The 57,671-nt window shown below is 42.5% G+C and carries 54 protein-coding genes and 2 pseudogenes (1 of these 56 running past the window's edge); 15 read left to right on the forward strand and 41 right to left on the reverse strand.

What is annotated here, in order from left to right; translation table 11 throughout:
* Both FFL34_RS04530 and FFL34_RS18155 read left to right on the forward strand, forming a co-directional pair.
* Positions 1-1,130: the 3' portion of a thioredoxin domain-containing protein gene (locus tag FFL34_RS04530; protein ID WP_138601876.1), read on the forward strand. The gene continues 913 nt to the left of window position 1, outside the view; only the last 1,130 of its 2,043 coding nucleotides appear in the window; the start codon falls outside the window, past its left edge; it ends in the stop codon at positions 1,128-1,130.
* 217 nt (positions 1,131-1,347) lie between these two features.
* Positions 1,348-1,485: a hypothetical protein gene (locus FFL34_RS18155; protein WP_171046271.1), complete on the forward strand. Its 138-nt coding sequence runs from the start codon at positions 1,348-1,350 to the stop codon at positions 1,483-1,485.
* 85 nt (positions 1,486-1,570) lie between these two features.
* On the opposite strand, the gene FFL34_RS04535 is transcribed toward FFL34_RS18155, so the two are convergent.
* The 5 genes from FFL34_RS04535 to FFL34_RS04555 form a co-directional block, all read right to left on the reverse strand.
* Positions 1,571-1,810, reverse strand: a complete 240-nt coding sequence (locus tag FFL34_RS04535) for a DUF362 domain-containing protein (RefSeq protein ID WP_138601878.1) — start codon at positions 1,808-1,810, stop codon at positions 1,571-1,573.
* A 71-nt stretch (positions 1,811-1,881) separates the two neighbouring features.
* The gene (locus tag FFL34_RS04540; protein WP_138601880.1) at positions 1,882-2,193 is read right to left on the reverse strand and encodes a CHY zinc finger protein; all 312 of its coding nucleotides are present in this window, start codon (positions 2,191-2,193) and stop codon (positions 1,882-1,884) included.
* A 93-nt stretch (positions 2,194-2,286) separates the two neighbouring features.
* On the reverse strand, positions 2,287-3,759 hold the full coding sequence (locus tag FFL34_RS04545) for a Na+/H+ antiporter NhaC family protein (RefSeq protein ID WP_138601882.1): 1,473 nt from the start codon (positions 3,757-3,759) through the stop codon (positions 2,287-2,289).
* Between the two features lie 266 nt (positions 3,760-4,025).
* The gene (locus tag FFL34_RS04550) at positions 4,026-5,549 is read right to left on the reverse strand and encodes an AbgT family transporter (RefSeq protein ID WP_138601884.1); all 1,524 of its coding nucleotides are present in this window, start codon (positions 5,547-5,549) and stop codon (positions 4,026-4,028) included.
* Positions 5,550-5,742: 193 nt separating this feature from the next.
* Entirely contained in the window at positions 5,743-7,899 is a 2,157-nt protein-coding gene (locus FFL34_RS04555) for a DNA topoisomerase III (protein WP_138601886.1), read from the reverse strand.
* Positions 7,900-8,021: 122 nt separating this feature from the next.
* Here FFL34_RS04555 and ytaF point away from each other — a divergent pair, with 122 nt between their 5' ends.
* Complete coding sequence (gene ytaF / locus FFL34_RS04560) at positions 8,022-8,648, forward strand: sporulation membrane protein YtaF (protein ID WP_234031421.1); 627 nt, start codon at positions 8,022-8,024, stop codon at positions 8,646-8,648.
* 319 nt (positions 8,649-8,967) lie between these two features.
* Positions 8,968-9,822: a CvfB family protein gene (locus tag FFL34_RS04565; RefSeq protein WP_138601888.1), complete on the forward strand. Its 855-nt coding sequence runs from the start codon at positions 8,968-8,970 to the stop codon at positions 9,820-9,822.
* A gap of 115 nt (positions 9,823-9,937) precedes the next feature.
* Here the strand turns inward: FFL34_RS04565 and FFL34_RS04570 are convergent, their stop codons facing one another.
* The 4 genes from FFL34_RS04570 to FFL34_RS04585 all read right to left on the reverse strand — a co-directional run bounded on the left by FFL34_RS04570 (position 9,938) and on the right by FFL34_RS04585 (position 13,535).
* Positions 9,938-10,219: a hypothetical protein gene (locus tag FFL34_RS04570; RefSeq protein ID WP_138601890.1), complete on the reverse strand. Its 282-nt coding sequence runs from the start codon at positions 10,217-10,219 to the stop codon at positions 9,938-9,940.
* A gap of 130 nt (positions 10,220-10,349) precedes the next feature.
* A complete protein-coding gene (locus FFL34_RS04575) occupies positions 10,350-11,294 on the reverse strand; it encodes a glycine betaine ABC transporter substrate-binding protein (RefSeq protein WP_138601892.1) in 945 nt (314 codons plus the stop codon).
* Between the two features lie 238 nt (positions 11,295-11,532).
* On the reverse strand, positions 11,533-13,086 hold the full coding sequence (locus tag FFL34_RS04580) for a Na+/H+ antiporter NhaC family protein (protein ID WP_234031422.1): 1,554 nt from the start codon (positions 13,084-13,086) through the stop codon (positions 11,533-11,535).
* A gap of 254 nt (positions 13,087-13,340) precedes the next feature.
* Complete coding sequence (locus tag FFL34_RS04585) at positions 13,341-13,535, reverse strand: alpha/beta-type small acid-soluble spore protein (RefSeq protein WP_138601896.1); 195 nt, start codon at positions 13,533-13,535, stop codon at positions 13,341-13,343.
* A 174-nt stretch (positions 13,536-13,709) separates the two neighbouring features.
* Between FFL34_RS04585 and FFL34_RS04590 the strand changes: the two genes are divergently transcribed.
* Entirely contained in the window at positions 13,710-14,492 is a 783-nt protein-coding gene (locus tag FFL34_RS04590; RefSeq protein WP_138601898.1) for an HAD family hydrolase, read from the forward strand.
* A 45-nt stretch (positions 14,493-14,537) separates the two neighbouring features.
* On the opposite strand, the gene FFL34_RS04595 is transcribed toward FFL34_RS04590, so the two are convergent.
* From FFL34_RS04595 to FFL34_RS04605, 3 genes are all read right to left on the reverse strand, one after another.
* The gene (locus FFL34_RS04595; protein WP_138601900.1) at positions 14,538-15,665 is read right to left on the reverse strand and encodes a glycerate kinase; all 1,128 of its coding nucleotides are present in this window, start codon (positions 15,663-15,665) and stop codon (positions 14,538-14,540) included.
* Between the two features lie 92 nt (positions 15,666-15,757).
* Entirely contained in the window at positions 15,758-16,741 is a 984-nt protein-coding gene (locus tag FFL34_RS04600) for a Gfo/Idh/MocA family protein (RefSeq protein ID WP_138601902.1), read from the reverse strand.
* A 272-nt stretch (positions 16,742-17,013) separates the two neighbouring features.
* The gene (locus tag FFL34_RS04605) at positions 17,014-17,454 is read right to left on the reverse strand and encodes a hypothetical protein (protein WP_138601904.1); all 441 of its coding nucleotides are present in this window, start codon (positions 17,452-17,454) and stop codon (positions 17,014-17,016) included.
* A gap of 303 nt (positions 17,455-17,757) precedes the next feature.
* On the opposite strand from FFL34_RS04605, the gene FFL34_RS04610 reads away from it, so the two are divergent.
* On the forward strand, positions 17,758-18,591 hold the full coding sequence (locus tag FFL34_RS04610; RefSeq protein ID WP_138601906.1) for a YitT family protein: 834 nt from the start codon (positions 17,758-17,760) through the stop codon (positions 18,589-18,591).
* A 50-nt stretch (positions 18,592-18,641) separates the two neighbouring features.
* Here the strand turns inward: FFL34_RS04610 and FFL34_RS04615 are convergent, their stop codons facing one another.
* Together FFL34_RS04615 and FFL34_RS04620 are read right to left on the reverse strand one after the other, a co-directional pair.
* Positions 18,642-20,198, reverse strand: coding sequence for an AbgT family transporter (locus tag FFL34_RS04615; protein WP_138601908.1), 1,557 nt, complete (start codon positions 20,196-20,198; stop codon positions 18,642-18,644).
* A gap of 265 nt (positions 20,199-20,463) precedes the next feature.
* Entirely contained in the window at positions 20,464-21,294 is an 831-nt protein-coding gene (locus tag FFL34_RS04620; RefSeq protein WP_138601910.1) for an aldo/keto reductase, read from the reverse strand.
* Positions 21,295-21,751: 457 nt separating this feature from the next.
* Here FFL34_RS04620 and FFL34_RS04625 point away from each other — a divergent pair, with 457 nt between their 5' ends.
* Together FFL34_RS04625 and FFL34_RS04630 are read left to right on the forward strand one after the other, a co-directional pair.
* On the forward strand, positions 21,752-23,101 hold the full coding sequence (locus FFL34_RS04625) for an ISLre2 family transposase (RefSeq protein ID WP_234031423.1): 1,350 nt from the start codon (positions 21,752-21,754) through the stop codon (positions 23,099-23,101).
* Positions 23,102-23,306: 205 nt separating this feature from the next.
* Positions 23,307-23,897, forward strand: coding sequence for a hypothetical protein (locus FFL34_RS04630; RefSeq protein ID WP_138601914.1), 591 nt, complete (start codon positions 23,307-23,309; stop codon positions 23,895-23,897).
* Between the two features lie 174 nt (positions 23,898-24,071).
* Here FFL34_RS04630 and FFL34_RS04635 read toward each other — a convergent pair whose 3' ends face one another.
* The 8 genes and pseudogenes from FFL34_RS04635 to FFL34_RS04670 all read right to left on the reverse strand — a co-directional run bounded on the left by FFL34_RS04635 (position 24,072) and on the right by FFL34_RS04670 (position 32,832).
* Positions 24,072-25,154, reverse strand: coding sequence for a tartrate dehydrogenase (locus FFL34_RS04635; RefSeq protein ID WP_138601916.1), 1,083 nt, complete (start codon positions 25,152-25,154; stop codon positions 24,072-24,074).
* 162 nt (positions 25,155-25,316) lie between these two features.
* Positions 25,317-26,456 (reverse strand): alanine racemase, encoded by a 1,140-nt coding sequence (gene alr / locus FFL34_RS04640; protein WP_138601918.1) that lies wholly within the window; start codon positions 26,454-26,456, stop codon positions 25,317-25,319.
* An 84-nt stretch (positions 26,457-26,540) separates the two neighbouring features.
* Positions 26,541-27,385: pseudogene (gene dat, locus FFL34_RS04645) on the reverse strand (D-amino-acid transaminase).
* Positions 27,386-27,805: 420 nt separating this feature from the next.
* Positions 27,806-28,780 carry a pyridoxal-phosphate dependent enzyme gene (locus FFL34_RS04650; protein ID WP_138601920.1) on the reverse strand — a complete coding sequence of 325 codons (975 nt, stop codon included), beginning with the start codon at positions 28,778-28,780 and terminating at the stop codon, positions 27,806-27,808.
* A gap of 44 nt (positions 28,781-28,824) precedes the next feature.
* A complete protein-coding gene (locus FFL34_RS18440; RefSeq protein ID WP_185959590.1) occupies positions 28,825-29,007 on the reverse strand; it encodes a hypothetical protein in 183 nt (60 codons plus the stop codon).
* A gap of 233 nt (positions 29,008-29,240) precedes the next feature.
* Complete coding sequence (locus tag FFL34_RS04660; RefSeq protein ID WP_171046272.1) at positions 29,241-30,683, reverse strand: NAD-dependent succinate-semialdehyde dehydrogenase; 1,443 nt, start codon at positions 30,681-30,683, stop codon at positions 29,241-29,243.
* Between the two features lie 109 nt (positions 30,684-30,792).
* Positions 30,793-32,145, reverse strand: a complete 1,353-nt coding sequence (gabT, locus tag FFL34_RS04665) for a 4-aminobutyrate--2-oxoglutarate transaminase (RefSeq protein WP_138601922.1) — start codon at positions 32,143-32,145, stop codon at positions 30,793-30,795.
* Between the two features lie 3 nt (positions 32,146-32,148).
* On the reverse strand, positions 32,149-32,832 hold the full coding sequence (locus FFL34_RS04670) for a GntR family transcriptional regulator (protein ID WP_234031424.1): 684 nt from the start codon (positions 32,830-32,832) through the stop codon (positions 32,149-32,151).
* Positions 32,833-33,019: 187 nt separating this feature from the next.
* Here FFL34_RS04670 and FFL34_RS04675 point away from each other — a divergent pair, with 187 nt between their 5' ends.
* Complete coding sequence (locus tag FFL34_RS04675; protein ID WP_138601924.1) at positions 33,020-34,006, forward strand: 2-hydroxyacid dehydrogenase; 987 nt, start codon at positions 33,020-33,022, stop codon at positions 34,004-34,006.
* A 144-nt stretch (positions 34,007-34,150) separates the two neighbouring features.
* Here FFL34_RS04675 and FFL34_RS04680 read toward each other — a convergent pair whose 3' ends face one another.
* Positions 34,151-35,335, reverse strand: coding sequence for a M24 family metallopeptidase (locus FFL34_RS04680; RefSeq protein ID WP_138604671.1), 1,185 nt, complete (start codon positions 35,333-35,335; stop codon positions 34,151-34,153).
* Positions 35,336-36,238: 903 nt separating this feature from the next.
* On the opposite strand from FFL34_RS04680, the gene FFL34_RS04685 reads away from it, so the two are divergent.
* Together FFL34_RS04685 and FFL34_RS04690 are read left to right on the forward strand one after the other, a co-directional pair.
* A complete protein-coding gene (locus FFL34_RS04685) occupies positions 36,239-36,649 on the forward strand; it encodes a hypothetical protein (protein ID WP_138601927.1) in 411 nt (136 codons plus the stop codon).
* A gap of 135 nt (positions 36,650-36,784) precedes the next feature.
* Entirely contained in the window at positions 36,785-37,234 is a 450-nt protein-coding gene (locus FFL34_RS04690; protein ID WP_138601929.1) for a flavodoxin domain-containing protein, read from the forward strand.
* Between the two features lie 235 nt (positions 37,235-37,469).
* On the opposite strand, the gene FFL34_RS04695 is transcribed toward FFL34_RS04690, so the two are convergent.
* The 15 genes from FFL34_RS04695 to FFL34_RS04765 form a co-directional block, all read right to left on the reverse strand.
* Positions 37,470-38,189 (reverse strand): FAD-dependent oxidoreductase, encoded by a 720-nt coding sequence (locus FFL34_RS04695; protein ID WP_138601931.1) that lies wholly within the window; start codon positions 38,187-38,189, stop codon positions 37,470-37,472.
* 152 nt (positions 38,190-38,341) lie between these two features.
* Positions 38,342-39,334: a tagatose 1,6-diphosphate aldolase gene (locus FFL34_RS04700; RefSeq protein ID WP_181954954.1), complete on the reverse strand. Its 993-nt coding sequence runs from the start codon at positions 39,332-39,334 to the stop codon at positions 38,342-38,344.
* 18 nt (positions 39,335-39,352) lie between these two features.
* Positions 39,353-40,291, reverse strand: coding sequence for a hexose kinase (locus FFL34_RS04705; protein ID WP_138601935.1), 939 nt, complete (start codon positions 40,289-40,291; stop codon positions 39,353-39,355).
* A gap of 98 nt (positions 40,292-40,389) precedes the next feature.
* Positions 40,390-41,814: a PTS transporter subunit IIC gene (locus tag FFL34_RS04710; RefSeq protein WP_138601937.1), complete on the reverse strand. Its 1,425-nt coding sequence runs from the start codon at positions 41,812-41,814 to the stop codon at positions 40,390-40,392.
* Positions 41,815-41,842: 28 nt separating this feature from the next.
* Complete coding sequence (locus FFL34_RS04715) at positions 41,843-42,145, reverse strand: PTS sugar transporter subunit IIB (RefSeq protein WP_138601939.1); 303 nt, start codon at positions 42,143-42,145, stop codon at positions 41,843-41,845.
* A gap of 14 nt (positions 42,146-42,159) precedes the next feature.
* A complete protein-coding gene (locus FFL34_RS04720) occupies positions 42,160-42,651 on the reverse strand; it encodes a PTS sugar transporter subunit IIA (protein ID WP_138601941.1) in 492 nt (163 codons plus the stop codon).
* A gap of 33 nt (positions 42,652-42,684) precedes the next feature.
* Positions 42,685-43,203, reverse strand: a complete 519-nt coding sequence (lacB, locus tag FFL34_RS04725; protein WP_138601943.1) for a galactose-6-phosphate isomerase subunit LacB — start codon at positions 43,201-43,203, stop codon at positions 42,685-42,687.
* Between the two features lie 12 nt (positions 43,204-43,215).
* Positions 43,216-43,644 (reverse strand): galactose-6-phosphate isomerase subunit LacA, encoded by a 429-nt coding sequence (lacA, locus tag FFL34_RS04730; RefSeq protein ID WP_138601945.1) that lies wholly within the window; start codon positions 43,642-43,644, stop codon positions 43,216-43,218.
* A gap of 20 nt (positions 43,645-43,664) precedes the next feature.
* Positions 43,665-44,492 carry a DeoR/GlpR family DNA-binding transcription regulator gene (locus FFL34_RS04735; protein WP_234031425.1) on the reverse strand — a complete coding sequence of 276 codons (828 nt, stop codon included), beginning with the start codon at positions 44,490-44,492 and terminating at the stop codon, positions 43,665-43,667.
* A gap of 120 nt (positions 44,493-44,612) precedes the next feature.
* Entirely contained in the window at positions 44,613-45,788 is a 1,176-nt protein-coding gene (locus FFL34_RS04740) for an SIS domain-containing protein (protein ID WP_138601947.1), read from the reverse strand.
* A 291-nt stretch (positions 45,789-46,079) separates the two neighbouring features.
* Positions 46,080-46,499: a PTS sugar transporter subunit IIA gene (locus FFL34_RS04745; RefSeq protein WP_171046274.1), complete on the reverse strand. Its 420-nt coding sequence runs from the start codon at positions 46,497-46,499 to the stop codon at positions 46,080-46,082.
* A 77-nt stretch (positions 46,500-46,576) separates the two neighbouring features.
* Positions 46,577-47,392: a PTS system mannose/fructose/sorbose family transporter subunit IID gene (locus tag FFL34_RS04750; RefSeq protein ID WP_138601951.1), complete on the reverse strand. Its 816-nt coding sequence runs from the start codon at positions 47,390-47,392 to the stop codon at positions 46,577-46,579.
* Entirely contained in the window at positions 47,382-48,158 is a 777-nt protein-coding gene (gene agaW, locus FFL34_RS04755; RefSeq protein ID WP_138601953.1) for a PTS N-acetylgalactosamine transporter subunit IIC, read from the reverse strand. Before agaW ends, FFL34_RS04750 begins: the two co-directional genes overlap by 11 nt.
* A 25-nt stretch (positions 48,159-48,183) precedes the next feature.
* Positions 48,184-48,663 carry a PTS N-acetylgalactosamine transporter subunit IIB gene (gene agaV, locus FFL34_RS04760; protein ID WP_138601955.1) on the reverse strand — a complete coding sequence of 160 codons (480 nt, stop codon included), beginning with the start codon at positions 48,661-48,663 and terminating at the stop codon, positions 48,184-48,186.
* Positions 48,664-49,294: 631 nt separating this feature from the next.
* Positions 49,295-50,011: a GntR family transcriptional regulator gene (locus FFL34_RS04765; protein ID WP_234031426.1), complete on the reverse strand. Its 717-nt coding sequence runs from the start codon at positions 50,009-50,011 to the stop codon at positions 49,295-49,297.
* Positions 50,012-50,254: 243 nt separating this feature from the next.
* On the opposite strand from FFL34_RS04765, the gene FFL34_RS04770 reads away from it, so the two are divergent.
* Positions 50,255-51,304 (forward strand): dipeptidase, encoded by a 1,050-nt coding sequence (locus FFL34_RS04770; RefSeq protein WP_138601959.1) that lies wholly within the window; start codon positions 50,255-50,257, stop codon positions 51,302-51,304.
* A gap of 62 nt (positions 51,305-51,366) precedes the next feature.
* On the opposite strand, the pseudogene FFL34_RS04775 reads toward FFL34_RS04770, so the two are convergent.
* Positions 51,367-51,573, reverse strand: a pseudogene (locus tag FFL34_RS04775) (bifunctional hydroxymethylpyrimidine kinase/phosphomethylpyrimidine kinase); the annotation flags it as partial.
* Positions 51,574-51,811: 238 nt separating this feature from the next.
* Between FFL34_RS04775 and FFL34_RS04780 the strand changes: the two are divergent.
* The 3 genes from FFL34_RS04780 to FFL34_RS04790 all read left to right on the forward strand — a co-directional run bounded on the left by FFL34_RS04780 (position 51,812) and on the right by FFL34_RS04790 (position 54,395).
* Positions 51,812-52,594, forward strand: a complete 783-nt coding sequence (locus FFL34_RS04780) for an ABC transporter ATP-binding protein (protein WP_138601963.1) — start codon at positions 51,812-51,814, stop codon at positions 52,592-52,594.
* The gene (locus FFL34_RS04785) at positions 52,578-53,339 is read left to right on the forward strand and encodes an ABC transporter permease (RefSeq protein ID WP_138601965.1); all 762 of its coding nucleotides are present in this window, start codon (positions 52,578-52,580) and stop codon (positions 53,337-53,339) included. The genes FFL34_RS04780 and FFL34_RS04785 overlap by 17 nt, the downstream gene beginning before the upstream one ends.
* Positions 53,340-53,405: 66 nt before the next feature.
* Complete coding sequence (locus FFL34_RS04790; RefSeq protein ID WP_138601967.1) at positions 53,406-54,395, forward strand: ABC transporter substrate-binding protein; 990 nt, start codon at positions 53,406-53,408, stop codon at positions 54,393-54,395.
* Between the two features lie 111 nt (positions 54,396-54,506).
* On the opposite strand, the gene trpB is transcribed toward FFL34_RS04790, so the two are convergent.
* Together trpB and pruA are read right to left on the reverse strand one after the other, a co-directional pair.
* Complete coding sequence (gene trpB, locus FFL34_RS04795; protein WP_138601969.1) at positions 54,507-55,679, reverse strand: tryptophan synthase subunit beta; 1,173 nt, start codon at positions 55,677-55,679, stop codon at positions 54,507-54,509.
* 274 nt (positions 55,680-55,953) lie between these two features.
* The gene (gene pruA, locus FFL34_RS04800; RefSeq protein WP_138601971.1) at positions 55,954-57,501 is read right to left on the reverse strand and encodes an L-glutamate gamma-semialdehyde dehydrogenase; all 1,548 of its coding nucleotides are present in this window, start codon (positions 57,499-57,501) and stop codon (positions 55,954-55,956) included.
* Positions 57,502-57,671: the final 170 nt, after the last annotated feature.

Raw genomic sequence — 57,671 nt, forward strand, 5'->3', positions numbered from 1 at the left:
GTAGCCCAGGAGGCGGGTTTTACTCAGCCATCGACGCGGATTCAGAAGGAGTGGAAGGTAAGTATTACGTTTGGGATTACGATGAAGTGATGCAGATTCTCGGTGAACAGCGCGGCAACCTATATACAACCGTTTACGGCATCACCCCTAGAGGCAATTTTGAAGGAAAAAATATCCCAAATCTACTGCAGACGGATTTTCAGGCGGTGGCGTCGGACAATGACCTTACCACGACGGAGCTGCTTGAAGAATTGGAAAAAGCGCGGAAACAACTGCTGGACGCCCGGGAAAAAAGAGTCTATCCGCACGTCGATGATAAAGTCCTCACATCATGGAACGCGATGATGATCGCCGCACTCGCAAAAGCCGGGAGCGCCTTTAACGAACCGGCCTATACTGACACCGCCAAAGAAACAATGGCTTTTGTGGAAAGAAATCTTATTCAGGATGACCGGTTAATGGCGCGCTACCGGGATGGTGACGTCCGATTCAACGGCTACCTGGACGACTATGCCTTTTTGATCTGGTCGTATATAGAACTATACGAAGCTACTTTTTCTGTTTCATATCTGGAAAAAGCACGCAGTATGGCTAGTCGGATGATTGACCTGTTTTGGGATGATGAAGAAGGTGGTTTTTTCTTCAGTGGGCAAGATAGTGAACAGCTGCTTACTAGGGAGAAGGAAGTGTATGATGGTGCCCTTCCATCCGGTAACAGTGTTGCAGCGGCCGTGCTGACTAAACTCGGGCATTTAACTGGGGAGACTGACTATCTTGATAAGCTGGATGAAATGTATTATGCGTTTTATGATGATGTCCGGCAGGCAACGGCAGCAAGCACCCATTTTATACAAAGTCTGTTGCTATCGGAAAATCCAGCGAAAGAAGTCGTCGTCATTGGTGGACCGGATCCATTTACAGCCGAGTTACAACAAACTTTTCTGCCTGATGTAGCACTTCTGGCCGGTGACGACACGGAAAAACTAGCTGCCGCCGCACCATTTACGTCCAGTTACCGTAAACTCGATGGTCAGACAACCGTATACGTTTGTGAAAACTTTACCTGCCACCAGCCAACGACCGACATGGAAACGGCCAAGGTGCTCATTTGGAACGACCAATCGGAGTGATTGCTGATCGATTTGCAGGTGAGGGAACATCCACATATCATTGTGGGGTATCAACGCTTTAGTGTGGATTGTCAACGCTTCGGCTGCAAACATCAACGCTTTAGCACGGATTATCAACACATTGCGTCTGATATACAAGAGTCGAGTGCCCGTTCGGTGACCACTGGCTGAAACGTGTGATATACTTGGATTAGTATCAAAAAAGGAGTGTCCATCCATGCTTAAAGTTAAAATGAACGTGCAGACGGCTTATCATGGTAACTTGCTTCGTGCAGGCAAGGTCTATGAAGTGGACGAGTCAACCGCAGAACGTTGGATTGCCGGAAAAATTGCTGAAAAGGCAGAAGAAGAATAAATGTTTATAATTGTTTTATATAAAAACCCTCGTACCATGTCTCCCCCGAACGAGCATGTACAAGGGTTTTTTCTTCTATTTATTGTTAGCTGCTGCCGAAAAATGCTTCAGCTTCTTCCAGATATTTTTCCTGTTCAGGAGTCATGTCGAACTCCTCTACAATGGCGTCAACAGGGCATACGGCCTTGCATGCACCACAATCAATGCAGACATCAGGATCTATATAAAATTGCTCCGGTCCTTCCTCAATACAGTCAACAGGGCAGACCGTCACACACTCACCAGACTTTTCACCACGACAAGGATCCAATATTACAAATGCCATTGTTCAACCTCCTTCCACAACTGTTATGATACATGAAACCACCTTGAAAAGTAAATAGAAAGAAACGTTCATCACACTTCAAAATAGAGATGGTGATGCAGCGAACACCCTGAATTAAACGCCTTATTGCAGGATGGACACTTGTTGCCACCCGTTACATAGTCTAGTATCGTCATTTCCATCCGGCAATTTCCACACAGGATAGCTTTTTCGGCAAATGCCTCCCGTGGCCAAATTTTTCTTGCGCCACATCCATATTCCTCATGACATTGAAAACAAGAAAAGTATTCCCCACAGCAATAGAATTTAATGGCAATTCTGTCTCGTGGTCCATGATAATGCCGGCACCGAGTTTCATCATCAACCGCGCCTATTACTTTCATTATCCTGCTCCTTTCAGATACGCGTTTATAACATAAATCTGCAATGCACGAAAAATAGAGCCTTCCTACCTAGGAAGACTCCTACTTTTGTCCTTAATCTTTTGGCCTTTCTTTCAATTCTTCACCATTTTTGCCTTCATAGCGTATTCCCAATCCGGTAAGTGCTGCAATCAGCATTATAATGACAAGGAACCAGCCTTGAAAAACGAACGGGAACACCGCATTCGGATCAACAATCGGCAACCATGGATACTCTCCCTGTACCGTCTTCATCGTTGAGAATCCTAGTAATACCGGCGCACCCCAAGGGAAAATATAGCCCAATGCTGAAGTGACAGCGTCCAGCATATTCGCCATCCGGTACCGGTGTATTTTATATCTTGAGCCTAGTTCCTTAACAAATGGTGCTGCGGCGATTTCTGCTGCCGTATTAATCGTGATGGAACTGTTTAAAAGAGCAACAATAGCCCAAATGGATACCTCTGCTTTGCGAACGGAATTTTTAATCCATTTTACCAAACCTTCCGTAATGGCCTCCATTGTGCCGCCAAGCCGCAACAAATGAGCAGCTGCAACAATCAAGAGAATCAGGATGGCCATATTAAAGTAACCGGTTAGCCCATCAATCAATGCACCTTCCACAACCGCATCGGAATCCGGATTGAAGCTAAGGATGTCGCCGAATGATCCTAAATTCAAGAACACAATAAGTGGAATGGCTACAATAATTCCCCATGTCAGAGATGTGATCAGATGCTGACCGGTTAAAGCAAGAATAAGTACTAATGCAAATGGAATAAGCATGATAAGTCCACTTGGATTAACTGATTGAATTACAGAGTCAACAGCAGCTGAATCGGCCGCCGCACTTCCACCACCACCGAAGATTGCAAATAAAATAACAGTCGGCACCGCCCCTGTAATCGCATACTTGAAACGGCTGCGCACAACGCCGGGAACATCGGCATCCTGTGTTGTCGCAGAAACGATTGTCGTATCTGATACCGGTGCAAGGTTATCCCCAAACACGGCCCCTGCTAAAATACCGGCAAACAAAAATACTGGATCCGCACCAACAGCAATTCCCGCCGGATACATCAAAGTACAGAATGCAACAGTCGTTCCATAGCCAGTCCCAACAGCGGTTGAAAATACTGCAGCGAGCAAAAACGTTAATGCAACGAACAAGCCGCCTTCCACACCTGTGACGGATCCAATCCATACCAACCCTTCAACAAGTCCGCCAACTTGCAGAACTTGTGCAAACATACCGGCATAAAACCATGCAACCATCGCAATGACACCCACTGGTTGGGCGAGACCATCGAATAGCCCCTGTGCATAATCTTCCCACTTACTTTTACAGAGCAGCAAGCCGAGTGTCAAACCAATGACCGCTCCCATTACAAGTGCGACCTCAGACGATAGATTCAGTACACTGATCGTAATCGCCCAGACGACGAAAAATAGCAACGGGACAGCTGCACCGAATGCACCAGCTCGGAATTTCAGACTCTGAATTGTCTTGTCACCGGTTGCCTTATCCAACTCTTCCTTATTCGACATGTTTTTCCCTCCCAGTATTGAATAAAGTTCTTTTTACAGTTTATCATATATTTCTAATAGTATGAATACAAAATATAATTGATAAAATTTAATTCTTCATTAAACGAATTTTATTCTAGTGGGATCATGTACAAGCTGAAAGCAATAGTATATTAAGATTCAATCATTCCGCAAAAAGGTCGATAGAACCTCATCTATTAGCATTAAATACAGAAAACGCTTGGAATTCAATTTCTTTCCAAACGTTTTTTCTTGCAAACCATTTCTCACACGTGTACCCCTACCCCAGGGCCGAATGGAATACCCAAAAAGGCAAATCCAAGCAGCAAAATCGTCCATATAACCAAAAAAACGAGCGTATATGGGAGCATGAGGGCCATTAATGTTCCAAGGCCTGCTTTCTTATCGTATTCTTTCATAAATGCAAGCACAATGACAAAATACGGATTCATAGGTGTAACGATATTTGTCGATGAGTCGGCGACACGATAAGCAGCCTGAATGAATGCCGGATGGTAATCCAAGAAATAAAACATCTTCAGAAATACCGGCGCCTCTAACCCCCATTGCGCCGAACCGCTGAACACGAGCAAGTTCAGCAGCGCAGTCAATAAGACAAAAGCTACGACAACAATCATGCCTGTCATATTCATTGATTCCAGAAACGACGCACCACTAACGGCCAGCCATGTGCCGATATTCGTCCAATTAAAATAAGCTACAAACTGGGCTACAGCGAAAATTAAAACGATGAAACTGGACATGTCTTTCATCGCTTCACCCATATATTTGGCGATGGATCTGGAGTTTTCGATTTTTTTCAACGTGACGCCATAGGTAACCCCAATTGTAATGAAAAACAGCATGATCACTGGTACAATACCAGAGATGAATGGTGACGGAATCATGCCACCTTCATCATTGCGTAGCGGTGATTCAGGCCAAAAAAGAGCCGTAAGCAGCATTGCAATGTACACAACTGCAGCAATAGCCGCATTGCGGAGTCCTTTTTTCTCAAGTGAGGTCGTTTCGTCAAAACCTTGTTTCATGTCCCCGTCATAAACACCGAGCCGAGGCTCAACAATTCGCTCGGTAATCAATCCTCCAGCCGTGGTGAGCAAAAGCGTTGAGACAAGCATGAAGTACCAGTTATCAACTGGTGTAACCGTTGCTGCTCCTTCAACCGTTTCCATTACTTCAGCAGATATACCGGAAAGTACAGCATCCGTATTAGCAACGATAATATTGGCCGTAAAACCAGCACCAACGCCAGCAAAACCGGCAGCCAACCCTGCTAACGGATGCCGGCCCACATTATAAAACACCATTGCTGCAAGCGGCGGTACAATAACAAAGGCAGCATCGGCGGCTAGATTGCCAAGAATGCCGGTGAAAATGACCGCGTACGTAATAAGTGTTTTCGGAGCGCGGAGAATCGTATTTTTAATAAGGGTCTCCAGCAGCCCTACTTTATCAGCGAGCCCTACTCCAAGCATCATTGTCAAAACAATGCCAAGCGGTTTAAACCCGATAAAATTATCAATAACCGATGTCACCATGAATTGGAGACCTTCACTGGATAGTAAACTTTTTATTTTCATTTGTTCGTTGCTTCCCGGCTGTGAAAACGTCACATCAAATAATGAGATGAAGCCGGATACGATGACAACTGCAACAGCTAGAAAAACAAATAACATAAACGGTTCGGGCAATTTATTTCCGACGCGTTCTATGCCATTCAAAAAACCGGAAAAAATAGAGTTCTTTTCCTCTTTCGTGTTTGATGCCATGATTGTCCCTCCTATAACCGTTTTATGTGTACGAATTGATGCCAGTTTATTATTTTATCATGATAACGTGATTATTCCTATAAAATTAGTAAACTTTTATTTCCGGAATTTGTACTAGTTACACATACTCATTGAATGGATAGCTGATAAGGCAAAAAGACCCCTACAGTGGCAGGGATCTTTTGGTGTTCATCTATTTTTTTAATTTGGATAGTGCTTCAGCAAGGGCATCATTTTTAAAGCCGTCGTCTTGTTTCTTCAAGTATTTGTTCACATCTTTTTTAGATACTTTTTTGCTCTTTTCTTCTTCCTTCCGTTTGTTGAATGCGGAAAGCTTCTCGCGATGACCGCACTGGCAAGTAAACGTTTTTCCTTCACCTTCCCCGCGAAGCTCCATTCGTTTATGACAGTTCGGGCAACGAGCATTGGTTCGCTTAAAAATATTCTTCTTATACCCACAGGAGCGATCCTGGCAAACGAGCATCCGCCCCTTCTTGTTATCCACCTCCATCATTAGTTTGCCACAATCCGGGCATTTACTACCGGTCAGGTTATCGTGTTTGAACGTATCCTCCGACGACTTAATCTGCTGGACAATTTCTTTGGTATACCCTTTAATGTCACTGACAAACTCACTTTTTGTCAATTTGCCTGCTTCAATCCGGCTCAGTTTGTCTTCCCACTCAGCGGTTAGCGCTGGTGAGCGTAATTCTTCTGGAACGAGGTCAAGCAGCTGACGGCCTTTCGAAGTTGTGAAAATATGCTTCCCCCGTAATTCCATGAGCTGGCTATTGAACAGTTTTTCAATAATGTCAGCCCTGGTGGCAACCGTACCGATTCCGCCGGCTTTATGAATGGTTTTGGTAAGGTGTTTATCATCCTGATCCATATACCGTGTCGGATTTTCCATCGCCTGCAGCAATCCGCCTTCTGTAAAACGTTCAGGCGGTTTCGTTTCTCCGGTTGTCATTTTAAGTGCCACCCCAGAAGACGAAGCCCCTTCTTGAACATTCGGAAGTTGCACGTCAGCTGTTCCATCATTGTTATACAGCTCTTTCCAGCCTTGCTTTATAACGTTTTTCCCTTTTGCAATAAAATGTTCATTACCAATTCGTGCGTCAATGGTCATCTGCTCATATTCGTGTGGATCGGACAAAACAGCCAGAAAACGTTTAACGACAAGGTCATAGATTTTCCGTTCTTTATCGTCTAAGTCCGCCATGTTGACAGATTCCTCAGTCGGAATGATCGCATGATGATCGGACACTTGTTTATTATCTACGACTGATTTAGGCAGTTTCCATTCCTTCTTCATTAACTTACCAGCAGCACGGGAATACCCGCTGGAACTGGTTGCTTTAACCCTGTCCTTTAATGTCGGTACAATATCAGACGACAGAACGCGGGAATCCGTTCTCGGGTACGTCAGCGCCTTATGCTGTTCATACAGTTTCTGCATCAGCGAAAGCGTCTGTTTACCGGAAAATCCAAATATACGGTTTGCATCCCGCTGCAGTTCTGTCAAATCATACAGTTGTGGGGCATGTTTTTTCTTATGGCTTTTATGAACACCAACCATCTTAGCCGGTTTGTCTTTAAGCTGCTGCAACAACTTTTCCACTTTCTCTTTGGAAAAAATCCGGCTGTTGTTCTTTCCGTCATGCCAGGTCAAGGACATGCCGTTATTCAGCTTGGCTTCAATTCCGTAAAATGGCTGCGGTTGAAAGTCCTTAATCTCTTTTTCTCTTGCTGCAACCATCGCTAATGTCGGTGTTTGCACACGTCCGGTTGAAAGCTGCGCATTGAATTTCGTTGTAAGCGCGCGGGTGGCGTTCAGACCGACATACCAATCCGCTTCCGACCGCGCCGCTGCGGATGCATAAAGCGTTTCATAGCGCTTCCCTGGTTTCAAATTGTTAAAACCTTCGCGAATCGCTTTGTCCGTAACCGATGAAATCCATAGCCGTTTGACAGGTTTATTGACCCGCGCTTTTTCAATAATCCAGCGGGCGACCAGTTCCCCTTCTCGACCAGCGTCGGTTGCAATGACGATTTCACCGGCATCTTTGCGGTTCAGCTGTGATTTGACAGCACTAAACTGTTTACCTGATTTTTTAATAACAGTCAGTTTCAAATGTTTCGGAAGCATCGGCAGGTCATCCAAGCGCCATGTTTTCCATTTATCCTCATACATTTCCGGGTCGGCAAGGGTAACTAAATGCCCAAGCGCCCACGTTACAATATACTTAGAGCCTTCCAGATAGCCGTTGCCCTTTTTATTGCAATTCAAAACACGGGCAATATCCCGGCCAACAGAAGGTTTTTCTGCGAGTACAACTGTTTTGCTCATCATTTAAATCTCCTCTTTATTAACGCTATGATGTTACTTTAACATAATTTGCTTGGTATGTTCGCGTATCACACCTTCTCCTGAATACCATATAATATGATAGACATTCGGAAAGGAATTTGATGCCGATGTTCTACTACACCAGATTGATTTTATTAGTTATCGGGGTCAGTATCGATGGGTTTGGTGCTGGGATGTCGTATGGTATGCGTAAAGTTCATATCCCCTACACGGCTCTTGTAATTATTATGCTTTGTTCAGGATTCGTTGTCTATCTTTCCATGACTATCGGAACGCTTCTTATGACTTTTATCCCAGCAGGACTTACTGACAAAATAGGCGGGATTATTCTGTTCGGCATCGGTTTATACTGTTTATTCAATGTACTGCGTAATGGGTATGATACAACGGCAGACACAACACCTGACAGCGAAACATGGAATCATGTCAAAACGGTCATAAAAGAACCGCGTCAGGCTGATATAGACCAGTCAGGGAACATTTCTACAATGGAGGCAGTACTGCTCGGATTTGCCCTTGCTGTCGATGCATTTGGTGCCGGATTAGGAGCGGCAATGCTTGGTTATGCCCCATTGCTGACAGCCGCCTCAATCGCACTGATGAGTGGACTCTTTTTGTTCTGCGGTGTGCGGATGGGGGTTTTTTTAGCCGCGAAAAAATGGACACAAAAACTAACACTTCTCCCGCCATTTTTACTGATGCTGCTCGGAATCATGAATATACTATAAAACAAAACTTCAATCAATCGGGGGGTTCGACACAGAAGACGTGCTAGTGTAGGCGTTGTCACAGGTCGTGACATTTTTAGCCTTCGATGCACCCGGACATCGCATTAGCATGGCAGTATTCCCCTAGCCGCACCTCTCGACTTTGAAGTGGGGGTTTTACTGCCGCTTAATGCGGGATAAATTGCTGCTGTAATCAAAATATATGGACATGACATTTTGAATGCAATCACCTAGCCGTTTAGGTGTTACTTTTCAATCCATCTGGGTATGCCTATAATAGGAGAAGAAATATTTTTCACAATAGAAAAGAGGGTATACCATGAAAACAGGAACAATACATACATTAAACATACAACACCATACGGAGGAAGGCTACACGCTACAGCATGACATTTTTCTCCCTGACCGCGACGGGGAACTCGATTTGCAGGAAGGGGAGTCAGTTAAGGTTTTTCTTTATTCGGATAAAAAAGGAAACGCGATAGCAACGACCCACCTCCCCTCGGTGACACTGGACGCGTATGACTGGGCTGAGGTTACTAGATCTATTAGAGGGCTTGGTGTATTTGTCGATATCGGTATTCCCAAACAAGTACTTGTCTCTATCGATGACCTTCCCTATCTGGAGCGCGCTTGGCCAGTAGAAGGGGACATGTTATTTGTCAAGTTGACAACAGACAAAAAAGGACGCCTGCTTGCACTACCTGCCTCGGAACATTTCTTTGAGGCGAACTGGGAATTCGCACCTGAAGAACTGCTTAACAAGCCCATAAGCGGACGCATCTACCGCACCAGTCGGGAAGGCTCAGCGCTCATTTCTGAGAATGGCTATCGTGGCTTCCTCCACCATACCGAACGTAAGCAAGAACCGCGCCTCGGCGAATGGGTAGAAGGCCGTGTGATTGGCGTGAAAGATGATGGGTCGGTAAACATTTCACTGTTACCTTATAAACATCAACGTATGGATGAAGACGCTGATGTCATCCTGAATCATCTCGAACAAAACGGCGGTGTTATACCTTTCAGCGATAAGAGTGACCCTGAAGAAATCCGCGGAACGTTCAACATTAGTAAAGCGGCCTTTAAGCGAGCAATGGGGCAATTGATGAAAGAAGGAAAAATTAAACAGCATGACGGGAAAACGATACTGACTGATGTAGATAACGACAGCTAAACATATGAAATAAATATTGATCCGGAGTCAGTTCATTACTTGTCACTAAACACCTCTTTTCCAATCACAAAAATACCTGCCCTTTTACCGTACAGAGCAGGTATTTTTATATTAATTATTGTTCAGAATGATTATAGGTATCTACAAGTGATGTGATTATAAATCCGATGGCTGAAGCAAACAGACTGGCAGCTCCCCAGCCACCAAATCCTAACCCCATCATTTCAATCCGGTCCCCCGTTGATATGGACAGCAAAATAATCCCGAGCACAAACAATACACCTGCAGGTACATAAATGGTGTAAGACTTGTTCGAAGCTGCTAAGCTGACTACAATGTTAATAATCATTAGAACTACTAATAAAGATGCACTAAAAACAAGTGCCGTATTAAACATGAAAAATACACCTCTTTTTTTATTATATGCTATCTATAAGTGTATCTACGTAACTGTATAAAGTCAATTTTATCACTTCATTTCATCATAAGAACGACATTTGTTTCCGGTAGCCATTTGTTGCTTCCTGTTATTTTTCAGTCTCTATACCTTCCAGCCATTTTCCCTTGAGATCTGGGTGCTTTTCAAGAAATTTCTTCGCTGCTTCTTCGCTTGACATACCAGACTGGATGCTGTACATCACATCTTGATTTTGTTTTTTCGTCCAATTGAATTGGTCAATGATCTTATAAGCTAGTGGTGAATCTTCTTTAAATCCATTTCGGGAAACAGCGAAAACATTATCCGGATCACCGTATTGGTTTTTCGGGTCTTCCAACATTTTTAAATCAAATTCATTGAACGTCCAATGCGGTGTCCATAGGGTTACAACAATCGGCTCCTTCTTATCAATGGCACCTTTTAATTCAGCTGCCATCGCAGGCCCCGAGCTGGATTGTAGTGTCCAATCTTTATCCAGACCATAGGATGGAATCACTTTTTCTTTCGTAATCTCCATCATCCCTGCTCCAGGACTGATACCTGTAATATCCCATTCCAATTTCTCACCAATATTGTTCTTATTATTAGCTAAATCTTCAATGGAATTAATATCTTCCATATAAGTTGGTACAGTCAGTGCAAGTTCCACCTCTTCTGTAACCAAGCTCATCTTATCAAGCTTGTCCTTATATTCCTCCCAGTAACTAGCATGTGTACCTGGAAGCCATAATCCAACCGAAGCATCGGATGACCCACTTGCCAGTCCCGAGAATTCTATACCAACGTCTGTTTCTTTAACCGTTACATTGTATCCAACTTCCTCGAGTAGCTGTTTCACCACATGTGTTGCTCCAATATTGGAAACATATGTATCGGTTGCTAACGTAACTTGTTTTTCACCAAGCTTAAGCTCACCGTCCTTTGCGCTTTCATCATCATCGGAAGTAGCCTTTTCGTTATCGCCGCAAGCTGTCAATGCAGCCGATAGCATGAGCATAATCATGATGCTTATAATACGAAACTTTTTTCGCACGTTAAATTTCCACTCCTTACTTTTATCTATTATTATCGCTTGTCGAAATTATTATAAAATAGAGAATGGAATAGACACAAATCGGATGAGCTTCGAAAATTGCGCAATTAAAGGCTTAAACTTAAAATTACAAGCCTTTTCCTAGATTACATTCATTTTTTGCGTGTCTTACTTACTTATAGTTTCACTTATCTATCAAAAAAGGAACGAACCACCACCCGGTAGCCCGTTCCTTTTTTTAAACCGTTATTTTATCGTTCGGTATTTGTTTTCCCCATGTTTTGTTGAGAATAAATGCTAACATCAGAAGAACTGCGGCACCGACGATGAGCGCTACCACAGGCGAGCCTGTAATCCCAACGGTAAGAAAAGATATGATACCACTGACTCCTGCCGTGATGGCGTATGGGATTTGTGTGTTGACGTGATCAATATGGTCACTCCCGGATCCAGCAGAGGACAGTATGGTCGTATCAGAAATTGGTGAACAATGATCGCCGAAGATGCCCCCACTAAATACAGCAGCAATGGCCAGATACATGGAAATGTCCATAGAAGCAGCAAGCGGCATGGCAATTGGAATCATTATTGCAAACGTTCCGTACGATGTTCCAGTTGTAAAAGCGACAACGGCACCAATAGCAAAAAGTAATACTGGGATTAGAATAGGTGATGTTGTTTGTTCGGTGAAATGCACGATATATTCAGCAGTTCCGAGTTTGGTTGTCACACTACCAATGGACCAAGCCAGTATTAAAATAATGTAGACGAGCATCATACTCCGGAATCCACTGACGATAATGTCCATCGATTCCTTGAAAGAATACAATTTTTGCTGCATACCCATCAGCATCGCAACAATACCAGCCGTAAAAGCGGCTATGGTTATGGAAGTGGCACCATCCGCTTCACCAAATGCTGTGACCAAACCTTTTTCAGGATATCCTCCAGTCCATAGAAAAAGCGGTGGAATCATAGCAACCAGAACAACAATTGGTACAACCATATTTCGGATTTTCGGCGTATATCCTTCCGGCATTTCAATATCATCCATCTGATCGTCGGAAGGTGGTGCTGAATCATCACGGAAAACCTTTCCAGTTGTACGAGCACGGTACTCCGCCTGTGCCATTGGTCCGAAATCCCATTTCAAAAATACGATAACCCCGACTAATATAATGGCAAGAATAGAATAAAAGTTAAATGGGATGGAGAAAATATACGTCATATATTCTGATTCAGATATACCCATTTCAGTATATTGTGCACCAATCAATCCCATAACAAAAACTACCCATGTCGACACTGGGCCCAGAAGACACATCGGTGCTGACGTGGAGTCCACAATGTATGCCAGCTTTTCACGCGATACACGCATTTTATCTGTTACTGACCGCATAACACTTCCTACGGTCAATGCGTTAAAGTAATCCTCAAAGAAAATAATAAGCCCGAAAAGCATAGTTGACCCTTGTGCTGCTCGCGGTGTTTTCACTTTATTAGAAATAGCAGTGGCAATGGCATGTGCACCGCCCGTTTTTTGCAAGAATGCGATTAGTATACCAAAAAGTCCGCAATAAATTAGAACAGTTGCATTCCATGGATCTCCTGCACTTGGAATGATAAAATCACTAAACGTTTTATACAACCCAAGGAACGGATTCCAACCATTGATCATTGTTGCCCCTAGCCAAACCCCTGCAAAGAGTGCAGGAAGTACATTACGGGTGATAAGGGCAAGCACAATCGCGATAACCGGTGGAAGCAGCGAAAGTATCCCAAACTCCATCATTCGATCTCCTCTCAATTTTTTGACTATTCCTATTAGTAGCATATTTAAGTGCTCACTAAAATATTTCTATAACGAACAAAAAAGTCCTGTTAAATTATAGTCCTTTTTTGTACTGGACACAACTAATTTAGACAATCATTTTTTTACTAAGTGCTAATATAAAATTTGCGTATCAATCCTAAAACGTAATCTTGTATGTAAAAGACAGACCCGGTAATATACCGAATCTGTCTTTAATCGTACATATCCTGAAGTTATTTTTTGTCAGACATGCTCGACTCGGCAATTTTAAGCATTCGCTTAACCATTTCGCCTCCCACAGATCCATTTTCACGTGCAGTTGTATCCGCTCCGGGCTCAACGCCAAATTCATCTGCAATTTCTTGTTTCATGTTTTCCATTGCATCCTCTGCGCCAAGCACCAGCAAGTCATTTTTTCTGTTTGTCACAACTGATCACTCCTCGTGGGAATTAGAACAGACCAGATTGATCCGTCCATTTGTATTTTGTGACACATATTTTATGTTACCCCTGACAAAAATTGTTTAGTACAATGCTTATTAGTAAAAGATGTGGGATTGTGCTAAAATGCATGGAGAGAATATACAGACAAGGAGATTTACATGACATATAAGCTGCTATTTCTAGATGTTGATGGAACTATTTTTAAACCGGATCATACATATACAAATACCACGAAACAAGCCATAACTGCATTGCAAGACAAAGGGATGGATGTGTTTCTTGCAACCGGAAGAGGACTTCATGAACTTGGGGAGCTGGCGGAAGACTTGGGTATCCAGTCATTTATTGTTTATAATGGTGCATTTGCCAGCTACCGCAGTGAGATTATTGTAAACGAACCATTCAAGCGCGACAGTATTGAGCGGTTCCTGTCTATTGCTCAAGAGAATGACCATGAGCTGATGCTGTACACCAGGGAACGAAATTATTGCACGAATCTTAACCGCCCGCTTGTCCAACAATTTATTGACACATTCGATTTGAAAGCAAACGCTGCATTTTCACCTGCCATAACAGATAAAGTTTTAGGTGTGACTGTATTAAATGCAACGCAACAAGATGCTCGTCTATACGAATTTGAGCACGATCTTCATATTTCGCCTGTTCGTGTCAACGGCGTGGAAAGCAGTTATGATGTTTTGCGAAAAAATGTGAACAAAGGGCGTTCTGTCGAAAAAATCCTTGAACTTCTTAAGATGACTCCCGAAGAGGCTATCGCATTCGGCGACGGAATGAATGACAAGGAAATGCTGCAAACCGTTGGCGAAAGTTTTGCGATGGGAAATGCCGATGAAAATCTGTTTGCCTATGCCAAGTATCGGACCGCAACAGTCAGTGACGACGGTATTGCTCAAGGTTTGAAAAAGCTCGGATTACTATGAATATAACAGGGCCGGCTTGGTGCCCGGCCTTGCTTATCCTTGTTGTTATTTAAGAAAATGCTGTAGCAAATGAATGACTTGTTTTGTCTGTTGATAAAGTAATACATCAGCCTTCTCCATACATTCTTGAAGTGATGTTGGCTTGTCTACTATTGAAAAACAGCCTGCAAAACGCTCACTAAGCACGTCCAAATTCCCGTCAAGGCTTCCGGAAATCAACACTGCAGGGACGTGATGTTTCCTGCCAAGAGCCGCAATATACCCAGGTGCTTTCCCGTAAAGTGTCTGCTCATCACTTTGCCCTTCACCCGTCAGGATAAGATCTGCCGAGCGAATAGCTTTCTCTGCATGCATCGCCCCAGCAATCAATTCTGCACCTGAAACAAGTTCTCCACCGATAGCTAGCAAGGCGAAACCAAGCCCACCGGCAGCTCCTGCGCCAGGGACGTTTTTTAATGGCTTTCCGAGGGAAGCTTCCACTAGTTCTCCATAAGTATGTAGGGCAGCATCGTATTTATTAATTTGGTAGGGTGTAGAACCTTTTTGCGGTCCATATACCTTTGATGCCCCTCTGTCTCCACTTAACGGATTGTCAACATCACAAGCAACATTTATAGTTACTTTGGCTAGTCGAGGGTCGATGTTAGTAAAACTTACACCGTTTACATCCTGTACGTCCTTTCCGAATATACCGGTTTTATGGCCATGCAAATCCCATGCCCGCATCCCGAGAGCCTGTAGCATGCCAAGCCCACCATCATTCGTCGCGCTTCCCCCGAGAGCCAGAATAATTGATGTACACCCACGATCCAAGGCGTCAACAATCGCTTCACCAATACCAAACGTCGTTGTTATGTCGGGATTTCGTTTATCTATGGGAACTTGAATGAGCCCTGCTATACTCGCACATTCAATGATGGCACAATTTGCGTCAATGACGGCATACGCAGTGTTTACTTGTTCCCCCAAAGGGCCGGTGCACGTGATAGGTACACGTGTCCCGGATGTAGAAGAAAGCAGTGCATCCAACGTGCCCTCCCCACCATCAGCCATCGGTTTCAATGTAACGTGGATATCGTGATCAATTGATGTAATAGCTTTTTTCATTATTTCCGAAGCTTGAACAGATGTTAGACTTCCTTTAAAAGAATCAGGCGCGACAACAATGTTCATGGTCTCCTCCTCTTTTATATACATTGATAACATGAAGATTATCTTGCCTATGGTTAAACCAATCTTAAAATAACCATCCCCCAATAATCTCTTTATCTCTCCACATCAAATATTATTCCGTTTTCATGCCGAACTTTTTCCGTTACTGTTAGAACATCATAACTAATCTTTTTCAATCGCTCGTATGCATCAGTATCAGTGGCCTTGATAATAGCGGCAAATGCTTCGGCTTCATATACCATATTATTGGGATGATCGTCTGCTGGTAATTCTCTCACACCGTCGTCCCCATGCAGCCTAACGCGTGGGTGATACATATCACCCGTATTTTCAAACACTACCGTGCCTTTTTCCCCATGTATTTCACACATGTTAGCGGATTGGGCAATTTTAGAACAAAGAATCGTCGCCGTAAAGCCAGGATAATTGAGGATAAGTGTACCACTACCGTCAACCCCACTGTCCAGAAGCACCGGAAAATACACCGCATTAGCGGGTTTGCCAAACAATCCAACGGCAATTGATAACGGATAAACGCCCAAGTCCGTGAGTGCACCACCGGAAAAAGCGGTTGTAAACACATTGGGATTTTCTCCGGCCAAGAATTTATCATAACGGGATGAGTATTGCACGAACGGCAGAATCATACTACGGACTGTGCCAATTTGCTCTAAACCCTCTTGAAGACGGTTGAAATTCGGTGTATGCAAATTCCGCATCGCTTCAAACAGGAAGACACCATTTTCTTCTGCAACGCGATAAGCTTCTTCCCATTCCTTTAAGTTGGAGAATATTGGCTTTTCACATATAACATGCTTTTTTCCCTTTAAAAATTGCAAAACATGCCGAAAATGATGTGAATTTGGGGAAGCAATATACACTACATCCACTGTTTTACTTGCCGCCATGTCTTCCAGATCGGCAAATGCATGTGTCGCCCCATGTTTCTCCGCAAATGCATTTGCCTTATCTATCGTTCTTGAATAAACTGACGTAAGAGTGAATTGCCCTGTTTCTTTGGACGCTTCAATAAATGCTTCGGTAATCCAACCGGTTCCTACAGTACCTAAATGCATAAATATTTTTCTCCCTTCAAGGTTGAAACTTAAGTATGTATACGTATCGGCGTTTTTTCATCACCCCGCTAATGTAGGTTAATAGAATCGGATAATTCTTATGATATCACTTGCAAACTGAAGCGGGAAGTAATTGCAAATCCTTTGCATGATAAATGCTGCTTGACCCCGACAAACACCTAAGATTATCCGTAAGTTTCAATTTGTCACCAATAACGAAATATTTATTTGCGGCAGCAGTGATCATTTTTCTTTCTTAGATAAGTGCATTCCTATTTCTTATAATTCCAAAGCACTCTCCATTTTTTATCTACTTCTGTAACAAAAACATTTTGCACGAGGGTGAAATTTCCGTATTTCCCCTTATATATCTGTGAAACTGGTACTTTGTAGACCAGTTCAATTGATTCTGCACCTTCTTCCGGCTTCCAGTTTTTCAACTCAACCGCTTCCCCGATCATGAAGGAAAAGGTTGTCACACCAAAATGATTCATAAACACATGTGCCCGGTCTTGCAAATAGCGTCCTTTTGGAAATTTCTCCTGCATGAAAGGGTGAAACATAGCCCATGAATCAGAATAAGCACCATCCTGCTCATACGTATAAAACGTTTCAACAGCCTGGATTGCGCGTTTCTCCGGTGATGTATAGAAAAACAGATAAATTGCTGTACCTATCCCAGCAATCAGTAGTATAAGCAAAACGTACCGCATTAGAACCCCCCTGCATCGTACTGCTATCAGTCTATTCGTAAAGGGGATTTGTCAGTACAAGACTATTAGGGTGTGTGCAAGGGAACAATTCATTGTCTGGGACATGTGTGTTGGGTCTTGGGGCTTTTCTCATTTTCGCACGGGTTCTGGGCCCGGGTGCGAACCGCGCGTCTTCAGATGTCGATACGTAAATGCCCCTTCAGTCCGTCTTCATTCTCAAATAACTATGCTTCCGTTATAATGGATAGCGATTAAAATTTTAAATAAAGGCTGATATTCATACAACTGAAAGGAGGGGTATGTATGAATCAAACCTCAAAAGATATTTTTATGATCGTATGTGGTGCATTTATTTTTGCCGTCGGCGTCAATTATTTCGCGATTCCCAATCGGCTGTCGGAAGGTGGCGTCATTGGGGTAACGATCGTTGCACACTATTTATTCGATTGGTCGCCGGGTACGGTCAACTTTGTCCTGAACACGGCACTTGTTGCGGTTGGCTATAAATTGTTTGAAAGACATGTGACCATTTATACGATTATTGCAATCATCTTTTCCTCATTCTTTCTGCACGTTACGGTTAGCTGGGGCGAAAGCATTAACGATGATATGCTGCTTTCTGCATTGTTCGCAGGATTGTCCGTCGGGCTTGGACTCGGGCTCATTTTCCGGGCAGGTGGTACATCCGGCGGGTCGGCCATTCTAGCTCGACTTGCCAATCAGGCATTCGGCTGGACAATTGGCAAAGGCATGCTCATCATCGACATCGCGGTAATTGCAGGATCAGCTTTTATCATTGGTCAGGAGCGAGCGATGTATACGCTTATCTCCGTCTATGTAGGTGCCAAAGTGATAGATGTCGTCGTGGAAGGTGCAAACGAACGGACAGCAGCCGTCATCATATCCAGTTCGCCTGAAGAAGTGATGGAAGCCGTCAAAAACAAAATGGCACGCGGCATCACGGTACTAGAAGGAAGGGGCGGTTATACCCAATCACAGCGGGAAGTACTCTACTTGGTTATCAGCAGATACGAAATTGTCCCATTTCAAAAAATTGTTCTGGACATTGATCCAAATGCCTATGTAACCATCCACCCTGTGCAGGAAATTTTCCGGAAGGGGTATAAAGGCAGATAACAAAAAATCCTCTCATTGTAATAATGAGAGGATTTTTTGTTATCTAGCCATTAGCCATTATAAATGATTGGTGAACCCGGGCCAAGATCAATGCCCAATAGCATCCATACAACGAGCATGATTGTCCAACCAATTAGGAAGAACAGCGAATATGGCAGCATGACGGAAATCATCGTGCCAATCCCCATTTTCTTATCATACTTTTGTGCAAATGCGATGATCACAGCAAAATATGTCATCAATGGTGTAATGATATTGGTCGATGAGTCGGCTACCCGGTATGCCATCTGTGTCAGTTCCGGTGAATACCCCAGCTGCATCATGATCGGCACGAAAATCGGCGCCATCATCGCCCACTTTGCTGAAGCACTGCCAATAAACAGATTAATAAAGCCAGTAATCAGGACAAACATAAGTATCAGCGGAATGCCCGTCAAATTGACACTGTCCAAAAACCTCGCTCCATACACACCAAGCACCGTACCCATATTGGTTTCATTAAAATACGCGACGAATTGACCAGCTGTAAAGGCGAGGACAATAAACATACCCATGGATGCCATCGTATCAGACAATTGCGCCGCAACATCTTTATCATTACGGATAACTTTCGTGATTTTACCATAAACAAGTCCAGGCACAAAAAACAGAATTGCAATAATCGGCACCAGTGAACTCATAAACGGTGACTGGATAATCTGATCCATATAATTGCCTTCCGTGCCGCGTAACGGAGCATTTTCCGGTAAAACAAGCAGCGCTGTCAGGATAAGACCAACTGCAAGTGATACTCCGGACCAAATTAGTCCTTTTCGCTCGATTGGTTGTAATCCTTCAAGCTGATCCTGGTCCATGTTTTCACCAGCAGTCTCCCCTTTGTATTCGCCAAGACGCGGCGCAACGATTCGTTCCGTTACCCACGTTCCAATTAATGTCAGCACCAATACAGACGCAGCAATAAAGAACCAGTTCATCGCAATATTCATGTTTTCAGCGTATGCCGGATCCATTACCGACGTAGCAGCAATGGTCAGTTCTCCAAGCATGACATCGGTACCCGACAGAGCCAGGTTCGCACTGAAGCCGGCGGACACACCTGCAAAAGCTGCAGCTAAACCTGCTAGCGGATGTCTACCCATCGCTGCAAAAATCAGTGCACCAAGCGGCGGCAGCACCACATAGCCTGCATCAGACGCCACACTGGACATAATTCCAGCAAACACAAGTCCAACCGTAATAAAACGTCTCGGCACTGATAAAACGAAACCTCTAAGCAATGCACTAATAAGGCCAGTCCGCTCGGCAACTCCAATACCAAGCATGGTTACAAGTACAACCCCAAGAGGAGCAAAACCTATAAAGTTATCGGTCATACTTCCAAAAATATATTGCAGACCTTCCGCATTCAATAGATTTTTAATCTCAACCATTTTACCGTCTTCACCAGGATGTTCAACACTAATGTCTAAAGGCTGTAAAGCAGCTGAAAGTATAAGAACAATTAGCGCTAAGATGGCAAACAGGGTAATTGGGTGTGGAAGTTTATTACCGATAAACTCAATCCCATCCAAAAATCGCTGAAAGATTCCTTTCTTTTCTTTCCCCATCTAATTCGTCCTCCCATTTTTATCAATAATATTCTGAAATATTTCGTTTATTTATACCGGATATATTAGTATATTATATAGTCGAAATTACTCAATTTAAATAGAAAAAGGTTAAGTGGGAAGATTAAAATTTTTCTCGATACTCAACTTTCAGTGCTGGAGGACTTTTAGAAAAACTCAGGCCTAGCCTCGTCTTATAGCGAATGCCGAGTTTTTATACCTTCTGATGTTATTAAAAAGAACAGATGGATTTGCATCTGTTCTTTCAATCTTTATCAAAACTGTCCGGGTTTGTCCCGGCGCGATCGTTTTTATTCAGGCTGTTGATCTGTTCCATTTCATCCCTTGTCAGTTCGAAGTCAAAAATAGCCGCATTTTCTTTAATCCGATGTTCGTGCGTCGATTTTGGGATGGTTACGACGTTTTGCTGTACATCCCAGCGCAAGATGACTTGAGCAGCTGTTTTGTTATATTTTGCAGCGATTTCCCTGAGTACCGGTTCGTCAAGGATACGCCCGCGTTTCAATGGTGACCAGGCTTCCAGCTGAATGTCCTCCTCTTCGCAAAATGCCTTTAACTGTTCCTGCGTCAGATGTGGATGGTATTCTACCTGATTAATTACCGGCTTCACATTGCTGCTGGCTATTAAATCCTGCAGATGATGGATATGGAAATTACTAACGCCAATAGCACGGACCTTTCCTTCTTCATAGAGCTTTTCCATTGCCTTCCATGTCTCTTTATACTTGTCTTTCACCGGCCAATGAATGAGGTAGAGATCCAAGTAGTCAAGACCAAGTTTTTCTAGACTTGCTTCAAATGCCTTTAATGTACTGTCATAGCCTTGTTCATCGTTCCAAACCTTGGACGTTACGAAAATTTCCTTTCTTGGCACCCCGGATTCCCTTATACCTTTTCCGACACCACGCTCATTTTGATAGAATGACGCTGTATCAATGCTCCGATATCCGTGTTTCAGTGCGGACTCGACCGATGCTGCTGCTACACTGTTTTCCACTTTATAAACGCCGAGGCCAAAACCTGGCATCTGTACACCATTGTTTAACGTGACTGTATCTTGCAAATGGCTGATCATTCTACTTCCCTCCTTCAAAATCTCCTCTTTTTACTATACAAGAAGTACCCGCACCATACAAAATGTCAGCTCTGGCGGTTTAACCGAAACTGACACATCCAATTTTTAGTTCTGTTGATTTCAGCATATTGGCTTTACTATTCACAAAATAATTGAAACTAATTTCTACCTGAATCCATTCAGACATAATTTGTAAAACCCAATGGAAAATTCGCTTTTATAAACTATACATACCATAAAACTAAATTTTAAGGTGATTACACGGATAATGTTAGAGTAAAATGTTTATGGGAGAACATATACCTCATCTTTGGTGTTGAAGTCGGAAGACTTCTACACCAAAGATGAGGCCAGCAAGCGAAGCGCGGTAGTTTAAAGGGTGTTTTACATGAAAAAGAGGACCTTTTCTTGTATAGTTAAGTCTGCTACAACAACAACTATAGAAAGAGGTCCTCTAATGAAAGATATCATATCTGCGCTTACAATGAAAGAATTAGAACAAATTACATACCGTGCATTGCAGGAAAGTTTTTCTCAGGTGATGGCACAGACGCTACAGGAAATAGATGAGGCGATTGCTTCAGAAAGGGATAAGCAACGATTTTATTTGAAGGATAAAAGAACATTAAAGTTTGAGTCCGTCTTTGGGCAGGTGGAACTGAAAAGAAATTATTATCAAGATAAAGAGACGGGAAAGTATGTCTATTTATTGGATCAGTATTTAGCTTTTGACGGCACAAAGGGAATGAGTCCGGTGGTGCAAGATTTGGCTATTGAACTGGCTGTAACAGGCGTTTCCTATCGACAGGCTGGGAAGGCAATGGAGAAGCTTTTGGGCTACCCTGTCATTAGTCATGAAGGTATACGCCAGCAGCTTTTGAATACGGAGGTTGTGCCGGAAGAGTCAGTGCCACTCGAACAGGATGTTGTATTCGTGGAGGTGGACGGGCTTTATACGAAAAGCCAAGAGAAAAAGAAAAAAGGCAAGGAAATTAAGATTGCCAGTGTGCATCAGGGCTGGGAAATGAATGGTAAACGAGCAAAGCTGATAGAGAAGCGACATTTCATTCATGAAGGAAATCTGCCGTTCTGGGAAGAATTTGAGCAGTATCTAATGGCTACTTATGAGTATGATCCGACCAGGCACCACCTCGTTATTAATGGGGATGGAGCGAAGTGGATCACATCCTGCCGGGATCATTTCCAGCATAATGCGACCTTTGTCATCGACCGTTTTCATGTTGCCCGGGATGTGCAGCGTTTGTTTCGGGGTCATTCAAGATACCGCTCCATCCGAAAGAAACTAGCAAGCTATGACTGGGAAGGTTTCATGGTGGAATTAAACAGTGCGGTGGGTACGCTTGAAAATGAAAAGAAGGAAGAACGGCTGGAAGAGTTAATTGCCCAGCTTTCCCAATATCCAGAGGCACTGGGAGATTACCGTGAAAAACTAAAAGAGAGGGGCATAGATACAACAGGATTCCGCCCGATGGGGAGTGCAGAGGGAACGATGAGTGTGTTCGCTAGAAGGCTCAAAAACGGGCGTAGTTGGAGTGATAAAGGGCTTGATAAATTCATCGATATCATGGTTGCCCTCAAAGATAATCTGGAGATAAAAACGCTGCAGGGGATACTTGAACAGACGCAGGAATTAATACAGGAAAGCAAAGAAGAAAAGCCGCCTAAACACTTTGTAGAAAAGCTAAAAGAAAGTGCTGCAGAAGCAACACGCAACAATCTGGGTTATCTCAAGCAGGCTATCGGGAAACCAATTACAGACGCATTAAAAGGATTACGGGGAATTTGAAAAAGTAAAAAAGCACCAACTGATTAAAATGATATAAACATGAAACCGTTACCAAAAGTTGACTAAAACAATACAAAAAAGGGACTTGAAAAAAAATCTCCCACAAGTACTTGACTCAATCACGGATAATTGGAAAGTTGCCCACGAAAATGAATGGTGATATACTTTTATCAAGTTATTAAGGAGAGGGAAAGGGGGGAATCCAATGAGCGATCAGGTGATCAACCTAATACTGGATGAGTTGCAAAACATTAAACAAAATATGGCTACCAAGGATGAATTGCAACACTTACATGCAAACATGGCTACCAAAGACGAATTACAACACTTACAGGCAAACATGGCTACCAAAGATGAATTGCAACACTTACATGCAAACATGGCCTCCAAAGATGAATTGCAACATCTTCAAACTAGCGTGGCTACCAAAGATGAGGTACAAAACCTTCAGTCCAACATGGCCTCTAAAGATGAGTTGCAAAATCTTCAAACTAGCGTGGCCACCAAAGATGAGGTACAAAACCTTCAAACTAGTCTAGACGCTAATATTAAACGGATCGAGGATAAACTTGACAGAAATGAAAAGCAGATTGTACAAAACTCCGAACTCATCATTGAAAATAAGGACCTCATCAACGGAAACGAAAAACAAATCGCGCAAAACACTGAACAACTGTCTCACATCAATAATCAATTACATTCCCTAAAGGATAGCCAAACACAGCAGGAAAACCATTTAAAAACATTGGCCTTACGTTCGATTGAACAAGAATCTAAGCTTCGTGAATTAAAATAAAGGACAGGCATTCAAAACTCCAATTCGACATGATCAACTATTTAATTTACCACATACTTCACACCAGCTCTTAGATTAATTCGCACACAAAAACCTGCTTCTATATAGAAAGAAGCAGGTTTTTCGGAAGCTATGAAGCACCCTTCACTTAATTCATCTCAACTCTTCCGTCATTCACCTTTTTTCAACCCATTTTTCTTTTAATTTTTCCGCAAACCGATCACCGACTTCATTCGTTGTCGCTTTTCCGCCAAGATCAGGCGTCAAATTTTCCGTTTCCACAGTCAGACCTTTAATGGTATCCAACACAACCTTCCCCCACGTTTCTTCACCAAAAAAGTCCAACATCTGACTGACAGACCAGATCGCAGCAATAGGATTTGCCACTCCTTTTCCGGCTATATCCGGCGCTGAGCCATGGACAGGTTCAAACATAGAAGGATAATCCTTTTCCGGATTGATATTGGCTCCGGTGGCAAGCCCCAACCCCCCGGTGATCCCAGCTCCGATGTCGGTCACAATATCCCCGAATAAATTTGATGTGACCACCACCTCAAACCGCTCCGGATCAGATACAAAATATAAACTGGCTGCATCGACAAGGTATGAATACGTCGTCACATCCGGATATTCTTTTCCGACTTCCTCAAAGACCTCATCCCAGAAAACCATTGAATAATTCAAGGCATTTCCTTTACTGATGCTGGTCAATGTCTTGTTCAACCGGCGCGCTTCTTCATAGGCGTAACGAATGATCCGTTCGGTACCTTTACGGGAAAAAACTCCTGTCTGCAGCACCACTTCTTCCGGCTTACCTTTGTACAGCCAGTCACCCGTCCCGGCATATTCCCCTTCACTATTCTCCCGGATAACGAGCATGTCAATATCCTTTTCCGCCTTATCCTTCAGTGGCGTAAATGACGGATGCAGTAATAAGACCGGCCGAAGATTGACATACTGATCAAATGATTTCCTAATCCGCAGCAACAAATCCCGTAATGATATGTGGTCCGGTACACCCGGATATCCAACCGCCCCAAGATAAATAGCATCGAAATGGCGGAGTTGGTTGATGCCATCATCATCCATCATTTTCCCTTGATTTAAATAATACTCACATCCCCACGGAAACTCCGTAAACGAAAAAGAAAGTTCAGAGTCCAGTTCTTCAATCGTTTTTAACACTTTTACTCCTTCCGCGATTACTTCCGGTCCAATACCATCACCGGGAACGAGCGCAATTGTAAAATGCTTCATAACTTCCTCCCTTTTTTTCTGCTAACCATCTCACTTAAGCGATTCTGTTTCCTGCGTCTATATATTTTTTCGCATGTCGATTTCCTAAATAGTATTTACGGTGTTCGGAGTCTGCGTTGTCTTTTATTTAAAATGTCTCCATTCATTCACTTATAAAACATTTCACTTGTAAACACGTGGCACTCGTTCCATCAGGCTGGCCAACACCTCATCAACAATGCTGCCTACCTTGTCTGCTATGTCACGTGCCGAAATCGCATCACCCCCTTGTTCGCCCATCAGGACTACTTCATCTCCGTTGCGAACATCATTAATGTGTGTCACATCAATCATCATCTGATCTAGCGATATTTCGCCAGCTATTCTTGCGCGCTGACCGTGTACCAGCACTTCCCCTTTATTGGAGAGCACGCGCTTATAACCATCCCCGTGCCCAACCGGTACAATAGCTATTTTTTCATCACCTGATGTGACATAGTTTCCACCATAGCCGACCGGCGTATTTGGCGGTAGTTCCCGTACAAGCAGAATGTTAGATTTTAATGCCATCACCGGCTTCAGCGTCAACTTATTTTGCTGACGGATTTCCGGTGTATAACCGAACAACGCAATCCCCGGCCGAATCATATCCAGATGCATATCATTTCTTTCAATCGCTATCGTGGATGCTCCAGCATGCTTGATCGGAAAATTGTAACCGCCTTCATTTAAATCCAGAATGGTATCCATAAATAACGTAAATTGCTGTTCAGTTGTCGTCCAGTCGCCCTCGTCAGCACTAGAAAAATGTGTATAAATTCCTTCCCAATAAAGCCCTGTAAGATGGTAGCACGACCGGCAAAAATCCCATGCGTTTTCCGGTGCAATGCCAAACCGATGTAATCCTGTGTCTAGTTTTAAATGTACCGTTGCTGTTTTTCCTTGCTTGAGGGCAGCAGCATGAACGGCCACTGCCAGCTCTTGGGAAGAAACAGAAATTGTCAGATCATAGGCGACAGCATCTGCCACTTGCGACGTATTGGTGGAGCTTAAAAGGTGAATAGGAACGTCAATGCCATTTTCCCTTAGTAATACGCCTTCCTCAACCGTTGTCACACCGAGCCGGTCCGCACCTGCTTCGATGGCAGCATGACCTATAGGCACCACCCCGTGTCCATAGGCATTTGTTTTAATGACAGCCATTAACTGGCTCCCTGAATCCGTTGCAATCGTTTTAAATACGTCAACATTATCCCGGAAAGCCCTCAAATTCACTTCAGCTACAGTAGGGCCGCGGGTTGTTAATAGGGTTGGCTTTGTCATAGCCACATACCCCCTGTCTGCTGATTAACTCCCCATTATTTAAATGACCATTCAATAGGAGACCGCTATAAATGACGCTAAACTTTATGCTTTCTTTTTTTCATATAGCTTGCGGAATTCCTTCACTAACTGTTTGGTTACATTACCCGGTGTACCATTGCCAATCGTTTTGCCGTCCACTTGTAAAATCGGGGCAATATCCATTTTTGTCGCTGAAATAAATACTTCATCTGCGTCAAACAATTCATCAACCGTGAACGTTTCCTCATGTGCTTTTAACTCTAATTCATCACACAGCTGCAAGATTTTCTGCCTGGTAATACCATTTAAAATGTAGTTATCGGCCGGATGGGTATACAATTCACCATTTTTTACGATGAACACGTTGGAAGCACTTGCTTCCGTGACGGTGTCTCCACGATGCAGGATGGCCTCAATCGCATTGTTTTCCACTGCCTTTTGTTTGGCGAGCACATTTGGCAGAAGATTGAGTGTTTTGATATCGCAGCGAAGCCAACGGATATCCTTTGTCAAAACGGCTGTTGCGCCCTGATCTTCCAACTCATTGTCTCGCTCTTCTTCTCGTGTATAGGCAACCGTTACAGCTTGCGTATCAGTTGATGGGAATTCATGCCAGCGTGGCGCCACCCCACGTGACACTTGCAGATAAATAATTCCCTCTTCTAACCCATTTACCTGAACCAACTCCTCAAGCTTTTTTCTCAGCTGATTAACTTCAACAGGAAGCGTCAACTGGATTTCTCGGGCACTTCTTTTCAGACGTTTCATATGTTCATCCATCAGCAATGGTTCCCGTCATACACCCCGATAACTTCATAGACACCATCTCCAAATTGATAACCGCGGTCCTCAATTTCTACCACATTGTCCCGTTCGATAATCTGGTCATTGTACAGTATGCTGCTCACAATAAAGACCTCCCCAATCAATTAATACACACAAACTGGCGTACGATCGTCTATCAGCGGATGCAAGCAATCAGGTCTGCGGAATCAGTATACAAGCTGAACATTTTTCTTTGGTTTTTCATCATATTGAATCAATTTCATAAGCGCTTATTTTCACAAAATATACGAACTTTTGTGAGTTATATAGGTTTGATCATTCGTCTTTTATTAACACTAGTTGTCCGTAATGAAAGGTGACCGACTCCTGCGGGAAAAGCATGTGTCTGAAGACCCCGCAGGAAGTGGTTTTCTTCCGAGGAGGCTGAAGCCATGCCCGCGGAAAGCGAGTCACCTTTCATGCAGGACAACGGTAGCATGAATGAAAACATAAAGTTCGTGTTTTACTTGCTACAACGAATTATGAAATTGACTCACATTGGTTCATTGATTGTTCTGCGTGACTGAAAGGATTGTTGATGTATCAACACTGGACCCGCTGATGACAACAACTGTGGGTGACCCTAATGGAACACGATTATTTAAAATGGCACCGATACCGGAAGCCGCTGCACCTTCAACCGCCATCCGGTGTGTTTCCAGCATAAACGCCATACCCTCGGCAAACGCTTTTTCTTCAAGCAGGATAATATCATCAACGTATTGCTGGACCATACGGAATGTATATCGGTTACCAAGACCAATACCGCCAAGTAAACTGTCAGCTAAGGTATCCTGCTCGTCGACAACGACCGGCTCTCCCTTATTAAGGCTTTCATACATCGCAGCCCCTTTGGCCGTCGAAAGTCCAATTACTTGTACGCCAGCATCGGCTGATTTCAATGCCAGCCCTAATCCAGAATGCAGTCCACCACCAGATAGCCCACCAATCACTGTTTCAACTTCCGGCAATTCATCCAGTATCTCCAGTCCAATCGTGCCTTGACCGGCGATAATATATGGGTCATCGAATGGATGAACGACGGTTAGGCCATGTTTACTCTCCAGCTGGTAGCAATACCTTTCCGCATCATCCTGTGCGTCCCCTACCAACTCCACTTGCGCGCCGGTACGCTTTAGTGCATCCACTTTTGCTTTGGGGACCCGATTGGATATGCAAATAACCGCTCTGATCCCTAGCTTTTGGGCAACGGTTGCGACACTGACACCGAAATTCCCAGTTGAAAACGTCGTTATGCCCCGCTTCTGCTCTTCCAGTGATAAACTTAGTATTTTATTGGATGCACCCCTGATTTTAAATGAACCGCTGTCATTCAAATTTTCCAATTTCAAATAAATAGCCGACCCTGTCATTTCGGAAAGCACTGGTGAGTAAATGAGTGGTGTGTTTACCGCATCGGGAGAGATTCGCTTTTGTGCTTCCCAGACGTCACGCTGGGTGAGCATTTGTTGTGGCATGCGAGCCCTCCTTGTTTGATGATTCGTCCTGTTTTGCCGAACACTCAATCCTCCTGTTTCATTCCTCCGTTTTCCAGGAAGCGCCGTACAGTCTCGGCCAAAATGGATACACCGACCGGTAACACGTCTTCATTGATATCAAAAATTGGGGTGTGTAAATCACGAGGTTTTCCGTCTCCAATGTTACATCCGAGAATAAACATAGCTCCCGGAACAGTATTCGTCACATGGGCAAAGTCTTCTCCACCCAGCTTAGTTCATAGTCACCATCCAAGCTCTTGACGATTGAAAATGCTTTTTCCAATTCGTGATGGAGTCGCTCCCTAACATGCGGATGATAGCTGCGGATGGGTCCACGCACCAGCACTTCGGATGGTATAACACAAAACCATGGGGACAGGCACTCTGGTCCAAAAACAATAATTGGTCCGAAGTTCCTGTCCCCACTGGACCTGCGGGTTTATTCCATTCCGATGGATACGTATTGGGACTCTATAAAAGCGTCGATGCCTTCATGTCCGCCTTCACGTCCAATACCGCTTTCTTTCATGCCACCAAATGGAACCTGAGGCGCAGATGGTGCACCATCATTCCAGCCAACAATACCAAAGTCCAGTTTTTCGATAAGTTTTGTACCTCTAGCAACACTGTTGGTAAAGACATATGCCGCCAATCCATACTCTGTGTCATTTGCCAATTTGACCGCTTCCTCATCACTAGTAATCTTTTGAACAGGTGCTACTGGGCCAAACGTTTCTTCATGCATGACAACCATCGACTCATCTACATCTTTTACGACAGTAGGCTGATAGAATACACCCTCACTGCCAGTGACAGGTTCCCCGCCGGTTACGACCGTAGCACCTTTGGATACAGCGTCCTGCATATGGCGGCTCACTTTATCTAAGCCATCCTGGTTAATCAAAGGCCCAACATCAACAGTTTCATCCGCACCATCCCCGACTTTTAAATCTTCAACGGCTTTGGCGAGTTTATCTGTGAATTCATCGTAAATGGCTTCTTGTACATAAATCCGGTTCGCGCAAATGCACGTCTGACCGGCGTTTCTAAACTTGGACGCAACAGCTCCCTTAACGGCTAAGTCAACATCCGCATCGTCCAGAACGACTAATGGGGCATGCCCGCCAAGTTCCAATGATAAGTTTTTCACCTGGTCCGCACTTTGACGAATTAATAGTTTACCAACCTCCGTTGAACCAGTGAAGGTAATTTTACGCACGTTGCTGTCTGCCATTACCACTTTAGCAAATTTGGATGATGATCCAGTCACGAGATTCACAACGCCCTTTGGAAAACCGGCTTTCTCACACAATTCCATTAGCTTAACTGCAGTCAGTGGACTCTCGCTTGATGGTTTCATGACGACCGTACACCCTGCTGCCAGCGCTGGCCCCATCTTACGTGTCAACATAGCTGCCGGGAAATTCCATGGTGTAATTGCTGCCACTACACCGACAGGCTTTTTCCAGACCTGCAGCCGTTTTCCATCCTTGTGGGTTGGAACCGTTTCACCATAAACGCGTTTGCCTTCTTCCGCAAACCATTCAATAAATGATGCAGCATAACTGACTTCACCGCGCGATTCTTTAATCGGTTTTCCCATTTCCATCGTCATGATTTGGGCAAGTTCTTCCTGGTGTTCCAACATGAGCTGATTCAATTTTTGTAAGTATCCGGCCCGATCATGTGCCGTCCGTTCAGACCAAGATGCAAATGCTTTATGTGCGGCTTCTGCTGCCTGTTCTGCTTCTTTTTCACCACCATTGGGAACGGTGCCGACTATCTTACCGTTAGCAGGATTTGTCACCTTCAATGTGTCAAGATCGTCACCAATCCATTCCCCGTTAATATTCATTAATTGATTATCAGTTGTTACTGCCATTTCCGAGCCACTCCTATTCTATAAAAATTTTAATTTATTCCGCCATAAAGCGGGGAAAATGTTCCACTTTACTGAATAACTTTCCTAACAAGAAGTATCTTTTATTCTATCAAACTTTTTCGACGGCAACTGCTTCATCTACTGCTTCTTCCAGGATAGTAAGCCCTTCTTCCAATTGCTCATCGGTAATCACAAGCGGCATTAATAGACGGACAACATTGTCATGCACACCGGCTTTCAGTGCAATCAGTCCCCTTGACCTCGCTTCTTTGAGCACCTGGCCGGTCAGTTCTTTAGCAGGTTCTTTACTGTCACGGTCTTTTACGAATTCCAATGCACACATCGCTCCAAGACCACGGTAATCTCCTATGACGTCAAATCGGTCATACATCTTTTCAAATGTATCCATCACCTTGTTACCGATTGTAAGTGCACAATCATTCAGATTTTCCTCTTCCATCACCTGAAGCACGGCTAGACCGGCTCTGCAACCTAGTGGACTGCCGCAATACGTTCCACCAAGTTCACCTGGTGCCGCACTATCCATTACTTCTTGTCGTCCGATAATACCGCTGATCGGCAGACCGGCTGCCATCGATTTAGAAATCGTAACCAAGTCAGGCTCCACACCATAATGGTCCATAGCGAAGTATTTTCCGGTGCGCCCGAAACCGGTCTGGATTTCATCAGCAATGAACAGAATACCATGCTGTTTACATAGGTCATATACCCCTTTTACGAATTTTTTATTCGGGATAATAAATCCACTTTCCCCTTGGACTGGTTCCATAATGAACGCCGCAACCTGGCTTGGAGCAACCTCTGTAATAAAAAAGTCTTCCACCTGTTTCAGCAGGTAATCTGCATACGCATCTTCACTCATTGTTTCCGGCCGGCGGTAATTATACGGGAATGGTGCGTGGTATACTTCCGGTGCGAACGGGCCGTATTCGAATTTATACGGTTTTACTTTACCAGTCATCGACATGGTCATCAATGTGCGGCCATGAAAACCACCAGTGAAGGAGACGATAGACTGCCTACCAGTATATTTACGGGCAATTTTAACAGCATTTTCATTCGCTTCAGCCCCGCTGTTCAAAAACATTACTTTTTTATCAAAACTGCCCGGTGCCAAATTGGCCAGTTTTTCTGCAAATGCAATATATGGGTCATACATCATGACATTAAAGCCTGTATGAATATATTTACTAACCTGATCCTGTAGCGCACTGACAACCGTATCATGACTGTGCCCGACATTAATGACGCCGATAGCACCAGCAAAATCAATAAACTGATTTCCGTCAACATCCTTGAGTAAAGCACCTTTTGCCGACTCTACAAATGTTGGCGTACCATAGCTGACACCATGCGGAACAATGTCATGTCTGCGTTCAAGCAATTCCTTAGCCTTGGGACCCGGCAATTCGGTTTTTACTTGTGCAAATTGTTTGCTCATTAATTAGACCTCCTCCAATTCAACATTATTTTTCTGGCCTAGTAGTTTTGTTTCGACGTACGCAATATGATTCCGCACTCTCCTTTTCACTGTATGCGCGTCTTTAGAGACTAATGCCTGAAGAAGCAGTTTGTGTTCATCGTAAAATGACTGATGGCTGGAATAATATCGGTCAAGATGCATAAGAAAGGTCCTAATCTGTACCTGCAATGAGTCATAAATCTTAATAATCCGTGAGTTTCTGCACATTCTGACAACATAGTTATGGAACAGCATATCTAAATCAAACAACCCGTGCCAATCTTGTTCGTCTGCCTTTGTTTTCATTTGCTCGACAATCGCTTCTAATTTTTTTATATCGTTTTCTCCAAGGTACCGGGCAGCCTGTATAAAGGCACGTTCTTCAATCAGTGTGCGCAATTCGATAATCTCATCTACATCCTGTTGGGTAAACGCTTTCACATACGTACCTTTCCTTGCCTGACTGTTAATTAACTCCTCGCTTTCCAAGATTTTTAGTGCTTCCCGTATCGTGCTCCTGCTGACGTCAAAGGTCTCCGCCAATTCAGTCTCTAAGAGCCGCTTCCCAAGCTGAATCTCCTCATTCCAGATTTTTTGCTTCAGTCGGTCGGCAATCAGTTCACTTAATGGTTTTTGCATCATCGCACTGCTATCTTGTTGGTACAAAGCAGATGCTCCTCTCTGTATCATCTCCGGTAGTCGTTGTCGATTGTCGACACATTTATATTTATCATAATTCAGATAATTTTGATTGTCAAACATAATTTGTATTTTTTGAAATATATTGACTTTGATTGTTGTAGACACTATGTTAATAGTAGACGTTTTAAGCAAATAGAATGGAGGGAGTGCAGTGAAAAAAATAATTGCCTATAATCGGGTAGAAAAGCCTGTTCTGGATACTTTGAACAAAAAATATGATGTCCGTTTTTTCAAAGACATTGATCCGGCTACTGATCCGGAATTTCTCAAGCAGTTAGGCGAAGCAGAAGGAATTATTGGGCTTGACCTGCCTGTCGATGAAAACTTGCTCAATCATGCACCAAATCTAAAAATCGTCAGTAATGTTTCCGTCGGGTATAATAATTTAGACGTGGAGGCACTGAAAAAAAGAAACATCATGGCGACCAATACACCGGACGTACTAAATGATACGGTAGCAGATTCCATCTTCGGCATTTTAATTGCAACGGCAAGGCGTATACCAGAACTGGACCAATACGTAAAAAACGGTGAATGGGACGAAGCGGCAGTTGGGAATAATTTGTTTGGTATTGACGTCCACCACAAAACATTAGGCATCATCGGTATGGGGCGAATTGGGAGAGCAATTGCCAAACGAGCCCACTTCGGTTTTGATATGAACATTCTATATCACAGCCGCAACCAAAAACCGGACGTGGAAACGACCTTCCAGGCAGGCTATCGCACGTTGGATGACCTGCTCGCGGAATCAGACTTTGTCCTGTTGATTACACCGCTGACTCCCGAAACAGAAGGACTCATCGGCAAACGGGAATTTGGGCAAATGAAAAACACTGCTATCTTTGTAAATGGCTCACGCGGGAAAACAGTAGTCGAGCAGGATATGATTAATGCACTGCAGAATGGAGAGATTGCTGGGGCCGGACTTGATGTATATACAAACGAACCGATTGAAAAAGACAATCCGCTGCTAACCATGAAAAACACCGTGACAACGCCGCATATTGGTTCCTCCACCCACGAAACAGAACTAAAAATGTCTGAAGTGGCGGCGAAAAACCTTGTTGCTGGGCTAAACGACAGGAAACCACCGAATTTGATTGACGCAAGCATGTGGACAGACGAGGGAAAATGACTAGCACTATCATATGATATGGTAACAGAAAAACCCCGTATCACCTCGAAGAAGATACGGGGTTTTTCCTGAAGTAGAATCGTTAGTATGACTGGATCTGAAACATAAGCTAATGAAGTGTATCCAGCATTTTGATGGGGCGCATTAAGCAAGCCGGATATTTGGCTTTACCATCAAATCGCGCGGAAAATCCGCCAATACTTCACAGCCGGTTTCCGTTACCTGAAACGATTCACTTATTTCTACGCCCATATGATCCATCCAGATTCCTGGTATTAAATGAAAAGTCATATTGGGTTCCAATACTGTACGATCACCCGGTCGCAAGCTTGCTGTATGCTCACCCCAGTCAGGCGGATAATTAAGTCCCATTGAATAACCCATGCGCGATTCTTTTTTGATGCCGCTTTTTTCAATGACACTGCGCCATACACGCTCGAGTTCTTCACACGTTATGCCCGGTTTAGCTGCATCAAGCGTTGTATTGATACCCTCAATGACGACATCAGAAACGTACTGCATCGTTTCATCGGGACTTCCAATAACAGCCGTGCGTGCCAGTGGCGAATGATAGCGTTTGTAACACCCGGCAAGTTCAATGATGACTGGGTCCCCTTGCTTAAAGCGATTGTCGGTCCAGGTTAAGTGTGATGCTGATGTTTTATCACCTGTTGGTAAAAGTGGTACAATCGATGGATAATCCCCACCAAAGTCTTCTGTTCCACTTATTTGCGCATGAGAAATATTTGCAACAACGTCACATTCGCGTACACCTTCATTAATTGTATCAAAAGCCGCTTGCATAGCCTGTTCGGAAATTTTAGCTGCATGTTTAATATAGGAAATCTCGCGTTCCGATTTAATGATGCGTACCCAGTTAACCATGTTGGTGCCATCTTTAAACGTGGCATTTGGAAGACCTTTTGTCAGCTGCATATAACTTCTTGCTGTAAAATAATAGGCATCAAGTTCGACAGCGATCGTTTTATTATCACATTTCTTTTTCCTAAGCAAATCGCTCACAAAGTCCATTGGATGCCTGATATCCGACTGAACATAATGATCCCCGTATGCGACAATATGATTGCTATCAAGCCATGTCGTGTGTAGTGCTGCACTGGCATCTTGACCACGACCTACCCAAATCGGCTGTTCGTCCTCAAGTATAACGATCAGCATTTGATGAACATAAAACGACCACGCATCATACCCAGACAAATAATTCATATTGGCTGGGTCCGTCACTATAAGCAAATCAACCCCTTCATTGACCATCCGCTGCTTCGTTTTTGCCAATCGAGTTTGAAACTCGGAAATCGGAAAAGTCAACACCGTTTACCCCTCCCCATATAATGACCAAGCATTTTGAAACCGCTTTCTTTATTGCTGTAAGTTTTCAAGATTATTTAAAGCAAGTATAATAACAAAAATGCACGCATGATTGAATCAGGTGGACTACTTTGTCGATTGTCGACATTTTGTATTTCCATTATATTCACGAAGTTTCCGAATTGTCAATCAATTTTTAAAATCTTTTCTACTTTCTACGCAACACATCAACTTGATTAATTACTTCAAATTATTGAAACGTTCATGAGGCAACTGGAACAAAGTGCTGAAGGAGCGAACGTTAAAACATTGGAATATAAAAATCAGCGCCTCCAGCGAAGGAAACGCCTTTTAAAACATTATTAGAAAAAAGGTACACAAAACAATCCAGAACGGTAACGCCCGCTACCATTACGACTGCTATCCAGCCGATTGTAGTACCACCGGATAGTTTGAAAGACCGCTTCATTTCCAACCAGCACAATCGCCCTGTGACTCGACTTTCCTGTTTTTCGCGCGATTTTTCCTAGCGCCTCTCCACTTGTTCATTTCAAATCAACGACTACATATGTATGCGTTTCCACTCTATTCGTTAAATACAGTCCCCCTTTCTCTTTTTCATAGAAATTTTGACTTATTCACATGCGGATTGTGAATTGATGATGGGTGGCTAGGTAAAATGCCTCGGATCCAATTCCGATAATAATAAATTCCTCTCCAAGTTGTGAAAGCCTCATCACCAAAATATATGAAAATGCTACCTACCTCCATAACTGAATTGTCCTAATTGAATGACAACAAATAACGGTAGTATTCCTTGCGAAGTTGACCTAAGTCAAGGAAAAGATCATCAGTTGGCAGCATAATGAAGTTAACCTCACCAACCAACTCGGAGGTGATTCTTTGAAAAAAATAGCTTTTATTATAATTACTGCTGCCACTGTAGTATTGCCGCTTCTTATGCAAGCAGACTGGGGTAAGCAATCTTTTACCAGTACGCTAAACGTTGATTCTGATCACATAACGAAATTAAAATTTTCCATAGCTAACACTAGTCATTATAAAACGACTCGCAACCATAAAAAGATCCAAGAACTGTTGGATTACATGAATACGAAAGAATATGAGAAGATTAAAGGTGAGCCGGCAAATTTACCAATGAGTGGGAGTATGATTTATCTATATGAAAATAAAAAAGTGGACTATATCGTTGTATTTGGGGGAAAAATATTAGTCAGCCAGCAGTTTTATGAAGTGAAAAAGACGCCGATTGACATGAATGATCTTAAAGTGTTTTTTCGTTCGGTAGAATAGCTCTCAACGTATAACTGTCATAAAGATGTCAAGGTCGCTTTGAATTTTTTCTTGAATAGAGGTCTGTAAATTGAAAACATTTCTCATTAAACGGTATAATAAAGATGGTCAAGCTATTAAAGGAGTTGATTTTGAATGGCAAATGTTTTGGTATTATACGCAAGCCTGACAGGCAGCACTGAGATCATGGCGGAAACGATGACAGAACATCTGACTGCACAAGGTCATGATGTTACATATAAATCGTTTGATCTCGATCCGATTGAGGCAAAGCGATTGGAAGAATTTGATGTTATTCTGTTTGGATCATATTCATGGGATGATGACATTCCATTTGAAGTGGAAGACTTTTACGAGGATATGGAGGAAGTTGACCTTACCGGAAAAGCAGTCGGTGTATTCGGTTCCTGTGATTCTTATTATGATATATACGGGCCTGCGCTCGATACGCTGGCTTCCAGAGCTACCGAACAAAATGCAACTGTATACGAAGAGAAGCTTAAATTTGAGCTTGAACCGGATGACGAGAATTTAAAACACGGCAAGACATTTGTTGATGCCGTACTCAACTTGGCCTCGAATTAAATTATGAAACGAATCCAGCGGTAAACAGCACTGGATTCGTTTTTTTAATTTATTTTGACGCGTACTTCATTGATTCAACCACACGACATCACCGTACCTATTATGCCAAAATAGAAGACTTGGACCCTCCTGGAGGCAGAATGGACAGTAGTAAATGTGGACTCCCATACCAGTAAAAAACTACCATCATGTCCTCACCATGATAGTTTCCTACTCATTCATATAACATTTTCCCTCAATAGCCGGAGAATTCCTCAGCCCGAATATTATCTTCATTCGCACCTGCTTCCACTAGCATTTCATACATCGCGTTGACCATACCTGCCGGACCAGAAAGATAATAAATCGGTGCACTCACATCCGATACGTAACGTTTCAGCATATCCTCGTCAATGTAACCGCTCTCTCCATTCCATTCATCAGAATCAGCTTGCGTCATGACAGGAACAAACGTAAAGTTAGGATTTTTCTTCTCAAACTCCCTGAAGTCTGATTGGAATGGCGCATCTTTTGGAGTACTATTGGAAAAAAGCAACGTCATTTCATGCGATGTCTGTTGATTCGTTGCCTCAGCAATCATACTCCTAATTGGTGTAATGCCAATACCACCGATAATGAATACAGCGGGGGTTGACTCCGTTTTGTGTAGTTTGAAGTTACCACTCGGTCCGTCAAATTTAACCTTTGCACCCGTCGTCAGTTTTTCCAATTCCCGCTTGTAGGCCGAGTCCCGTATACGCGTAGCCGTTACCAGTTCACTTTCAGTTTCAGATGGAGCATTAACAAAGGAGAAAGCTCTCGTATTGCCTTTTTCATCTGTTTCACTTGGGTCAATCAATGTAAAATCACCAAATTGTCCGGCTTTAAATTCAAATCCATCCGGTTTTTCCCAATAACATGCGATTGTATCCCGAGCAATCTTTTCTTTCTTACGCAGTTTAATTATTTCTGACATCACTACCAACTCCTCTTAAAGGCTCTGTTTACAAATATACCCTGTATGCCGCTACGTAAACATAACCAAGCTCAATAGTGGCAGTTTTTTGTCATCGCGCCCTATCTAAGAAAACCCAAGTTTACAAATAAAATGTAAACTTGGGTTCTCCATTAGTCTATAAATGTTGTCCATGGAACGGCTGTTTCTTTAATCGCCGTTTGTACATTTTTCAAATTGTCGGCTCCGTTTGTTTTCAACCAATCATAATACGCTTCTTTGCCTTCTTCTGCAAAAGGCTGTACACCAGATTTCCAAATAGCACGCCCGCAAAGACTACCGCTGAATTGGGCGCCAGCTTCCTTGGCGAAGTGGAGCGTCTCGATAAACTGTTCATTCGTCACACCGCCACTCAAATAAATGAATGGTAAACGACTCTTTTCGGAGCAATTGCGATAATAGCTTGCTGCCTCTTCTTTGCTGAAGACAGGCTCGTAATTATCGTATTGCTCGTACCCTTCTATATTATAGATTGAAACCGGAACTTCAACCTTTAACAAATCAATGCCATATTCCGGCTTGGAAAACTCCTCCATGAAAAATTCTACAATTGCCGGTTTTTTCTTGGCAAATTCCGCACTTTTTGAACCGAATCCTTCTGCACTATAGGAAACAGGCTCCAATATAAACAGCATATCATTCTGTTTGCATTCATCACCAACACGTTTAATAAAGGCATTTTTTATTTTGTTATACTTTTCTTCTTCCTGGTGATCATAATAAATCAACAGTTTAACGGCACTTGCACCTTTTTCCTTTAAATCCTGTACTGCATAGTTATCAACCAGATTTGGAAGGCGGCCCTTTTCGGACGTATCATAACCTGTTTTTTCATAGGCCATGATTAAACCGACGTCACCATTTAATTTACTTGCAGCATTCCACCCGTACTCGGGATCAAGTAAAAGGGAAGAAGACTGGTTGCCAAGTACCTCACTAACACCTTCTTTAAATTGACTTAACCCTTCCTCATAGGAAATGCTGTTATTAAATGATTGAATCATTTTTCCTAGAGATCCACGCTGATCCATGGCTGTAGCCAAAACAACATGATTGTCATCCGAAATAAGTTCAAGCCCACGTTTCTTTCCCGGTGTTAATTCCATAATTAATGTCCTCCTAGCTCAGCTTGTTTGTATTTTTTCAACAATAATTTGATTCATGCACCAGTTAATATTTTCTGGATTAATGGAGCCCGTTTTCTCCTCCATCGCATTCAAAACGCCCATAGCCATACCGTATTTGATAAACGTCTCATCATCAAACTCGCGTGACAATCCTGCTGCAAAGCCAGCTATCACCGAATCACCAGAACCAACTGGATTGACAGCATCCACAACAGGTGCTTTCACGCTATACAACTGTTCCCCATGTTTAACGAAGGCGCCTGCAGCACCTGTTGTAACAACAACCCACGGAATCTCAGCGAAAAGCTGCGTTTGTAACGCCGAAATCATTTGCGCCTCATTTTCCAAGGCTTCTCCAAGTAAATCGGCCAATTCTTTTTCATTAGGCTTCATTAAAAACGGCTTACGGTTTTCTTCAAGCGTATGCTGCAACAGCTCGCCTTTCGTATCAAGCAATACCGGTGTATCATGTTCACCAGCAATACGTATTAGCTGGCCGTAAAAGTCATTCTTAAGACCTTTTGGCAGACTTCCGGATATTGTAATAACATCCGCTTTTGGAGCGTATTGCGCAAATTCCTGTAAAAACGCCGTTGCTTCGTTTTCTTCAATGACCGGGCCACTTTCCAGTAGTTCTGTCTGTTTTCCTTCATGAATTACTGCGATACAGTTCCTTGTTTCACCATTTATACCGACAAAATAATCATGGATTCCTTGCTCAGAAATTTCTCTCCGGATAAAATCGCCTAAACTGCCGCCGAGAAATCCTGAAGCAGCAACCTCTTCCCCAAGCTGCTGCAGTACTCTCGTAACATTCAAGCCCTTCCCACCAGCCGTTTTCGTAACATCTGATACACGGTTTACGGTATCAAGTGAAAACTGCTCAAGCTTATAACTTATGTCGACAGAAGGGTTTAGTGTAACGGTTAGGATCACTGTTTATCACCCTTTCCATTTGCATCAATTTGACTTTAACGGGGTGAGGCCAAGACCTCACCCCAACTTAAGGATTTGCAGACTAATCTATACTGATATTAAGCAGTTTCTTCTTTTTCTTTCTCAGCTTCGTATTCTAAATTACGTTTTTTCATTTGCTTAATATACCAGATAAACAAGCCTAGGTAAGCAACTAATGCGCCTACAGCTGCCATAATAGAGCCTAGATTAAACTCTGCGCCGGCCTTACCAACTAAAATAGCAATGAACTTCTCAACCGGTCCTTCCAGCGTTGAGTGGGTAATTAGCGCACCTTCTTCTATTCCCGCTGGTGCAGCCCCGACCGAAGCCGCTGTTTCTGTTACAAATTGAGCAATTGCAGTACCTGACCATAGGAATACTGGTACCATTATTGTTCCAATCAGGATCATCCGTATAATTTTCCCTCGGCAAACAACCAATAGTGCCGGAGTTAAACCGATAGCAATAATACCACCTAAAGGAAGAATACCATTTCCAGGCAAAATCAAGGCGATTCCTAGCATGATAGGTGCAATAACGTTAGCTGCAGCCCACATTTCAGCACGTGCTGCTAAGAAAGGCCAGTCGATACCGATATTGAATGTTCGACCTTTTAGCCTTTTGCTCATAAAATCTGTGATTCCTTTTGATATCGGTTCCATCGCCGCAATAAACCATGTCCCGACAATGGAGAATAATTCAAGTGCAACACCGCCTATGAAGGCCAGTTCAAAAACGGTTGTTGCCGGCTGTTGACCTAACAGTCCTACAAATAATCCCAAATAGATTCCGATTGCAAATTTACTTCCCCAAAAGCCGATTTTTTCATTTAACCAAGCTGCGTCAAAATCATATTTATCGAGGAACGGGAGGAACTTTCCAAATATCTTATCAAAAAGCATAATTAATGGATTGAGTAGAAAGTTCATATGCGTCGTTGTCGTCGGGTTCGACTCAGGCATATCTAACAAATCATTAAAAGTTGGTTTCATGATATCCGCGTTGATAAACTTCATAACCCCGAGCATTATAACTAACAACGTTGCAAGTAATAGACTATCTGAGTAGTAGATAACTAGTAGCCCAGTAATAGATAAGTGCCAAAAGTTAAATATATCAACATCTAATGTGTTTGTTTTGTTCATTCCAAGCAACACTAAGTTCACAACAACAAGTATTAATAAGAAAAATAATGTGTAAGCCGAACCCCAAGTTATTGTTGCCAGTGGTGCCCAGCCAACGTCTGTTATATTCAACTCGATACCTGTTGACTTAACAAAATCCTTTAAAGCAGGGGCGAAATTCCCTGTTAAAATATCAATAACCGCCCCAATACCTGTTAAGGCAATTGCTAGTTTAAGACCGCCTTCCAACGCTTTGCTTACTTTAACCTTCATCAATATTGCCAATAGAGACAACAAAATGAACATCATTGGGGCAGCCCCTAAATCAATTAGAGGCTGAAATACGGTATTCGCAAAATTAATAATCGCATCTAACATGATATTCACATCCTTTTAATGGTGTGGATTACTTATCCAGCTTTTTAATAATGCTTTCCAATTCATCAAAAACAGGATCTGCCATTGCTGGTATACGATACAAAATTGGACCAGCCTCTACTACAGGAATATTGACGTCAAAACTAAATTTCATTTTTGAGATTGGTGCAAAGATATCATAATTACTCATCATTTCTTCATTAATATCTTTAACTACTACAGCATCTACCTTCACGTCATAGCCGCGTTTTTTCATTTCTTCTTCCAAAGCTGATTTAATTTGATGACTTGAATTGATACCTGCACCACATGCCGCTAAAATTTTAATCATAATAAAACACTCCTTTAATTTTTGATATTGCTATTTTCTTCAGTTAGAAACTGAAAAATCTCATCTTTGGTTTGCATCGCTTCCAATGCTTTTACATTATCAACTACTGTCAAAAAGCCCATTAATTCAGAAAGGACATTGGTTTGGCTTTCTTTTTGATTATTGATGATGAAAAACAAATACCTAACATCCATGTTCTTATCAGGTGCAATCATGTTATAAAATGAAATAGGATTATTTAATTTAACAAAGACAATGGCTTTATCGTTGCAGTATTCCGTATCCGCGTGTGGAATTGCAGCATTTGGAATATCATTGGAAACAGGACTTAAGTCCAACCCAGTGGGATAGTTTCGTTCGCGCTCAATAAGTGCTTCGGTAAAATCCTCATTTACAATTCCTTTTTCCTTTAGTCTTTTGCCTACAATGTTGAAAAGTTCTTCCTGATCATTAACATCTTCAATAAAGGTCAGTTCTCTTTTGAATAACGGTTTAATAGCTTGCAAGATATCACCTCCTCCGTATTTTAAAAACTTTGATTAAGTCGTTGGGTAACCACCGTTGTTCCACTTCTCAATGAACTCGTCGAAATAATGTTCATCATTCAATGATTCATCATTCATGCTAATTGAATCGATTTGTTCAATTAATTTCTTACTTTCTTCTGTTTCTTCGTATTCCGTTTCTAAAAAGGTATCAATGGCTTCCTCAATAACACCAATTCCTAAAATCCGTCCACCCATAGCGAGAACATTAGCATTGAGATGGCTTTTAGCATACCTAGCAGTTTCGACGTCACCTACTAAAGCAGCTCTTATTCCTTTTACCTTATTGGCACTTGCCGAGATACCTACCCCGGTGCCGCAAATAGTAATTCCTAGGTCGGCTTCACCCGTTACAACCTTTTCTGCCGTTTTTTTACCATAAATAGGATAATGGGTGCGTTCTTTATCATAGGTACCGTTATCGATAACCTCATACCCTTTATCTTTTAAATACCCAACTAAATGGTCTTTCATTTCAGTAACAATGTGATCGCAGCCTATAGAAATTTTCATTGTAATCACTCCCTAACACATTTTATTAAGCATATCTACTCTAATTTGGTGACGTCCACCGTCGTATTCAGCATGTAAAAATGATTCACAAATTTTCTCAGCTAGTTTTTTCCCGACAATTCCGGAGCCGATGGTAATGATTGATGCATTGTTGTGCCTAACAGTCATTTTAGCTGAATGTTCATCAAATACATTTGCACAAACAATGCCTTTATATTTATTAGCAACCATGAATGAACCGACGCCATATTCGTCAATGACAATTCCACGGTCCGCTTTCCCTTCATTAACAACTTTTGAAATCTCAGTTGCAGCCTCGAAAAGATTAAAATCCTTATCGGGGGTTGAATCAATCACTTCATAACCTAATTCTTCAACATGTGCTTTCAAATGTTCTTTTAATTCAATACCATTTGAATCATTTCCAATTGCAACTTTCATTTAATTACCTCCCATACTAACTAATTGATGATGTCACACTTTTCCTTATAAAAATCTATTGTTTCATCAGATACTTTCCTATCCGTTATGATTCCGGTAACATCCTGTACTGAACAAATCGTCTGGAATGCTTGAACACCAAATTTACTACTATCAGTCACAATGAAATTTTGCTGTGTGTTTCTTATAATTGTTCGCTGTAACGCACCTTCTTCTTCATCAGCGGTGGTTATGTCACCTCCGGCTATTCCATTTGTACCTATGAAAGATTTTTGAACTTTAATATCTTTTATCCACTTACTAGTAAAATAACCTACAAAGGACTTCGTTCGTTCCCTTAACCTACCGCCAATTAGAACAACATCAAACATCTTCTTATCTTGGAATCGGTTAAAAATCGATATAGAGTTAGTGATGATCGTTGCTGCATTCACTTGAATATATTCTTGCATTAATTCAGTAGTGGTTCCGGGACCAATAAAAACCGTATCATTTTCCTTGATTAGTTCTGCAGCTTTTTTTGCAACATGTTTCTTTTCCTTAACATGTAATGCTCCCTTTTCTAAGTGGGATAATTCTATAAAGTCATCTTTTGTTATTTGCTTTGCTCCACCATGAACTCTAAGAAGTTCACCCTCATTTTCGAGTTCTTCAAGGTCCCGCCTGATTGTCATTTTTGTTACATCTAATTGCTCGGCGGCATCTGTAACCTTTATAAAACCCTTTTCATTTATAATTGTGAGCAGTTCATCCTTTCTGCTTTCTTTCAGTACAATCACCTCCTCGATGTTCGAAAATGTTTGCTTTTGTTCTATTTCTATTGTAACCTGTAACCGATTTCTTAGCAATAGATAAACAACAAATTCACTTTTTGTTCATAAATTAACAAAGGCTGACCAAAAGGCTCCTGTCCGTGGCCTTCAAGTCAGCCCTGAATATAAAGAAATCAGGTTATACATTTGTTCTTCTTATTCTGTGTATTCATATATCCTAACACCTTGAACAACCCTGTTCACACGCCCATCCGGACTAGGATTATCGGGGGTTATCCCTAACTGCAACGATTTCTTTAATGAAAGTAATTGTGCAAATAAAATGTAAATAAACGACAATTGAAAATCACCGGAAAAGGATTCTTCACTAGTATTTGCAGCAATTGCCCAATCTGCCAACTCATCCACTTCCTCGTCTTGCTTCTCTGTAAGAGCAATTACTTTTAGACCCGAATCATCAGCAGCCAGTTCCCGTAAAATATCCATATCATATTTTCTTGTGTAAGCATCACTTGAAATAAAAAGAACGACTGCCGATTTATCATGTAAAATGGACTTTGGACCATGACGAAATCCTAATGACGATTCGTGTACGGCCACAACCTTTCCAGCAGACAACTCAAGCATTTTTAATGCAGCCTCATGCGAAAGCTGTCCTAAAAGGCCGGACCCCAAGTAAACAATCCGGGAAAAGTCAAAATCTAACATGCTATCAACTTTGTCTGTAATAGACTCCAAGAAACGCTCTGCATTTGCTATCAGTAATTTCGCCCCATTACCAGTAAAAGGTTTTTCCGTAAACACCGCATAAGCTGCCATCATCATACACGTGAAGCTGCTCGTCATCGCGAATCCTTGGTCATGCGCTTCATCCGGCATCAGTATAGTAATCGCATTTTTATCTTGCTTGATATTTGTAGCCAATTGTCCTTCTTTATTGCAAGTTATGACCACTTGATAAAAGTCATCAATCAGCTGTTCTCCTAATGAAACAGCAGCAACACTCTCCGGACTATTACCCGACCGTGCAAAAGACACCATAATCGTAGGTACTTCTTTAAATAGATATGCTTCTGGATTTGAAACAATATCTGTTGTAGCAATCGACTCAAAGGTCACTTTTCCACCAGTTTGTTTACGCAATTCCGGAACGAGTGTATCGCCCGTAAAAGCGGACGTACCAGCACCTGTAAAAATAACTCGAACTTGTTCATGTTTTGCATAGATTGATTCAATAAATTCTTTCCAGACATCTTTTTGTTTAAAAACCATATCCGCCAACTCTTTCCATACGTTTGGCTGCTGGTAAATTTCTTTTGCCGTATGAACGGCCTTGTTTACTTCCAACTCTTCTGTGGTTAGGTTAAACATATCTATCCCTCCATTTTCTATTTAACCGGTTATGTTGTCATAACCAATTTATCACTATGAATTAACACTTTAAGTTAATTCCACCGTATAATCAAACTTATCTCTAATAGCTATGGCCGTAATCCAAAAAACGCAATGACTGGAGAAGTGGTCCGGTTATTTCGGGGGTCTCTACGCTTAAAAAATAAAAATTAATTGCCAAGAAATTATAGAAACTTGGCACGAAAGTTCGAAACTCGTACAAGGGCCGTTGTCGCGTTCATTAATATGTCATTGCAAACCTACTTTAATTTATATCCCATCTACATCTTTAGTGGGTTGTCTTTTTTCTTTTACTTCAAACTGCTTAATATTCTCCTTTCCCTCATTCATGACTAGTTCAACAAACTCATTAACTGCAAGTTCACGTTGAAATAATCCGCTCAGTAACATTGGGGAATTGGTGCCTCCAACCACATGCACATTATCATGTGTTGAACTCATCGCTGAAGCTACGTTAAATGGTGTTCCACCTGCAAGGTCTGTAAAACACACCACACCAGATCCCGTATCAACCCTTTTAAGCGCATCCTTAATGTTGCACTCTAAAGAATCCTTATCTTCCTCGAAAGGAATAACTTCTATCTGTTTTACTTCACCTGCAATCAATTCAACTGATTTCAACAATCCCTCAGGAAATGAACCATGACCTGTGAGTATAATACCAATCATTTTACCCATCCTTCCTTTATCGTAGTTTCACAAATATTCAGGCCTCCCAAGCATGTTGAGAAGCCTTTTAAGTTTTTTTACATAATACCTAAGAAAGATCCAATCAAACCAACAACAACTGTAAGCCCAATAAGTGTTAACGGTGAGCGTCCTTTTTTGAGCAACCAATAGATTAGCAAGGTATACGCTAATGGAAGCATAGCTGGCATAATTTTATCCAAAACATCAGTCTGAATATTTAATTCCGTTTCTCCCGATTTCCAAACATAATCAATCTGGAAACTTACGTACGTGGCAATCAAACCACCAACCACTGACAAACCGACAATTGATGCAGCACGGGATACTTGTTGTGTTCCCTCTTTCAATTTAGAAATAGCATTTACGCCAGCTTTATAACCGTAAGTCATTAAACCAAAACGTGCACCAAAATGAATAGCATTAAACATCAGAACAAAAACAATCGGTCCAAGAAAGTTTCCATCAACTGCCAACGAGGCCCCTATACCGGCTGTTATTGGAAGTAAAGTGAGATAGAATAAAGCATCACCAATACCACCCAAAGGCCCCATTGTAGCTACTTTGATACCACGTATAGCTTCTCTGTCTTCCTTTTTCTCTTCCATAGCCAAAATGACGCCCATAATGAATGTTACAAGAAAAGGGTGTGTATTAAAAAATTCCATATGGTCTTTCATTGCTTTACTCAAATCTTTTTTATTTTTGTGTATATGACGTAATCCCGGTAAAATAGAGTAAAGCCATCCACCCGCTTGCATTCGCTCATAGTTGAATGATGCTTGCAGAAGTAATGACCTCCAAACAAGATGACGCAATTGTTTCGGTTTCATTCCCGTAGCTGGTGTAGGATTTTCATACATATTAGATGCCATCAGTAATCTCCTCCTCTCGAGGTGCCTGTTTATCAGGATCTTGCTTATCCTTATTTTGGAAGAAATCATACAATGCAATCGCTAGGCCAATTAAAGAAATGGCAAGGATTGGCATCTCTAGATAAGCTGCTAAAACAAAACCAATAATTAGGAACATTACGTATTCGGTTTTTAGCATAATCTTTAATAGCATAGCAAAACCAATCGCTGGCATAATCCCCCCTGCAACGGATAAACCGTCAATAATCCATTGTGGAACACTTTCTACATACGCGGCCGCTTGTTCTGCACCAAAGAAAACGGGCAAAAATGCAATAAACGCATTAAATAAAAAGAGGAGAGCTACACCTAGATAGTTTATTCTTTCAATACCTCGATAGTTAGCATCCATCGCATATTGATCGGCCTTATGCATCAATGGAGCAAGTGATGTGAATAGCAATGTAATTAATCCTTGTACGGCAACAGCAAATGGAATAGCAATACCGACTGCTGCCTTAGGATCTTCTCCAGCTATAATACCGAACGCAGTACCAATAACTCCTCCAATTACAACATTTGGCGGTTGTGCACCTGCGAGGGGAACCATACCCATCCAAATTAATTCTAATGTTCCGCCGACTATTAATCCCGTAGTAATATCACCTAGAATTAAACCAACAACTAACCCGGAAACAACCGGACGATGAATGTGGGTTAGTCCTACGTACATGTCAATTCCTATAATACCAGCCCACAAAGCTATCAATATAGACTCGGTTAACATGGATAAATCCTCCCTTTGCTTTTTTTTATAATAAATCTATGATATTTCGTCCCCTCTCGCTAGGAACTCTACGTAGGTCCAACTCGACACCAAGCTCATCAAGGCGTTTAAATGCTTCTATATCCTTTTCATCAACAGATACAGTTGAAGAAATTTGTTTTTTGCCTTCCTCGTAATGTAAATTTCCAACATTTATAAAATCTATCGGTACTCCCCCTTCTTTTAGTTTCAAAGCATCATGTACATCTCTTACAACTAAAAATATTTTTTGACGCGGTGACGCCTTATGAATAACGTCAATTGTTTTTTGCAATGAAAAATAACGAGTTTGAATAACATCCGGTAAAACCATATCCATTAAATTTTGCTGTACCTCATCTTCAGAAACCTTATCATTTGCTACTATCAGCAAATTTGCTCCAATATGATTTACCCAGGTAACTCCTACTTGACCATGAATCAGTCGATTATCGATTCTTGTTAGTAATAAATTTACATCTGACATATATGTCATCCCCTCATATTAAATAGATTAATTAACAAATTCCTTATACTCGAGCAACGATTACAACTATAAAGCTAAGCCACTACTAGAAACGCTTTCATAGGTAAGAAACTTAATCTACTATTTTCACTTTCTTTCCTATCAAAAATCTACTAACCTTCATACCTAATCTTCTGTTGATAATACACGCAAATCATCCATATCATCTTTGTATATGAATCCTATGATACATACGTAACCACAGCTAAATTTTTTGCCAAATCGACTTAGTTCCATGAAAAATCCAAGTGGGATTCATGTAATGCGTGACTTTCCTAGCAATTAATTCGAACCACCTTATAGAAAATTGTTCAAATATCCTAAAAAGTAAATTTCGCTCAAAACTAAATTGTAAAATTTCATCAATTGTTTATAGTAAAAACTAGCAAATCTTGTGCATCGCCAGCTACATCCTTTTTAATTTTGAGCTAATGACTACTGTATAGACGGTGGTCATTAGCATGCAAGTATAAATAGTAGTCATTGTAAATCCTTGTCCCAGATTTTTGGTTATGTTGTCATAACCAGTAATCAAAAAATAAATTTTAATTCTAAAAAATAGCTTCGTTTTATTGTTAGTATAATGAAGTAATTAAGTTAGTTCGACGGTATAATCAAACTTATCGCCTCGAGCTACACTGACTGTATATTCAATCAAATTATGATTGTAATACGCATAGCGTTTAACCAGCATTGCAGGTTGGTTTTCCTCCATTTGGAGTTGTTTCGCTTCTTCTTTCCGTACATTTGTCGCTGAAAAACGTTCAGTAGCTTTAGTGACAACTATTTGATAATCCTCATTAAAAACATCATACATGGGCCTTTCTTTCAAATCTTGTTCTGTTAATTTTGGAAAGTTTTTTTTAGGTAAATAGGATGTTTCGTACATCAATGGCACATTATCAGCAATTCTCAAACGAACAACTTGAAACACTTCGTCGAGTGGTTCAAGGTTCATTTTTGTGGCTATCCTTTCTTCAATCTCTATTTCACGAAATGAAAGAACCTTAGTTACTGGTCTTTTTCCCAAAGACTTCATTTCTTCAGTGAAACTGTATAGATTTATCAAATTTTGATGATACGATTGTGAAGCCACGAAGGTACCTTTTCCATGTGCCTTGTATATATAACCTTCACGTTCCAATTCCTGTAGTGTTTGCCTAACTGTTATCCGGCTCATATCGTACAGATCACATAACTCGCGCTCCGAAGGTAATTTTTCATTCACTTGGAATTCTCGATTATCAATCTTTTTAATTAACTCTTCCATTAATTGTAAGTATAAAGGTACTCTACTTCTTTTAATCAATATGTGTAATCCCACCACCTTGTCAAATTATTTTTCATGTGGTTATAACCACTTTTATTGTAAAACACACTGTGATTTTTGTAAAGGGTTTCATTAATTTGTGTTTATCAATATGGTTTCTTTTGACAAAGTGAAATTAGGGCTACAGTATTAAATAGTCATTGTCTTGATTCAAAATATAACAAGTATGGTAGAATACAATAAAGTGAAACTTCAATCATCTCACCACTAGGAGCGATAATCATGACAAAATTCCCGATCATCGACGGACATAACGACACACTGCTCAGGCTGCAGGAGTCGGGGGATGCACCATCATTCTTCACGGAAAGCACGGTAGGACATATTGATATGCCCCGCGCAAAAAAGGGCGGGTTTGCCGGCGGCTTCTTTGCTGTTTACACACCAAATGAAGCGTATAAAGTGGAACCGGAAAACTATGTAACAGAAGATGGCTATGATATGCCGCTGCCCCCACCGATCAGCCATGAGCAGGCACTTACATTCAGTAACGCACTTGCCTCCAGATTATTCCGGCTCAAAGCACAATCAGCTGGGCGTATGCAAGTAGTGCGAACCGCTGATACGCTACAGTATTGCCTGCAACATGATATCATGGCCGCGATTTTCCACATAGAAGGGGCCGAGGCGATTGACACAAACTTTGATGCACTCCATGTACTTTACCAGGCAGGTCTCCGATCACTCGGTATCGTTTGGAGCCGGCCGAACAAGTTCGGGGAAGGCGTCCCATTCCGCTATCCGTCAACACCTGATACCGGCGCCGGACTCACTAACGCGGGAAAAGATCTTGTCCGGGAATGCAACCAGTTGGGGATTATGATCGATAACACCCATCTTAATGAAAAGGGATTTTGGGATGTTGCAAAACTGACGGATGCGCCGCTTGTTGCAACGCATTCAAATGTACATGCGCTGAGCCCGATTGCTCGGAATTTAACCGATCAGCAGCTGGCTGCCATTGCTGAATCGAACGGTGTCGTCGGGATTAATTATGCTGTTAATATGCTGCGTGAGGACTGTGGATTTGGAACAGATATATCGCTGGATGAGATTGTCCGGCACATTACCTACATAGCGGAAAAATTCGGGGTAGATCACGTTGCATTAGGATCAGATTTTGATGGCACAACCATTCCGGATTCCCTGAACGACGTCAGCGGTCTGCCAAAATTAATGAACCGACTCCTAGCACACGGCTTCCACGAAAACGAGTTGCAAAAAATCACCCACCAAAATTGGGTAAGAGTATTACGCGATACGTGGAAATAGAAACAGTAGGGACAGGCACCTAGGCCCGATAAGTACAAACAGGAGCCTGTCCTTTGATCACCTTAGTTATTTCCTAATTGATTATACGCACCATGCATCACTGGCCCTCCATGTTCATTAAGCTGCCAGCCGTGAGCAATGGCTGCCGTCACAAAATCCTTTGCTCTTTCAACAGCTTCTTTCACCGGTTTGCCATTTGCCAAATTAGCAGTCACGGCTGCGGCAAATGTACATCCCCCACCATGATTATAGCTTGTATCAAGTTTATCCTTTCCATCGTTACGATTGACGTTAATGCTGTCATCCCATAGACACCATGTTCCTGAAACGTTTTCAAACCGGTTTATATACCGGCACCACCACTCGAATCAGAACCTGCTCATGTTGACGTTAGAAGTGAAAACACTGGCAATTTACCTATTGGATTTTTTGAATATTCATGGTAAAATACTTAAAACATATATTTCCGATAAAAATGATAAGGATTATTGGTTTAGGGGGTTAATCATGTGCTTGGATATTAATAACGTTAGCAAGTATTTTCATCGTCAAGGGGAACAGTCGCTTCAGGCATTACAACACATTCATTTATCCATTGAAGAAGGGGAGTTTGTATCCTTACTGGGCCCATCCGGGTGCGGTAAATCAACATTGCTATCCATGGTTGCCGGACTGGCGCGACCATCTTCCGGTTCGTTGAAGCTTGCCAATCAGGAAATAACGGAACCTGGTCCTGATAAAAGTATGGTGTTTCAAGAACCAGCCTTATTTCCTTGGATGTCAGTGAAAGAAAATGTCACATTCCCGTTGCGGAAAAGCATGCCAAAACAGGACCGGGAAATAGCCGCCCGTCAATACTTGAAAATGGTCCATCTTAGTCAATTTGGCAGCAATTATCCGCATGAACTCTCCGGAGGCATGCAGCAGCGTGTTGCGATTGCCAGAGCCCTTGCCATGGATTCCGGGCTGCTCTTGATGGATGAACCGTTCGGGGCGTTAGATGAGCAGACGCGCCATGTTCTGCAGGAGGAAGTGGAAAAAATCTGGATGGACACTGGAAAAACGATTGTATTTGTGACGCACAGCATCCGCGAAGCTATAAAACTATCAGACCGTATTATCATTATGAGTGCACGGCCGGGAACGATTATTTCCGATTTTAAAGTGGACCTGAACAGACCGAGGCAGCAAAAAGATATGGCACTGCTTGAGGAAGAAGTCATGGCTATTTTAAAAACAGAAATTGATAACGTCATGAAAGAGGAGTTGCAGTATGCCGGTAATTATTAAACGGATTTCATTTTTCGTTGTTCTTATTTTGCTGTGGGAAGCCGTTTACCTGCTTGATTTTTGGGTCGATTCCATGATTCCCGGCCCACTTTCCGTCGCCAAGACCATTTATGCCGGATTTGCGGATATGACGCTTGTCTACGATATCTTGGCCAGCTTCCGGCACCTTCTCATCGGGCTCAGCGTTTCGCTTGTGATCGGTACACTGCTCGGGATTCTGCTTGCCAAAGTAAAAACAGCTGATGAAACACTCGGTACGATGATATTGGCGTTGCAAAGTGTTCCAAGTATTGTCTGGGTGCCACTGGCAATTATCTGGTTCGGATTCACTGAGGCGTCTATTATCTTTGTCGTCATCATCGGTGGCACATTTGTCATGACGATGAACATGCGCATTGGCATCAAAAATGTTGCCCCAATTTACTTGAAAGCTGCTCGAACGATGGGGTCTAAAGGAATAGATCTGTTCATGAAAGTGATTGTTCCGGCTTCCATTCCACATGCTGTTACTGGTGTCCGGCTTGCGTGGGCCTTCAGCTGGCGGGCACTGATGGCCGGGGAAATGTTAAGCACAGGCCCGGGACTCGGCTATACCCTCAGTTATGCATCCGATTTTAACAATATGAGTCTTGTCATCGGGATCATCATCATTATCGGCGTTATCGGTTCAATCGTTGATCAGCTAATTTTCCAGCGTATAGAGAATAAAGTATTGAAGCGTTGGGGTATGGAAGAAGCAGCATAATCCGAAGCTCGAACGATCGATATTAGATGAAAATTTATCAAAACCTAATTGAAAGGGGATTACAAATTGAAAAAACTTGTAGGATTGCTTATGATTGGAGCGCTCCTTGCCCTAGGAGCTTGCGGCGGCAACAGCGAGGCAGGCGATAGTGAAAAAGAAACGGTCACCATCGGCTATTTTCCAAACTTGAATCACGCGCCAGCGATGATAGCGAAGCAAAAAGAAATGTATAAAGACCACCTTGGTGACCATGTCAACGTGGAGTATAAAACGTTTCCGGATGGTTCAACATTTATGAAAGCATTGGCCTCTGGTGACATTCAAGGCGGTTTGGTCGGCCCGGGACCTGCCATGAACAGTTTCATCTCCGGCGTGGATGTTCAGGTAATTGCTGCCTCATCAACTGGAGGAACGGTTATTGTATCCCGCAACGGTAGCGGCATTAAGTCGTGGAAAGACATCAAAGGCAAAACGTTCATCACACCGCGTGTCGGTTGCACTCATGACGTTCAATTTGAAACGTACATGAAAGAAAAAGGGATTACCCGTAAAAAAATGGGTGGGTCGATGAAACATGTGACGGGAGCACCTGCGCGCTACCAGTCGATGTTTGAAAAAGGAGATGTAGATGTTGCAGCAGCACCTGAACCGTGGGCATCTGTCATGGAAGAAAAGGTTGATGCCAACGTCGTTATCCCGACCAGTGAAGTTGCCTTTGGTCAAACATTACCAGCAGCTGTATTTGTCACGTCATCTGATATGGCCGAAAACAGCAGTGAGCAAATGCAAAAACTAATAGACGCCCATAAAGAGGCGGTTGCGTATATCAACAATAATCCGGATGAAGCAATCGACATCACGATTAACAGCATTGCTGATATTACTGGTCAGGAATTAGAAAATAGCGTTATAGAAAATGCCTGGAAACGCACCAACTTCACCTACCAGGTAAACGAAGAAGCCATCCAAGAATTCGGCAACTCGTCTCATGACCTGCAATTTCTAAAAGAAAAACCCGACTTCACCGGATTCGTCAATAAAGAATTTATTCAGTAAAAACATCGAGGACGGGATCCTTTATCCATTAACGTGGGACGACAGTAACCCTGTCCCCACGGCCCACAAACAAGCTGCTGATCCCAATTCGCGGTCAGCAGCTTGTTTCGTTTATGCTTTTCTTAGTTTCTCAAATACTTGCTGGACATCTTTATCGCCGCGTCCGGACAAGTTAACGATAATCGCGTCGTCTTTTGGTAGTTCTTTAGCGAGTTTCATCGCCTGGGCTACTGCGTGTGAGCTTTCCAGTGCTGGTATGATGCCCTCTGTCTGGGAAAGTTCCTGAAATGCTTCGAACGCATCGTCACCGGATACAGTCACATATTCAGCGCGGTCAGTCGTCTTCAAATGACTGTGTTCTGGCCCGACTCCTGGGTAATCTAGACCAGCAGCGACGGAATAGGTTGGTTTCGGTTCACCATTATCATCAAGTAATGTAATACATTTAAACCCATGAATGACAGCAGGTTCTCCTTCTGTAATCGTTGGTGCCTCTGCTGGTTCTGCACCAACAAGGCGGACTCCTTCCTCATCAATATAGTGGGCAAACGCGCCAATCGCATTGCTTCCGCCCCCAACACAGGCAACAACAGCAGCCGGTAGTTTACCTTCTTTCTCCAGTATTTGCCGTTTGGATTCTTCGCTAATGACGGACTGGAAGTATTTGACCATGCTCGGGTATGGGTGCGGACCAACTGCGGATCCCAATAGATAGAATGTGTTCTCATGGTTTTCCACAAGATCAGCGAGTGCCTCATCAACGGCATCCTTCAGGCGTCCTTGCCCTTTTTCTACCGGAATCACTTCCGCACCTAACAATTCCATCCGAAAGACATTCAGTGCCTGTCGTTCAGTGTCCAATTTCCCCATATAAATCGTACATGGAAGACCAAACATTGCCGCGGCTGTTGCCGTTGCAACACCGTGCTGGCCGGCACCGGTTTCTGCAATAATTCGTTCAGCGCCCATCCGCTTCGCCAAAAGAATTTGACCTACCACGTTATTAATTTTATGAGCACCTGTATGGTTCAAATCTTCCCGTTTCAAATAGATTTTTGCCCCGCCTACTTTTTCGGTCAGATTGCCTGCAAACGTTAGCGGGTTTTCACGACCGACATATTCACTCATATAGTGGTTGAATTCCGCCTCAAATTCAGGATCATTTCGATAGTGTTCGAATGCCTCAGCAACATCGGACAATACTTGTTTCAAGTCATCCGGTACATAACTTCCGCCAAATTCACCAAAATAACCCGTATCCGCCAGTACTTGCTTGCTCGTCATAACAATACTCAACTCCTCTATACTAATCTAAGTATGCTAATTATTTGAATACTCACAAACCATTCTACCATGCTGCTAGATTTTTGCAATGCCTATTTTCGCCAGGCTTACCTCATTGGCTCCCAACGAATCAGCACATCCATTACCGCTTCCGAACCATTTCTTCGTCAGATAAAAATCATTTTCAGTGTGAACTGTAGCAAGAAAACAGTTTGACACAAAAAATGAGCGGTAGTATAAATAACTACCACTCACTTTTAGTAGATTGCCAGACTTACCAGGATTCCGAAATCGTTTTCGGTGCCAAGAAGTTCAGCAGGTAATCCGGTCCTCCAGCTTTGGCGTCGGTTCCGGACATCTTGAATCCACCAAACGGCTGATAGCCAACAATCGAGCCGGTGCAGCCACGGTTGAAGTAGAGGTTGCCCACTTCAAACTCATAACGAGCACGGTTTAAGTGTGCACGATTATTAGAAATAACCGCACCAGTCAAAGCATACTCGGTATTATTGGCGATATCCAATAATTCATCAAAGTCTTTTGCTTTAGCGAAACCGACAACCGGACCAAAAATCTCTTCCTGCATAATGCGTGCTTCCGGATCGAGATCTTTGAAGATAGTTGGGTACACAAAGTAGCCTTTAGAATCGTCTGTTTCCCCACCAAAGGCAAGTTCGCCTTCCTGTTTGCCTACTTCAATATAATCCTTGATTTTATCAAACTGCTTCTGGTTGACGACTGCACCCATGTAAATATCTTCTTCCCCAGGGTTGCCGACAGAGATATCTTTTGCCAGTTCGATTGATTTTTCAAGTACTTCATCATAGACATCCTGATGTATGATGGCGCGGGAGCATGCAGAACATTTCTGTCCTTGGAACCCGAATGCGGAATCGACAATCGACTTTGCTGCAAGATCCAAATCAGCGTCGTTGTCAACAATAATCGTATCTTTACCGCCCATTTCAGCGACCACGCGTTTCAGATGTGTCTGACCTTCTTGTATTTCGGATGCACGCTTGTAGATACGTGTACCCGTCGCACGAGAACCAGTGAAATTGATGAAATGGGTGTCCTTATGGTCAACGAGATAGTCACCAATGTCAGCAGGGTCGCCCGGCAAGAAGTTGACAACGCCTTTTGGCAGGCCGGCCTCTTCCAGAATTTCAACCATTTTATAAGCAATCACTGGTGTGTTTTCAGACGGTTTCATCAGTACCGGGTTCCCGGCTACAACCGGTCCGACCGTTGTTCCACAAACAATCGCAAACGCGAAGTTCCACGGTGGAATCACGACACCGGGACCAAGTGGCTGGTAGAAGAATGTGTTATTCTCGCCAGGACGATCATTAATTTCACGACCCTTGCCAAAACGCATCATTTGACGGCCGTAGTATTCCATGAAGTCAATACCTTCTGCTGTATCAGCATCAGCCTGGCCCCATGGCTTGTTCGCTTCAAAAGACATCCATGCGGAAATTTCATGTTTGCGGCGACGCGCAATGGCAGCTGCTTTGAACAGCACTTCTGCACGTTCCTCAGCAGTCCGTTTTTTCCACTCACCGAATGCTTTTTTCGCTGCATCCATTGCCTTCTCGACATGTTCCTTTGTCGCCATGGATGCTCGTCCAATCACCTGTTCTTTATTCGCAGGGTTGACGGATACAAGTTTATCATCAGTATAGACTTTTTCGCCGCCTATAACTAGCGGATAATCTTTGCCTAATTCACTCTCAACTTTTTTAAGAGCGGCTTTGTAATCGGCACGGTTTTGTTCGTCGTTTAAGTCGGTAAATGGTTCATGTTTGTATGGCAATACCAAGAAAATACCCCCTTCTCCTGTTTCGATTTATGTTTGACTCATTAGATAGTTTACTATATTCTTAATTGAAAACGCAACCAGAACCGTTTGTTATTACTAACAAGGCGAATCCTATTGTACGTATTTATATGTAATCACCTCCATGTTATTTTCTGTAAACAAACTACAGT

Origin of the sequence: Lentibacillus cibarius, assembly GCF_005887555.1 — a bacterium.
In the GTDB taxonomy this organism is placed as follows: domain Bacteria; phylum Bacillota; class Bacilli; order Bacillales; family Amphibacillaceae; genus Lentibacillus; species Lentibacillus cibarius.

Bases quoted from the DNA above. Each gene is read 5' to 3' on its own strand.
- FFL34_RS18155 (WP_171046271.1), top strand. From the start codon at position 1,348: ATGCTTAAAGTTAAAATGAACGTGCAGACGGCTTATCATGGTAACTTG.
- FFL34_RS04535 (WP_138601878.1), bottom strand. From the start codon at position 1,810: ATGGCATTTGTAATATTGGATCCTTGTCGTGGTGAAAAGTCTGGTGAG.
- FFL34_RS04540 (WP_138601880.1), bottom strand. From the start codon at position 2,193: ATGAAAGTAATAGGCGCGGTTGATGATGAAACTCGGTGCCGGCATTAT.
- FFL34_RS04545 (WP_138601882.1), bottom strand. From the start codon at position 3,759: ATGTCGAATAAGGAAGAGTTGGATAAGGCAACCGGTGACAAGACAATT.
- FFL34_RS04550 (WP_138601884.1), bottom strand. From the start codon at position 5,549: ATGGCATCAAACACGAAAGAGGAAAAGAACTCTATTTTTTCCGGTTTT.
- FFL34_RS04555 (WP_138601886.1), bottom strand. From the start codon at position 7,899: ATGAGCAAAACAGTTGTACTCGCAGAAAAACCTTCTGTTGGCCGGGAT.
- ytaF (WP_234031421.1), top strand. From the start codon at position 8,022: ATGCCGATGTTCTACTACACCAGATTGATTTTATTAGTTATCGGGGTC.
- FFL34_RS04565 (WP_138601888.1), top strand. From the start codon at position 8,968: ATGAAAACAGGAACAATACATACATTAAACATACAACACCATACGGAG.
- FFL34_RS04570 (WP_138601890.1), bottom strand. From the start codon at position 10,219: ATGTTTAATACGGCACTTGTTTTTAGTGCATCTTTATTAGTAGTTCTA.
- FFL34_RS04580 (WP_234031422.1), bottom strand. From the start codon at position 13,086: ATGATGGAGTTTGGGATACTTTCGCTGCTTCCACCGGTTATCGCGATT.
- FFL34_RS04590 (WP_138601898.1), top strand. From the start codon at position 13,710: ATGACATATAAGCTGCTATTTCTAGATGTTGATGGAACTATTTTTAAA.
- FFL34_RS04595 (WP_138601900.1), bottom strand. From the start codon at position 15,665: ATGAACATTGTTGTCGCGCCTGATTCTTTTAAAGGAAGTCTAACATCT.
- FFL34_RS04600 (WP_138601902.1), bottom strand. From the start codon at position 16,741: ATGCATTTAGGTACTGTAGGAACCGGTTGGATTACCGAAGCATTTATT.
- FFL34_RS04605 (WP_138601904.1), bottom strand. From the start codon at position 17,454: ATGCGGTACGTTTTGCTTATACTACTGATTGCTGGGATAGGTACAGCA.
- FFL34_RS04610 (WP_138601906.1), top strand. From the start codon at position 17,758: ATGAATCAAACCTCAAAAGATATTTTTATGATCGTATGTGGTGCATTT.
- FFL34_RS04615 (WP_138601908.1), bottom strand. From the start codon at position 20,198: ATGGGGAAAGAAAAGAAAGGAATCTTTCAGCGATTTTTGGATGGGATT.
- FFL34_RS04620 (WP_138601910.1), bottom strand. From the start codon at position 21,294: ATGATCAGCCATTTGCAAGATACAGTCACGTTAAACAATGGTGTACAG.
- FFL34_RS04625 (WP_234031423.1), top strand. From the start codon at position 21,752: ATGAAAGATATCATATCTGCGCTTACAATGAAAGAATTAGAACAAATT.
- FFL34_RS04630 (WP_138601914.1), top strand. From the start codon at position 23,307: ATGAGCGATCAGGTGATCAACCTAATACTGGATGAGTTGCAAAACATT.
- FFL34_RS04635 (WP_138601916.1), bottom strand. From the start codon at position 25,154: ATGAAGCATTTTACAATTGCGCTCGTTCCCGGTGATGGTATTGGACCG.
- alr (WP_138601918.1), bottom strand. From the start codon at position 26,456: ATGACAAAGCCAACCCTATTAACAACCCGCGGCCCTACTGTAGCTGAA.
- FFL34_RS04650 (WP_138601920.1), bottom strand. From the start codon at position 28,780: ATGCCACAACAAATGCTCACCCAGCGTGACGTCTGGGAAGCACAAAAG.
- FFL34_RS04660 (WP_171046272.1), bottom strand. From the start codon at position 30,683: ATGGCAGTAACAACTGATAATCAATTAATGAATATTAACGGGGAATGG.
- gabT (WP_138601922.1), bottom strand. From the start codon at position 32,145: ATGAGCAAACAATTTGCACAAGTAAAAACCGAATTGCCGGGTCCCAAG.
- FFL34_RS04690 (WP_138601929.1), top strand. From the start codon at position 36,785: ATGGCAAATGTTTTGGTATTATACGCAAGCCTGACAGGCAGCACTGAG.
- FFL34_RS04695 (WP_138601931.1), bottom strand. From the start codon at position 38,189: ATGTCAGAAATAATTAAACTGCGTAAGAAAGAAAAGATTGCTCGGGAT.
- FFL34_RS04700 (WP_181954954.1), bottom strand. From the start codon at position 39,334: ATGGAATTAACACCGGGAAAGAAACGTGGGCTTGAACTTATTTCGGAT.
- FFL34_RS04710 (WP_138601937.1), bottom strand. From the start codon at position 41,814: ATGTTAGATGCGATTATTAATTTTGCGAATACCGTATTTCAGCCTCTA.
- FFL34_RS04715 (WP_138601939.1), bottom strand. From the start codon at position 42,145: ATGATTAAAATTTTAGCGGCATGTGGTGCAGGTATCAATTCAAGTCAT.
- lacB (WP_138601943.1), bottom strand. From the start codon at position 43,203: ATGAAAATTTCTATAGGCTGCGATCACATTGTTACTGAAATGAAAGAC.
- lacA (WP_138601945.1), bottom strand. From the start codon at position 43,644: ATGAAAGTTGCAATTGGAAATGATTCAAATGGTATTGAATTAAAAGAA.
- FFL34_RS04740 (WP_138601947.1), bottom strand. From the start codon at position 45,788: ATGTTTAACCTAACCACAGAAGAGTTGGAAGTAAACAAGGCCGTTCAT.
- FFL34_RS04745 (WP_171046274.1), bottom strand. From the start codon at position 46,499: ATGATTGGTATTATACTCACAGGTCATGGTTCATTTCCTGAGGGATTG.
- FFL34_RS04750 (WP_138601951.1), bottom strand. From the start codon at position 47,392: ATGGCATCTAATATGTATGAAAATCCTACACCAGCTACGGGAATGAAA.
- agaW (WP_138601953.1), bottom strand. From the start codon at position 48,158: ATGTTAACCGAGTCTATATTGATAGCTTTGTGGGCTGGTATTATAGGA.
- agaV (WP_138601955.1), bottom strand. From the start codon at position 48,663: ATGTCAGATGTAAATTTATTACTAACAAGAATCGATAATCGACTGATT.
- FFL34_RS04770 (WP_138601959.1), top strand. From the start codon at position 50,255: ATGACAAAATTCCCGATCATCGACGGACATAACGACACACTGCTCAGG.
- FFL34_RS04780 (WP_138601963.1), top strand. From the start codon at position 51,812: ATGTGCTTGGATATTAATAACGTTAGCAAGTATTTTCATCGTCAAGGG.
- FFL34_RS04785 (WP_138601965.1), top strand. From the start codon at position 52,578: ATGCCGGTAATTATTAAACGGATTTCATTTTTCGTTGTTCTTATTTTG.
- trpB (WP_138601969.1), bottom strand. From the start codon at position 55,679: ATGACGAGCAAGCAAGTACTGGCGGATACGGGTTATTTTGGTGAATTT.